Annotated in this window: 50 protein-coding genes and 1 pseudogene (2 of these 51 running past the window's edge); 29 read left to right on the top strand and 22 right to left on the bottom strand. The window is 73.5% G+C overall.

All coding sequences use genetic code 11. The features are described 5' to 3' along the window. The 5 genes from BUE44_RS17105 to BUE44_RS17085 form a co-directional block, all read right to left on the bottom strand. Positions 1 to 1,184: the 5' portion of a mucoidy inhibitor MuiA family protein gene (locus tag BUE44_RS17105; protein ID WP_265737160.1), read on the bottom strand. It extends 442 nt beyond the left edge of the window; only the first 1,184 of its 1,626 coding nucleotides appear in the window; its start codon is at positions 1,182 to 1,184; its stop codon lies off the left edge, out of view. Between the two features lie 2 nt (positions 1,185 to 1,186). Further along, positions 1,187 to 3,349 (bottom strand): DUF4139 domain-containing protein, encoded by a 2,163-nt coding sequence (locus tag BUE44_RS17100; protein WP_235002212.1) that lies wholly within the window; start codon positions 3,347 to 3,349, stop codon positions 1,187 to 1,189. Positions 3,350 to 3,405: 56 nt separating this feature from the next. Continuing rightward, complete coding sequence (locus BUE44_RS17095) at positions 3,406 to 4,986, bottom strand: ABC transporter substrate-binding protein (protein ID WP_073499222.1); 1,581 nt, start codon at positions 4,984 to 4,986, stop codon at positions 3,406 to 3,408. Between the two features lie 185 nt (positions 4,987 to 5,171). Next, the gene (locus BUE44_RS17090; protein WP_073499220.1) at positions 5,172 to 7,217 is read right to left on the bottom strand and encodes a hypothetical protein; all 2,046 of its coding nucleotides are present in this window, start codon (positions 7,215 to 7,217) and stop codon (positions 5,172 to 5,174) included. Between the two features lie 142 nt (positions 7,218 to 7,359). After that, the gene (locus tag BUE44_RS17085) at positions 7,360 to 8,652 is read right to left on the bottom strand and encodes an extracellular solute-binding protein (protein WP_073499218.1); all 1,293 of its coding nucleotides are present in this window, start codon (positions 8,650 to 8,652) and stop codon (positions 7,360 to 7,362) included. 1,407 nt (positions 8,653 to 10,059) lie between these two features. On the opposite strand from BUE44_RS17085, the gene BUE44_RS17080 reads away from it, so the two are divergent. The 5 genes from BUE44_RS17080 to BUE44_RS17060 all read left to right on the top strand — a co-directional run bounded on the left by BUE44_RS17080 (position 10,060) and on the right by BUE44_RS17060 (position 16,358). After that, entirely contained in the window at positions 10,060 to 11,541 is a 1,482-nt protein-coding gene (locus BUE44_RS17080; protein WP_079189818.1) for a glycoside hydrolase family 76 protein, read from the top strand. A gap of 45 nt (positions 11,542 to 11,586) precedes the next feature. Next, positions 11,587 to 12,711, top strand: a complete 1,125-nt coding sequence (locus tag BUE44_RS17075) for an SGNH/GDSL hydrolase family protein (RefSeq protein ID WP_073499216.1) — start codon at positions 11,587 to 11,589, stop codon at positions 12,709 to 12,711. Positions 12,712 to 12,908: 197 nt separating this feature from the next. Then, on the top strand, positions 12,909 to 14,627 hold the full coding sequence (locus BUE44_RS17070) for a M48 family metalloprotease (RefSeq protein ID WP_073499214.1): 1,719 nt from the start codon (positions 12,909 to 12,911) through the stop codon (positions 14,625 to 14,627). After that, on the top strand, positions 14,624 to 15,739 hold the full coding sequence (locus BUE44_RS36505) for a hypothetical protein (RefSeq protein ID WP_073499212.1): 1,116 nt from the start codon (positions 14,624 to 14,626) through the stop codon (positions 15,737 to 15,739). The genes BUE44_RS17070 and BUE44_RS36505 overlap by 4 nt, the downstream gene beginning before the upstream one ends. Positions 15,740 to 15,839: 100 nt before the next feature. Then, on the top strand, positions 15,840 to 16,358 hold the full coding sequence (locus BUE44_RS17060) for a hypothetical protein (protein ID WP_073499446.1): 519 nt from the start codon (positions 15,840 to 15,842) through the stop codon (positions 16,356 to 16,358). A gap of 32 nt (positions 16,359 to 16,390) precedes the next feature. Here the strand turns inward: BUE44_RS17060 and BUE44_RS17055 are convergent, their stop codons facing one another. Continuing rightward, positions 16,391 to 17,002 (bottom strand): TetR family transcriptional regulator, encoded by a 612-nt coding sequence (locus BUE44_RS17055; protein WP_200804445.1) that lies wholly within the window; start codon positions 17,000 to 17,002, stop codon positions 16,391 to 16,393. A 120-nt stretch (positions 17,003 to 17,122) separates the two neighbouring features. Between BUE44_RS17055 and BUE44_RS17050 the strand changes: the two genes are divergently transcribed. From BUE44_RS17050 to BUE44_RS17040, 3 genes are all read left to right on the top strand, one after another. Further along, entirely contained in the window at positions 17,123 to 18,085 is a 963-nt protein-coding gene (locus tag BUE44_RS17050; RefSeq protein WP_079189816.1) for an SDR family NAD(P)-dependent oxidoreductase, read from the top strand. Between the two features lie 197 nt (positions 18,086 to 18,282). After that, a complete protein-coding gene (locus tag BUE44_RS17045) occupies positions 18,283 to 19,194 on the top strand; it encodes an ATP-grasp domain-containing protein (protein ID WP_073499210.1) in 912 nt (303 codons plus the stop codon). Beyond that, a complete protein-coding gene (locus tag BUE44_RS17040) occupies positions 19,191 to 20,030 on the top strand; it encodes an ATP-grasp domain-containing protein (protein WP_107415753.1) in 840 nt (279 codons plus the stop codon). The genes BUE44_RS17045 and BUE44_RS17040 overlap by 4 nt, the downstream gene beginning before the upstream one ends. Here BUE44_RS17040 and BUE44_RS17035 read toward each other — a convergent pair. Beyond that, positions 19,974 to 20,165, bottom strand: a complete 192-nt coding sequence (locus tag BUE44_RS17035) for a hypothetical protein (RefSeq protein WP_073499208.1) — start codon at positions 20,163 to 20,165, stop codon at positions 19,974 to 19,976. The two genes, BUE44_RS17040 and BUE44_RS17035, sit on opposite strands and share 57 nt — an antisense overlap. Before the next feature lie 282 nt (positions 20,166 to 20,447). Here BUE44_RS17035 and BUE44_RS17030 point away from each other — a divergent pair, with 282 nt between their 5' ends. After that, positions 20,448 to 20,918: an SPW repeat protein gene (locus tag BUE44_RS17030; RefSeq protein ID WP_073499206.1), complete on the top strand. Its 471-nt coding sequence runs from the start codon at positions 20,448 to 20,450 to the stop codon at positions 20,916 to 20,918. Positions 20,919 to 21,087: 169 nt separating this feature from the next. On the opposite strand, the gene BUE44_RS17025 is transcribed toward BUE44_RS17030, so the two are convergent. After that, a complete protein-coding gene (locus BUE44_RS17025; protein ID WP_073499203.1) occupies positions 21,088 to 21,354 on the bottom strand; it encodes a DUF6295 family protein in 267 nt (88 codons plus the stop codon). Between the two features lie 65 nt (positions 21,355 to 21,419). After that, positions 21,420 to 22,184, bottom strand: coding sequence for a dienelactone hydrolase family protein (locus BUE44_RS17020; RefSeq protein WP_073499201.1), 765 nt, complete (start codon positions 22,182 to 22,184; stop codon positions 21,420 to 21,422). Between the two features lie 48 nt (positions 22,185 to 22,232). Between BUE44_RS17020 and BUE44_RS17015 the strand changes: the two genes are divergently transcribed. The 6 genes from BUE44_RS17015 (at position 22,233) to BUE44_RS16990 (ending at position 27,797) form a co-directional block, all read left to right on the top strand. After that, positions 22,233 to 22,739 (top strand): MarR family winged helix-turn-helix transcriptional regulator, encoded by a 507-nt coding sequence (locus tag BUE44_RS17015; protein WP_079189815.1) that lies wholly within the window; start codon positions 22,233 to 22,235, stop codon positions 22,737 to 22,739. Further along, a complete protein-coding gene (locus BUE44_RS17010) occupies positions 22,732 to 24,456 on the top strand; it encodes an MFS transporter (protein WP_073499199.1) in 1,725 nt (574 codons plus the stop codon). The genes BUE44_RS17015 and BUE44_RS17010 overlap by 8 nt, the downstream gene beginning before the upstream one ends. 168 nt (positions 24,457 to 24,624) lie before the next feature. Then, complete coding sequence (locus tag BUE44_RS17005) at positions 24,625 to 25,134, top strand: SigE family RNA polymerase sigma factor (protein ID WP_073499197.1); 510 nt, start codon at positions 24,625 to 24,627, stop codon at positions 25,132 to 25,134. A 31-nt stretch (positions 25,135 to 25,165) separates the two neighbouring features. After that, the gene (locus tag BUE44_RS17000) at positions 25,166 to 26,020 is read left to right on the top strand and encodes a hypothetical protein (protein WP_073499195.1); all 855 of its coding nucleotides are present in this window, start codon (positions 25,166 to 25,168) and stop codon (positions 26,018 to 26,020) included. A gap of 165 nt (positions 26,021 to 26,185) precedes the next feature. Further along, positions 26,186 to 26,470 carry a Sec-independent protein translocase subunit TatA gene (gene tatA / locus BUE44_RS16995; RefSeq protein WP_073499193.1) on the top strand — a complete coding sequence of 95 codons (285 nt, stop codon included), beginning with the start codon at positions 26,186 to 26,188 and terminating at the stop codon, positions 26,468 to 26,470. 178 nt (positions 26,471 to 26,648) lie between these two features. After that, positions 26,649 to 27,797 carry a PucR family transcriptional regulator gene (locus tag BUE44_RS16990; RefSeq protein WP_079189839.1) on the top strand — a complete coding sequence of 383 codons (1,149 nt, stop codon included), beginning with the start codon at positions 26,649 to 26,651 and terminating at the stop codon, positions 27,795 to 27,797. Between the two features lie 74 nt (positions 27,798 to 27,871). Here the strand turns inward: BUE44_RS16990 and BUE44_RS16985 are convergent, their stop codons facing one another. Continuing rightward, entirely contained in the window at positions 27,872 to 28,381 is a 510-nt protein-coding gene (locus BUE44_RS16985) for a MarR family winged helix-turn-helix transcriptional regulator (RefSeq protein ID WP_073499191.1), read from the bottom strand. A gap of 101 nt (positions 28,382 to 28,482) precedes the next feature. On the opposite strand from BUE44_RS16985, the gene BUE44_RS16980 reads away from it, so the two are divergent. The 4 genes from BUE44_RS16980 (at position 28,483) to BUE44_RS16965 (ending at position 36,859) form a co-directional block, all read left to right on the top strand. Then, the gene (locus BUE44_RS16980; protein ID WP_073499189.1) at positions 28,483 to 29,034 is read left to right on the top strand and encodes a YceI family protein; all 552 of its coding nucleotides are present in this window, start codon (positions 28,483 to 28,485) and stop codon (positions 29,032 to 29,034) included. 233 nt (positions 29,035 to 29,267) lie between these two features. Next, a complete protein-coding gene (locus BUE44_RS16975) occupies positions 29,268 to 30,032 on the top strand; it encodes a hypothetical protein (RefSeq protein ID WP_073499187.1) in 765 nt (254 codons plus the stop codon). Positions 30,033 to 30,041: 9 nt separating this feature from the next. Next, positions 30,042 to 32,084, top strand: coding sequence for an SPFH domain-containing protein (locus BUE44_RS16970; protein WP_079189814.1), 2,043 nt, complete (start codon positions 30,042 to 30,044; stop codon positions 32,082 to 32,084). A 101-nt stretch (positions 32,085 to 32,185) separates the two neighbouring features. Continuing rightward, positions 32,186 to 36,859, top strand: coding sequence for a DNA repair ATPase (locus BUE44_RS16965; protein ID WP_073499185.1), 4,674 nt, complete (start codon positions 32,186 to 32,188; stop codon positions 36,857 to 36,859). Positions 36,860 to 37,158: 299 nt separating this feature from the next. On the opposite strand, the gene BUE44_RS16960 is transcribed toward BUE44_RS16965, so the two are convergent. Continuing rightward, complete coding sequence (locus tag BUE44_RS16960; RefSeq protein WP_073499183.1) at positions 37,159 to 37,755, bottom strand: phosphatase PAP2 family protein; 597 nt, start codon at positions 37,753 to 37,755, stop codon at positions 37,159 to 37,161. Further along, positions 37,752 to 38,417, bottom strand: a complete 666-nt coding sequence (locus tag BUE44_RS16955; RefSeq protein ID WP_073499181.1) for a DedA family protein — start codon at positions 38,415 to 38,417, stop codon at positions 37,752 to 37,754. The genes BUE44_RS16960 and BUE44_RS16955 overlap by 4 nt, the downstream gene beginning before the upstream one ends. Before the next feature lie 115 nt (positions 38,418 to 38,532). Between BUE44_RS16955 and BUE44_RS16950 the strand changes: the two are divergent. From BUE44_RS16950 to BUE44_RS16930, 5 genes and pseudogenes are all read left to right on the top strand, one after another. Continuing rightward, positions 38,533 to 38,910, top strand: a pseudogene (locus tag BUE44_RS16950) (BlaI/MecI/CopY family transcriptional regulator); the annotation flags it as partial. 146 nt (positions 38,911 to 39,056) lie between these two features. After that, positions 39,057 to 39,968 carry a M56 family metallopeptidase gene (locus BUE44_RS39270; protein ID WP_073499177.1) on the top strand — a complete coding sequence of 304 codons (912 nt, stop codon included), beginning with the start codon at positions 39,057 to 39,059 and terminating at the stop codon, positions 39,966 to 39,968. Between the two features lie 297 nt (positions 39,969 to 40,265). Beyond that, positions 40,266 to 40,685: a YciI family protein gene (locus BUE44_RS16940; protein WP_073499436.1), complete on the top strand. Its 420-nt coding sequence runs from the start codon at positions 40,266 to 40,268 to the stop codon at positions 40,683 to 40,685. Further along, entirely contained in the window at positions 40,682 to 41,827 is a 1,146-nt protein-coding gene (locus BUE44_RS16935) for an RNA polymerase sigma factor (RefSeq protein ID WP_073499175.1), read from the top strand. The genes BUE44_RS16940 and BUE44_RS16935 overlap by 4 nt, the downstream gene beginning before the upstream one ends. Positions 41,828 to 41,879: 52 nt before the next feature. Continuing rightward, entirely contained in the window at positions 41,880 to 42,905 is a 1,026-nt protein-coding gene (locus BUE44_RS16930; protein WP_073499173.1) for a DUF2786 domain-containing protein, read from the top strand. A 53-nt stretch (positions 42,906 to 42,958) separates the two neighbouring features. On the opposite strand, the gene BUE44_RS16925 is transcribed toward BUE44_RS16930, so the two are convergent. From BUE44_RS16925 to BUE44_RS16915, 3 genes are all read right to left on the bottom strand, one after another. Beyond that, complete coding sequence (locus tag BUE44_RS16925) at positions 42,959 to 43,126, bottom strand: PIN domain-containing protein (RefSeq protein ID WP_200804444.1); 168 nt, start codon at positions 43,124 to 43,126, stop codon at positions 42,959 to 42,961. 43 nt (positions 43,127 to 43,169) lie between these two features. Then, entirely contained in the window at positions 43,170 to 43,391 is a 222-nt protein-coding gene (locus BUE44_RS16920; protein ID WP_073499169.1) for a hypothetical protein, read from the bottom strand. A 154-nt stretch (positions 43,392 to 43,545) separates the two neighbouring features. After that, positions 43,546 to 43,968, bottom strand: coding sequence for an ATP-binding protein (locus BUE44_RS16915; protein WP_073499166.1), 423 nt, complete (start codon positions 43,966 to 43,968; stop codon positions 43,546 to 43,548). A gap of 225 nt (positions 43,969 to 44,193) precedes the next feature. Between BUE44_RS16915 and BUE44_RS16910 the strand changes: the two genes are divergently transcribed. The 3 genes from BUE44_RS16910 to BUE44_RS16900 all read left to right on the top strand — a co-directional run bounded on the left by BUE44_RS16910 (position 44,194) and on the right by BUE44_RS16900 (position 46,368). Further along, positions 44,194 to 45,033, top strand: a complete 840-nt coding sequence (locus BUE44_RS16910) for a helix-turn-helix domain-containing protein (RefSeq protein WP_073499164.1) — start codon at positions 44,194 to 44,196, stop codon at positions 45,031 to 45,033. Beyond that, the gene (locus tag BUE44_RS16905) at positions 45,009 to 45,227 is read left to right on the top strand and encodes a DUF397 domain-containing protein (RefSeq protein WP_073499162.1); all 219 of its coding nucleotides are present in this window, start codon (positions 45,009 to 45,011) and stop codon (positions 45,225 to 45,227) included. Before BUE44_RS16910 ends, BUE44_RS16905 begins: the two co-directional genes overlap by 25 nt. Before the next feature lie 79 nt (positions 45,228 to 45,306). Then, positions 45,307 to 46,368 (top strand): YhgE/Pip domain-containing protein, encoded by a 1,062-nt coding sequence (locus BUE44_RS16900; protein WP_073499160.1) that lies wholly within the window; start codon positions 45,307 to 45,309, stop codon positions 46,366 to 46,368. An 83-nt stretch (positions 46,369 to 46,451) separates the two neighbouring features. On the opposite strand, the gene BUE44_RS16895 is transcribed toward BUE44_RS16900, so the two are convergent. From BUE44_RS16895 to BUE44_RS16865, 7 genes are all read right to left on the bottom strand, one after another. Then, positions 46,452 to 47,942, bottom strand: a complete 1,491-nt coding sequence (locus BUE44_RS16895) for a PKD domain-containing protein (protein WP_073499158.1) — start codon at positions 47,940 to 47,942, stop codon at positions 46,452 to 46,454. A 330-nt stretch (positions 47,943 to 48,272) separates the two neighbouring features. After that, complete coding sequence (mreB, locus tag BUE44_RS16890) at positions 48,273 to 49,319, bottom strand: rod shape-determining protein (protein ID WP_073499156.1); 1,047 nt, start codon at positions 49,317 to 49,319, stop codon at positions 48,273 to 48,275. Next, a complete protein-coding gene (locus BUE44_RS16885) occupies positions 49,316 to 49,783 on the bottom strand; it encodes a DUF7144 family membrane protein (RefSeq protein ID WP_073499154.1) in 468 nt (155 codons plus the stop codon). Before BUE44_RS16885 ends, mreB begins: the two co-directional genes overlap by 4 nt. Before the next feature lie 280 nt (positions 49,784 to 50,063). Then, the gene (locus BUE44_RS16880) at positions 50,064 to 50,279 is read right to left on the bottom strand and encodes a dodecin (RefSeq protein WP_073499151.1); all 216 of its coding nucleotides are present in this window, start codon (positions 50,277 to 50,279) and stop codon (positions 50,064 to 50,066) included. Between the two features lie 141 nt (positions 50,280 to 50,420). Next, positions 50,421 to 52,196 (bottom strand): LppU/SCO3897 family protein, encoded by a 1,776-nt coding sequence (locus BUE44_RS37505; RefSeq protein WP_073499148.1) that lies wholly within the window; start codon positions 52,194 to 52,196, stop codon positions 50,421 to 50,423. Positions 52,197 to 52,375: 179 nt separating this feature from the next. Beyond that, entirely contained in the window at positions 52,376 to 53,776 is a 1,401-nt protein-coding gene (locus BUE44_RS16870) for a glutamate decarboxylase (protein WP_073499146.1), read from the bottom strand. A 100-nt stretch (positions 53,777 to 53,876) separates the two neighbouring features. Continuing rightward, positions 53,877 to 55,265, bottom strand: a complete 1,389-nt coding sequence (locus tag BUE44_RS16865; protein ID WP_073499143.1) for an ABC transporter ATP-binding protein — start codon at positions 55,263 to 55,265, stop codon at positions 53,877 to 53,879. Between the two features lie 157 nt (positions 55,266 to 55,422). Here BUE44_RS16865 and BUE44_RS16860 point away from each other — a divergent pair, with 157 nt between their 5' ends. Both BUE44_RS16860 and BUE44_RS16855 read left to right on the top strand, forming a co-directional pair. Beyond that, positions 55,423 to 56,157 carry a DedA family protein gene (locus BUE44_RS16860; protein WP_073499140.1) on the top strand — a complete coding sequence of 245 codons (735 nt, stop codon included), beginning with the start codon at positions 55,423 to 55,425 and terminating at the stop codon, positions 56,155 to 56,157. 10 nt (positions 56,158 to 56,167) lie between these two features. Continuing rightward, positions 56,168 to 56,258 carry the beginning of a threonine/serine exporter family protein gene (locus BUE44_RS16855; RefSeq protein ID WP_073499138.1) on the top strand. The gene runs 1,463 nt beyond the window's last position, so 91 of the gene's 1,554 nt are visible here — the first part of the coding sequence; it begins with the start codon at positions 56,168 to 56,170; the stop codon falls past the right edge of the window.

Raw genomic sequence — 56,258 nt, 5'->3', positions numbered from 1 at the left:
CCGGCGAGCAGCACATGGCCCGAGGTGTTGGTGAGGCGGGCGGTGGTGACCACCAGCGGGGACAGTTCGGGGGCGCAGGTGTTCTCGACGGTGCAGGGGGCGGTGAAGGACGTCACGTGCACCCGGTGCGGGCGGTGGTCGGACGGCACGCTGACGGGGTGCGGGGCGGCCAGCACGCGGACGTCGCCGCCGTCGTGCAGCCCGGGCAGGGTGGCGGACGCGGCCGGGGACGCGTCGGCGGCGTGACGGATCTCCTCCTCGCGGAGGTTCACCTCGACCGCGCGCCGCTCCTCCACCGAGCGCTCCCGCAGCGTCAGGACGTCGTCGGCCAGCACCGGCGGGCTCGCGGCCAGCGTCGGGCGGGCGGTGGACAGCGTCAGCCGCACCCCGGTCCAGTCCTCGCCGGTCTCCTGCCACACGAAGGCGTCGGTCTCCACCCGCACCGACTTCCGGTCGGCGGCCAGCGTCGCCCGGTAGGCGGGCCGCCACAGCGCGCACGGCACGAGGCCCGTCACCCGCAGCTCGGCCGTGGCGTCCCGCTCGGCCTCGACCACCACGTCGAGATAGGCGGTCAGTTGCTGCGGCTCGGTCTCCACCGCCGCCAGCGCCTGCCGCGCCTCGCCCAGCTCCTCGGCGAGGTCGTGCAGCCGGCGGCGCAGCTTGTGGAGTTCGCCGATGCGCGGCTCCGCCTCCTGCTCGACCCGGTCCAGCCGGTCGGCCCAGCGCTCGGGGTCGGCGTCGCCGCCGCCCGCGCCCTGCACGATGTCGCGGTGCAGATCGGTCCTGGCCTGCCCGATCACCGCCAGCGCGCTCTCCAGCCGCTGCCGCAGCAGTTCGGCGTCGGCCGACTCCTGCTCCAGCTCGTGCACTTCGCGGCGCAGCCCGGAGGCGTCCCGGCCGGGTTCGCGGGGCGGGGTGGGGGTGTACGTGCGGACGACGCGCGCGTCGACCACCCGGGCGCCGCTGTCCGCGGGGAAGTCGGCACGCAGCGAGCGGTCCGCGGTCAGCGGGGTGACCGGGCCGACCCGCAGCCGGGTCACCCCCGCGGTGAGGCTCACGCCGCCGGCGCGCTCGACCTGGGCGCGGTCCTCCATGAGGGTGACCGCGGTGATCGGCAGCGCGGTCAGCTCGGGCAGGCCGCCCGGCGTCTCGGCGTCCTGGCCGGTGTGCAGGGTGTCGTCCACGGTCAGTTCCTCCTGTTGCCGCCGACGACGGCCTTGCCCGCGGGCACCCGGATCTCGTAGCCCCCGCTGAGGGTCGCGGTGCTGCCCGGCTCCAGCGCCACGCGCCAGCTGCGCACCCCGCGCACGTAGTCGTCCTCCTGCCCGTCGACCGGCCGCTCCGCCGCGGCCCACGGCGGACGCGCCTTGTGCTCCTCGATACGCACGTCCTTGTCCGTGGACACCGGCACGCGCTCGCGCACCTGGACGACGACCGGGTAAGGGAGCCGGTTGGCGACGTCGATCTCCACGGTGTGGTCCAGCACCGTCGTACCGCCGCGCAGCCCGGCCGTCGACTCGCGCATGTGCGCCCGCCGCGCGACCCGTACGCTCTCCGCGACGCCCACGCCGACCGACTGCCGCTGCCCGGCGGCCAGCGTCGGCAGCGGGGCGGTGAGCACGAAGTCGCCGTCGACCATGACGTCCACCGGACCGGCCAGCAGCGCGTGCGGCGAGGTGTTGGTCACCAGCACGGTGCCGAAGACCGCCGGGTCGACGGCGGGCACGCACACGTACTCGAACTCGGTCGCCACCGGCACCTCGCTGACCGGCACGGTGTGCCAGCGGCCGTCCGCGGCGACGTCCACCGGGGCGGCGGTGTCGAAGCGGTAGTCGAAGGACCCGGCGGATTTCCGTACGTCCACGGCGTGCGCGGGGCGGGCGAGCGCGGAGACCGTCGCGGCCCGCCGCCGGTATTCGGCGGCGACCGGGTGCGCGGCCCGGGAGGCGGGCCGCAGCGTGCCGCGCTCCTCGCCCGCGTCGGGCCCGGCGAGGGTCAGCCGGGCGTAGTCCAGCAGGTCGGCGCCGGGTGCCAGGGGAGCGGCGCCCGCCGTACCCGCTTCGTCGGCCGACTCCACCGCCTCCGCCCAGCCGGTCGGCGCGCCCCCGGGCGCGACCGCCGCGAGGGCCTTACGCGCCATGGTCCCGCGCGAGCGGGCCATGGGTGCGGCGGAAGCGACCGGTGCCAAGGGCTGGGCCGCGGCGGGGGCGAAGGCGTCGGCGGCGGCTCCGAAGCCGCCGAGCATCGCCGGGAGGGAGGGGGCGTGCGCGGACGGCGGCGGCAGGGGCAGGCCGGAGGTCCTGGGCGCGACGGCGGCGTCGTAGCCGGTGAAGAGGTCGGCGAGCCCGGCGGGCGGCTCGCGCCAGCTGAGGTCGGCGGGCGCCTCCTGCCGCCGCCCGATCCGCAGCGACCGCAAGTCGGGCAGGTCGGCCCGCCGCAGCAGATCCGCGGTGGACAGCCCGAGCCGCACCCCGGCCCAGTCCTCCCCGCTGCGCTGCGCCACGCAGGCCCGCAGCACCAGCGTCCCGGCCCCGCTGCGACCGTCGAGCCGCAGCTGGTAGACCGGCGCCCAGGTGGCCCCGGGGACGTGGTATTCCACCTCAAGCTCGATGACGTCGGGTTCCTCGGGGCCGGCGGACGCCAGGACGTCGCCCGGACCGTCCTTGCCGTCGTCGGGCGCGGGGCCGCTGCCGGGCGTCCGGCCCGTCGCGAGGGTCACCAGCGCCGTCGCCGTCGGCGCCGCGCGCCCCGTGTCGACCGCGCTGGACGCCTCCGCCAGGCGGTGGCGCAGGACGTCCGACTCGTGGTCGGCCCGGGCGAGTTCCTCCTCGACGTCACGCAGGCGGCGGTGGAGGGCCGCCAGACGGGAGTCGACGAAGCCGGCCAGCGCGAGGATCGACTCGACCGGCGCCCAGCGGGGCGGGTCGCCGCGGCGCGGGGTGGGGGGTTCGGCGCGCAGGGCGGCGACCTCCGCGACCTCGGCGGCGAGCCGCTCCCTGCGGTCCCGCAGCCGCGACTGCCGGTCCTCGGCGTCCTCCAGGTCCAGCCGCAGCCGCGGCAGTTCGTCACCGCGGCGCAGCGTCGCACCAAACTCGACGCGGATGTCGGTGACCCGCGGTCCGACCGCCCCGTCCCCGCCGTCCGGCCCGCTCACGACCCGGCCGCGCAGCGACTCCTCGTAAAGGGTCGGCGGCAGCCCGGTGACGCGCACGGTCACCGTGTCGCCGCCGCTGGGGGGCAGGTCGAAGCGGGCCAGCCGGGTGCAGACCGCACCCGAGGAGTGCACCACCGCCGACGTCAGCGTGGACGATGCCACCGGGCCGTCACCAGCCGATATGCGCGTGCTCACGTGCACCGTCGCTCCCCCTCAGGACCGTGGCCGTGCTCTCGTCCGTACCTTATCGGTCAGCTCACCGGCGGGGCCTGGCCGGACCATTTCACCGTCAGGACGCGGGGGTTGCCCTGCGGGGTGAGGCGGATGATCGGAATCGGCTTGTCGACCGGATTGCTGCCCGTGTGGCTGGTCTGGTAATTGGCGGTGAACTTGATGGGACCGCTGGCGCCCAGCACCATGTGCGCGCCCTGGAGGGCGCCCAGTTCGTTGAGGACCGCGTCCGGCTGCGGCTGCTCCTGCTCGGTGAGGCGGATCGCCGCGGTGGCGGTGAGCACCGCGTCGTGGGCCATCATCGCGTTGCCGTCGCCGAGGTAGCCGCCGGGGAAGCGCTTCTGGAAGTACGAGTTGAAGGTCAGGAAAGCCTGGGAGCCGTTCTTCACGGCTTGCGCGTGGACCTTGTCGGCCGCGGCTGACGGTGCCCACTCGCCGGGGTGGGCCACGCCCGCGTAGTCGACGGTGACATGGCCGCGCAGGTCCGCCCGCAGTTGCGGGCTGTCGGGCAGGTTCGTGACGTCGTCACCGCTGACGATGCGGATCTGCCTGTCCAGGCAGGTGTTGGAGAAGGCGTGCACCAGCACCCCCAGGTCCTGCCCGCGGCCGGCGAAGAGCACCACCGCGGGCCGCGGCTGCTGGGCGGCGCAGATGTTGGTCGTCATCTGGCTGATCCTGGTGGCCACTTCGGCCTGGTGCCGCTTGCGCTCCTCCGCGGACTGCCCGTCCCGGTCGCGCTCGGTGGTGTCGTACGGCTCCACGCCGACGATCCGGTGGCCTGGTGTGTCGGAGAACTTCTTGAAGCCGCTGACGAGCGTGACGTCGTACGAGTCACCGGCGTTGCCGTCCTCGACCAGCACCGCCCGCTGGTAGTCGGACTCGACGTAGGAGAGGGCCGCGGCCATGTTGTCCACGTTGCTGGGCGAGACCCGGACGAAGCCCTTGATGTTGTCGTAGTTGTCCGAGGTGAGGGTCGCGCCAAAAGCGGGGATGCTGTGCGTGGTCAGGTCGCGTATCGCGCTCTCCGTGCCGGCCAGGCTCAGGCCGAAACCGGTCACGGCCGCGATGTGCCGGCCGTGGTCGTTCTCGATCGTGGAGACCGCCGCCTGCCAGGCGTTGGCCTGGTAGCCGTCGCTGCCGATCAGCAACTGGACGTAGGGGGAGATGCCTGCGACGTTGTTGCGGTTGGCGTAATACTGCGCCGTGAAGGCGCCCTCGATCTGCTCCAGCGCGTTCGGCATCGACAGGATGCTGCCCGTGTCGGCGGAGATCGGCAGCAGCATCACCACGCTCACGTAGTTCTTCGGGTGGTCCGCGACGATCTTGCGGTTCTCCTCCCGAATCTTGTCCTCGGCGCCCTGCAGCGAGGGGTGGAAGGCGTAGCTGCCGTCGGTGATGCCCACGCACTCGCCGTTCGCGCCCTGGTGGGTGACGGTGGTCGCGCCCTTGCGCATGCACGGCTTGTTCAGCAGGTGGTCGACCGGCACGTAGACGCCGTAGGCGACGGCGGCCAGCGCCAGCACGCAGGCCGCAGCCAGCAGCCTCCTGGCGCCGACCGGGAGGCGCGCCACATACCCGCGAACGGAGGCGAGGAGATGCACGTCAGTCCTGCTTTCCTGTTGGGGCGGACTTTCCTCCTTGCTCCCTTTGCGGACGGCCTCGTGCCTCGGCCGGCCACGACGGGAGCTCGGTCGTCAGTCCTGCTTTCCTGTTGGGGCGGACTTTCCTCCTCGCTCCCTTTGCGGACGGCCTCGTGCCTCGGCCGGCCACGACGGGAGCTCGGTCGTCAGTCCTTCCAGTTGTTCTCGATACGGCGGAACAACCCCGCCTGCCGATAGAGCAGTTCGTTGTCCTCGGTGATCTCCGCCAGGTGCTCGTACTCGGTGGCGACGGTGTGGGCCAGCTGGTGCGACGGGTCGAAGCAGCGGTCGGCGTGCAGCCAGCGGGCCACCGTCAGGCGGGTGATGGTCCGGCGCCGGTTGCGCGCTTCGGCCGGGCCCGCCAGCGAGGTGACGAAGGTGCGCGGGTCGAGCGGCGTGCTCAGCCGGTTGGGCGCCGCGGTGACCTGGTCGAGTACGCGCAGCCAGTCCTGCGAGGTCGCGCTGCGCTCGTACTCCTCGTCCAGGTGGCCGACCACCGTGGTCAGCGGTTCCCGCCGGGTCGACTCCACCTGCGCCAGCGTGTGGTGGTACCGCAGCGGCGCGTCCGCGCGGCTCGAATAGTGCGTCGCGTAACCGGTGTGCACCGCCCGCCAGGTGTCGGGGGCACGGGCCAGCCAGCGGCGCAGCAGCAGGGCGACCAGCGGGTGCAGCCGGGTCGCGTCGCCCTCCGGGGTCTCGTCCAGCCACATCGAGGCGGTCAGCCGCAGTTGCGCGGAGTCCGCGTCGACGCCGTCCCACCCCAGGTAGTGCAGCGCCGCGTTGCAGGCGCCGCGGCGCAGGCCGGGTGTCGCGGCCAGGACCGCCATCGCGTTGAGCGGGGCGTTGTCGCCGGGCGCGAGCCTGCCGTCGGGGCCCGCGGTGAGGTGGTCGGCGAGGGCCCGCCGCAGCAGGTAGTCCTCGACGGTGGAGTCGGCCGTGGCGGGCGCCGGCCAGTGGTCGGGCAGGGCGTGGTCGGAGGTGAGCCGCCCGCTCAGCAGCTGCCGCGGGTCGAAGGGCTCCGGCGCCTCCGCGGGCGGGCGTCGCGGGTCGCGCGGGGGAGTGCGGCCGAAGCGGGCCAGCAGATAGGCGAGCCGGTCGGTGGACTCCGGGTGGCCGCCGGTCAGTTCGTAGAGGAAGTCCGCGTCGCGGTTGTGCCGCCCCAGCACGCTGCTCGCGCACAGGCCCAGCACCTGCTCGCCGTTGAGGTCGGCCAGCGCCACCGGATACCACCACACCGGGTGCCCGTCGCCGCCGGGCGCGAAGGGGTGGCGTATGCCGAACTCCAGGCGCTCGTCCGTCGGGTCGAGCAACCGGTCCGCCTCGGGCCGAACCCGGCCCCGCTGGACGGCCACCACCACGGCGGGGTCGGGGCGTTCGCCGGCCGCGGCGGACTCCCGGCGTCCTTCGGCGAGCAGTTCGAGGAAGAGGTCGGCGGTCCTGCCACCCGCGTTGTCCAGTAACAGCAGGCAGTTGCGCGGGCGTTGCATGCGCGGCCAGGAGTCGTTGAAGTCGGCCCGTAAGTCCGCCAGCAGCGCCGCGCACAGGGTGCGCGCCACCACCCGCGGGGTGCCGGTCGGCGCGTCCTGGGCGTGGTGCAGCCGGTAGAGCTCCCACAGCGAGTCGTACTCCCGGCCGCCGTCGCCGCGTTCCGCCAGCCAGCGCAGCGCCCTGCCGTCCCGGTGCCTGCCCACCGCCGAGTGCAGCGCGCCCAGCAGGCCGGTCAGCACCTCCACCAGGCCGCGCTGCTCCGGGCTGAGCAGCACGGCGGCCCGGTTCCCCCAGTCGTTGAGCGACGACTGCGCCTGCGCGTCCTGCGCGCGGGCGCGCAGGTACGTCTCGAAGGCGGTACGGCCGCCGCCGGTGTCCACGAAGCTCAGTGCCTTGAGCAGCATCGCGGTACGCGGGAAGTCGATCGCCCTTATTCCCGCGATGCGCCGCCCCAGGCCGCGGACCGCCGCGAGCACGATGTCCTCGACGCCCTGCGCCGAGCGCAGGTCGAGCCGCACGCTCAGGCACTCGTCGGCGAACTGCGCCCCCAGCGCGTCCAGCAGCACCGACCCGCCGGACCCGCGGGGCCCGGCGAGCAGCACGATGGGCAGCGGCCGATCCGGCACCCCGCGGCGCACCAGGGCCGCCCTGGTGTACTCCACCACCCGCTCGCGGCCGTGCAGCCTGGCCCTGGCGTCCGTCATCCGACCCCGTCTCCCGCTGCTCCGGACCGTCACGCGGCCCGCACGATGTGCTACCGCCCGGAAGGGGGATCGTAATGCGTCCGGCTCGGAACCGGTCCCCTAACCCGGAATTGGCCCCAGGGCCATCGCAACGGCCAGGCCCTTACGAGGCCATGGCCTGGACGAACTGCTTCGGCGTCATCAGCCGGTTGAAGGCCTTCTGCAGGTCGGTCAGCATCTCGGCCGACACATCCGGTGCCAACGCCTGGTCCCACGACTGCGTGAACGTCGGCGCGTCCGCGACCATCCCGTAAATGAAGCCGGTGTACTCGGGGTTGACCCCGCCCATCAGCTGGCCCTTGATGCCGGCGATCGCCGGCACGTGGCCGATGGACAGCAGGTCGGCGATGTACGACGGCTGCGCCACCGTTTTCTCGATGAAGTCGACGGCCCCGCTCTTGTCGGCGGATCTCTCCGTGACGGAGAAGTAGTTACAGGGGTTGCCGACCACGTTCCTGGGGTCGCCCTTGCCACCCGGCACCGTCGGGAAGGTCGTCCAGCCGAGCTTGCCGGCCTTGACGAAGGCCGGGGCGGTGGTCAGGAGATCGGCGTAGGCCCAGGAGCCCATGAGTTCCATGCCCGCCTTGCCGCTGGACAGCAGCGCGTTGGCGCCGCCGGAGTCCTGGCCGAGGGTGCTGTACTTCTTGCCGAAGGCGCCGCGGTCGACCAGGTCGCGGATCATGGACAGCGCGGTCGCGACGGCCGGGTCCTGCCACGCGCCGGCCTTGCCGGCCTCGATCGCGGCGAAGGCCCGGGGGCCGCCGACCCGGTCGAGGAGGTATTCCAGCCACATCAGTTCGGTCCACGACTGCGAGCCGGCCAGGGCGATCGGCGTGATGTGCCGGGCCTTGAGCCGGTCGATGTCGGTGAGCAACTGGGCCCAGGAGGCGGGTGGTTCCTTGATGCCGGCGGCGGCGAAGACGGTCTTGTTGTAGAAGAGTGCGACGGGTTGCACGCCTTCCATCGGGACCCCGTAGACCTTGCCGCCGACGGTGCCGCCGGCCAGCACGCTGGGCAGGAACTCCTTCCGGAAGCCGGAGTCCAGCCGGGTGCTGAGGTCGGCGACGTTGCCGGCCTTGACGTATTCGGCGAGGTTGCCGCCGCCCCAGTTGAGGAAGACGTCGGGGGCTTCGGCGCCGCCGAGCCCGGTCTGGAGCTTGGCCTTGTACGGGTCGTTGACGAAGGTCTTCATCGTGACCTTCGCGTGGTGCGCCGCGTTGTAGGACGCGACGGAACTCTGCTGTACCGGATTGAGCGTGTCGTTCTGCAACGACCACACCGTGAGCGTCCCTGACCCGGACGCCCCGGAACCGCTTCCGCAGGCGGAAGCGGTGAGCGCGAGTGCGGTCACCGCGGCCACGGCGGCGGCCGTCCGCAGGGTGGCGAAACGTTTCATTCTCGGCACTGTCAGCACACGCTCCTCCGGGAGCCGGGGAGCGCGGCTCCGATCCGATCGGTGAGTTTTACGAAAGTTACGTGTGAAGGACCGTAGGATTGCAGTGACGTTTCGTCAACCGCTCGCCCGGTAACGGTGCGGACACGTTGCCGCGACGGCTCCACGGGGTACGGCCAGCTCAGCGGTGCCGCCGCCCCGGGGGGTGGCGCACCGGACCCCCTGCCGAGCCCGGCCCCGGAGGCCGCCCCGCTCCCCTGGTGGGCCACCATCAACGGCCCCGGCACCCCGGACCCAGGTGCCCAGCCGGGCCCGGTCGGATCGCTGCGCCGCCGTACCGGAAGGCGCCCACTGCCGGGGCCCGCTACGGGTCCACTCCGCCCCCCAGTGCCCGGCCCGTCCCGCCCGGCGGCCCGTCCCCACGGGCCAGCCTCGCCCGGCCTTGTCGTTGCGCCGACGCACCGGCGAGCGCCGACCGCGCTGAGGCCCTGCAAGGGAGCTGCTCCGGCTCCGGCGCGCGGCCCTGCCCGGTCGTTGCGCTGACGTATCGGCGAGCGCCGACCCCACCAAGGCCCCGACGGGGGCGCGGCTCATTTACGCCCCGCTCGGTCGGATCGCTGCGCTGACATAGCGGCAGGTGCCGACCGCACCGGAGTCCCGGTGGGACTGCTCGCCGCGCGGCCTTGGCCGACTGCTCAGCCCAGGCCTGGGCCGGCCCTGCGGAGTCTGGCCGCTGCGTTGCGTGCCGGCAGGCGCCGACCGCACCCAGCCCCCCGCCAGGGGACCGCTCCGGCTCCCGTGCTCGGCCCGGGTCGGCCCCGGCTGACCCGGCTGCGCCGACGTACCCGCAGGTGCTGACCGCTCCTGGGCCCCGTCAGGGGGCCGCTCCGGCTCCGGCGCCCGGCCCCGGCCGACCCGGCTGCGCCGACGTACCCGCAGGTGCTGACCGCTCCTGGGCCCCGTCAGGGGACCGTTCCGCCTCCGGCGCCCGGCCCCGCCCGGCCCGGTCAGCCCCGGCTCAACTCGGCCCGGCCAGCCCGGCCAGCCCGGCCCGGGTGGGCCGTCCCGCGCCGACGAACGGGCGAGCGCAGCTCGCACCATCGGCTTCGCACATTTTCTCTCAGAATGTCACCCCACCCCCCGGGTGGGCCCGCTCGGGCGACCGACGCGCCCCCACCCGCCCGTGCGGGCGGCCTCGGCCGCCGCCGGCGGGAACGGGCACGTCAAGCGGCGGACGCTCGCCGGAGGGTGGCCGGAGGGCGGTCACCCAGGTCATCCGACTGTTGCCGTATGCATTGACAGCACCGCGAAGCGGGAGTTGTCTTCCTGGCGAGATCTGTTGCTTTCAGGGTCCCCCATCGGCTCGACAACGTTGTCAGGTCGCTCCTCACAGCAGACAGGAATCCCCCCATGAAGCTCCCGCACACCCTCCTCGCCACGGCGCTGGCGGCAGCGCTGGCGACGCTCTCCCTGCAAGCGGCGCAAGCCGCCCCGCGCCCGGCGCCCCCGGTCGTTCCGGCGGCCCAGGCCGCCCCGGCGGCAGCCGCGGGGATCTGCAACGCCTACTGCGACGCCCGCGACCCGGGCCTGAGCAGCGGGGACCGCTCCCCGGTCACCGCGACCGTCTTCTCGCGCACCGTGGCCCTGCACTTCGACGACGCCGACGCCATGGGCTGGGCGTCCATCGGCAACGGCAACGCCGGGGACGAGGTGTGGCTCGACCGCTCCTTCGACGGGGGCAGGACGTGGTCCTCGGGGAGCAGGCTCGGGGACACCACGACGCCCGCCGGGCAGCGCGGTTGGCGTACCCAGATGTACAACGTGGACGACTGGGGCGCCGAGGGCGTCGGCGCGCTGCGGGCCTGCGGCAAGGCCGGGGACCGGCCGGACATCGCGTGTACGGCGTGGGCGCGGACCACCTGGAACGCCGGGAACCGGCGGACCGCCGCCGCCACCGCGCTGATGATGTCGTTCGACCGCTCCACCAAGCTCTTCGGCGGCAACGGCTGGTGGACCGGCGCCAACGCGCTGACCGCGGTGATCGACAACATCCGCGTGACGGGCATGGGCAGTTACCGCTACGCCATCGCCGAGACGTACGACAAGAACCTGGGCGCCCAGCAGGGCAACTTCACCAACGAGTACCTGGACGACACCGGCTGGTGGGGCCTGGCGTGGATCGACGCCTACGACCTGACCGGTGACAGCCGCTACCTGGCGACGGCCCGCGCGGACGCCGACCACATGTACGCGTACTGGAACGGCACCTGCGGCGGCGGGGTGTGGTGGAACCAGTCGAGCACGTACAAGAACGCCATCACCAACGAGCTGTTCCTCCAGCTCACCGCCGCGCTGCACAACCGCATCGCGGGCGACACCGCCTACCTGGGCCGGGCGCAGGCCGAGTGGAACTGGTTCAAGGGCAGCGGGATGATCAACGGCGACCACATGGTCAACGACGGGCTCACGTCGGCTTGCGCCAACAACGGCCAGACCACCTGGACGTACAACCAGGGCGTGCTGCTCGGCGGTCTCACAGAGCTCTACCGCGCCACCGGTGACGCCGGGTTGCTCACCACCGCCCGGAGCCTCGCCGACGCCTCGACCGTACGGCTCACCTCCGGCGGGGTGCTGCGGGAACCCGGTGAGGGCGACTCCTGCACCGGCGACGGCCCCAGCTTCAAGGGCGCCTACGTCCGGGGCCTGGGCAAGCTCAACACGCAGCTCACCGACCACCCTTACAGCGGTGCGCTGTCCACCTGGGCCAACTCGGCCTACGCGCACGACCGCAACGCCCTCGACCAGTACGGCCCGCACTGGGCAGGCGGCAGCGGCAGCAGCGACTACGGCTGCCAGCAGAGCGTCCTGGACCTGCTCAACGCGGCCGGCTGAACCCCCGGCACCCCCTCGCCCCTCCTGACGAAAGGGTCCCCCACCATGTCCCGACACCGGAGACTCGCGCCCTTATGGGTGCTGACTCTGCTGGCCGCACTGCTCGCGGCCGTACCACTCGCCCCCGCCGCCGCGGCCGCGCCCGCCGCCGCCTCCACCCCGCTGCGGCTGATGCCGCTCGGTGACTCGATCACCTGGGGCGTCGGCAGCAGCACCGGCGACAGCTACCGCTCGGCGCTGTGGAACGACCTCGCGGCCAAGGGCCACCCGCTGGACTTCGTCGGCAGCGGGCGCGACGGCGTCATGTCCGACCCCGACAACGAGGGCCACTCCGGCTGGCGCATCGACCAGATCGCCGGCATCGCCGACGCGAGCCTCGCGCGCTACCGGCCCAACGTCATCACCCTGGAGATCGGCACCAACGACCTCAACCAGAACTACCAGGTGCCCACCGCCACCGCCCGGTTGCGCGCGCTGGTCGACCAGCTCACCGCCGACGCCCCCGACGCCACCGTGGTGGTGGCCTCCCTGATCGTCTCCACCAACCCCACCGAGGAGCCCAACCGCCCCGCCTTCAACCAGGCGGTCCCCGGCATCGTCCAGGCCGAACAGGCGGCGGGCAAGCACGTCGGCTACGTCGACATGAGCACGCTGACCACCGCCGACCTCTCCGACGCGCTGCACCCGAACGACGCCGGCTACGTGAAGATGGCGACCGCCTTCGACTCGGGCGTCCGGGCCGCGGACGCCGCCGGCTGGATCCACGCCCCCGTACCGCTCACCAGCGGCGTCGTCCACTCCGGCATCGCCGGCAAGTGCCTCGACGACAACGGCAGTTCCACCGCCAACGGCACCGCCGTCCAGCTGTGGACCTGCAACGGCACCGGCGCCCAGGTGTGGACCACCCCCGGGGACGGCACCCTGCGCGTCCTCGGCAAGTGCCTGGACGCCACGGCCGCCGGCACCGCCAACGGCACGAAGGTCCAGGTATGGGACTGCAACGGCGGCGGCAACCAGCAGTGGCAGGCCTTCAACGGCGGCTACCGCAACCCGGTTTCCGGCCGCTGCCTGGACGACCCGTCCTCCTCCACCACCGACGGCACCCGACTCCAGCTCTACGACTGCAACGGCACCGCCGCCCAGAAGTGGACGCCCCCGCAGACGTCCTGACCGCCGCCCCTCCCGGGGCCTTCCCCCTGCCCTGCCGGAACCCCTCCCGGCAGGGCAGGACCCCCTCGACCAGGGGAGGGAGCCGTCCACCCGGCTCGGGTAGGATGCGGCTTCCCTCAGCACGGGTGTTCGTACGCTCCCGCGTCCGCCGCCGGGTGCCGGGCTTGTTCCCTGTCCGGCTCCGAGAGGGGTCCCCCGTGCCCAGGCACGACGCCGGCCGCTCCGCCGGCCCCGGCCGCACCGCGGTCCTCCCGCGCGCACTGCTCGCGCTCGCCCTGCTGGCCGGCTACCACCTGCTGGCACCGCTGATCCTGGCCGCGCTCGCCGCCGCCGACCTCTTCCTGCTGCGCGGCTCGCACTCCTACACGCTGACCAGCCTGGAGGCGTACGCGGGATCCGTCGCGGTGGCCTGCTCGCTGATACGGGTCGTCTACCTCACCCGGAGCGCCGCACCCGACCCCGACGACCTCCCGGGCCTGCCGCTGACACCCGCCGCGCAGCCCGAACTGTGGTACCGCGTCACGGAGTCGGCCCGCGCCGCCCGCACCGCACCGCCCGCCGAGATCCGGCTGATCGCGGACGTCAACGCCCTGGTGATCGAGGACGTACGCCTGCTGGGCCTGCGCCAGGGCAGGCGGCGGCTCTTCGTCGGCGCCCCCCTGCTCCTCGGCATGACCGCGGCCGAACTCGACGCGGTCGTCGCCCACGAACTGGGCCACTACGCCAACGCCGACACGCGCCTCGCGGCCACCGTCTGGGCCGGACGCGCGGCCCTGGAACGCACGGTCGGCGCGCTGGAGGAACGCGCCGCCGCCCACCGGGCGCGCCAGACCGCCGAGGCCGAGGCGAAGGCCGCACGGCGCAGGGCCCAGGGGAAACCGGCACCGGTCACCGTCCGGGCGGCCCGCGGCCCCGACCACTACCTGGGCGCGGTCTACACCGCCTACGCGAAGCTCGGCCTGCGCTGCACCGAGGGCGTCAGCCGCCGCCAGGAGTACGCCGCCGACCTGGTCGCGGTCCGGATCGCCGGGCGGGACAGCACCGCCGCCGCTCTGCGCCGCCTCACCGCGCTCGGCGTCGCCGCGGAGCTGTACGCCTCCCGCTACGCGACCATGGGCCACGACGCCGGACTCCTCCCGCCGCGCGGCCAATTCCACGGCGGCCTGGCCCTGCTGCTCGCCGACCCGACGCGCAGGCGCGAACTGGACGATCTGGCGCGGCGGTTGCCGGAGCAGCACCGGTCGCCGTACGACAGCCACCCGCCGATGGCGCGACGCGTCGCCGTCATCGAGGCGCTGCCGGACGACGGCCGCCGCACGGCGGGCGCGGGCCCGGCGGTCGGCCTGCTGCGCGAACCGCACGCCGTCTTCGCCGCGTTGGAGAGCATGGAACTGGGCGTGACGTCGGAGACCGCCCGCCGGGTGTCATGGCACGACCTGCCGCACCGGACGCTGCGCACGGCCCACGCCCGTACGGCCGAGCCGCTGCTGCGGGCCATGGCCGAGGCCGCGGCGGCCCGCGGCCTCACGCTGACCGGGCCGCCCGCCCTGGACACCCTGCTCGACCTGGTCGACGCCGGGATGCTGCCGGAGATCGCCGCGCTGCTGCCCATGTCCGAGGCGGCGTCGCGGAGCACCGGCCGCGCCGCGCGCGAATTCGCCCGCACCGCCTTCCGCTCGCGCCTGAGCGCGCTGGCCGTCGTCACGCTCGCCGACACCGGGCGTATCCGCTGGGAGCTGTCCTGGTCGGGCCCGCCGGTGCGGCAGGTCGTGCCCGACGGGCTGGCCGACGCCCTCGAAGCGGCGCTGGACGCCGTCATCGCCACGCCGCCCGGCACGGCGGCGCTGCGCCACCTGCTCCTGTCAACGCCCCCGCTCGGAGGCGCCGTTCACACCACCACCCGAAGGCTGCCATGAACATCGTCGTCGACATCGCCGGCGCCTGCCTGCTCGTCTACGCCGCGGTGACCATCCCGCGCAACATCAGGAAGGGCCGCGCCGCGCGGGCGCGGGCCAAGGCCGCGCTGCCGATCAAGATCGACGCGGCCGCCTACGGGCTGGTGCCCGCCGCGCAGGTCGACGCCGGGCGTCCGGCCCCCGACCCGCAGGCCGACGCCGCCGTGGCCGCCGCCCGCGCGGGCGACTGGCGCCATCCTGCCGCCTACCTCGCCGACGCGGGATACGACTGGGACCTGCGCTGGTACCGCACCCGGCACCTCGCGGACGCCACCGAGGACGACGACGGCTGGCTCACCGCCTGGCGCACGGAAAGCCCCGGCGACCCCGGCGCCGCCCTCGTGCACGCCGCCGCCCTCGTCAGCCTGGCCGGCCGGGTCCGCGGCACCCAGTCGGGATCGCGCACCACCGCCGAGCAGTTCGCGGGCTTCCACCGCCTGCTGGCCGAGGCGCTGCCCGCCTGCCAGGAGGCGGCCTATCTGTCCCCGTACGACCCGAACCCGTATGTCGCGCAGATCAGCATCGCCTACGGCCTGGGCTGGTCGCACGAGGACTTCCGGCAGCTGTGGGCGCAGATCACCGCACGCGACCCGCACCACTTCGCCGCGCATTCGGCCGCGCTCCAGTTCTGGTGCGAGAAGTGGTGCGGGTCCCGCGAGCTGATGTTCGACTTCGCGGAGCAGGCCGCCGCGTCGGCGCCCCGCGGCAGCCTGCTGCCCTTCATCCGCATCTACGCCGTTCTGGAACAGGAGTCCAGGGACCCCGACTACTCCATCTACCAGGAGCCCTACGTCACCGCCGCCGTCGACGCGACGCTGGACGCCGTCGACCTGGCGCCCGCCGGGCACCACCGGCTCCCGGCCGTCCGCCACCTGCTGGCGAACGCGCTGTTCAGGACCCGGCGCTACGCGGAGGCGGTCGAGCAGTTCCGCGCGATCGGCGGTTACGCGGGCGCCGTCCCGTGGACGTATTCCCGCGACCCGCTCAAGGAGTTCGTGCACGCGCGGACCAACACCTTCATCGAGTGGGAGAAGGCCGGCCGTCCCACGGCGCCGCCGCGGGCCACCGTCTGACCCCCGGCCGGATCCGTCCCCGCTCTCCCGCCAATGCCGGGGACAGCGCCCCCGCTACGGGCTACGGTCTCCCCAACGGTCCTCGCGTACAGGGGTGTTCATGCTGGACGAAGCACTTACCGCACTCGCCGCGTCGGGGGGAGCCGCCGTCACCGCGGCAGCCGGTACGGACGCCTGGACCGGCCTGCGGGCGGGGCTGGCCCGGTGGTTCGGCCGCGGCAGCGAGCAGCGCGAGGCGGCGGTGCTGCACCGGCTCGACCAGACCGGCGCCGAACTGGCCGAGGTGGAGCCCGCGCAGGCGGAGCCCCTGCGGTCGGCCTACCGGGCGATCTGGCAGACCCGCATCCAGGACCTGCTCGAAGACCTGGACGACGACGCGGAACGCGCCCGCGCCGCCTCCGCCCTGCGCGAGCTGCTGGCCCGGCTGCCCGCCGCCCACGCCCAGGTGGCCGCCGACCACGGCGCCGTCGCGGTCGGCGGCGACCTGACCGTGCGGTCGGACGGCGGCTCCGTCGCCGCGGCCGTCATACGGGGAGACGTGCACCTCGGCCGGCCCGAGCCCGCCGTCCCCGCGGAGGGCCCTGACCTCCCCAGCCCGCCGGACGCCCCCCAGGGCTGAGCGATCCCGCGTCCCCGGAGTCCCCGGCGCCGTCAGGGGCGCAGCAGCGCCGCCACCGCGGCGACGACAACCTCGCGGCGGTGCGCCGCGGACGCGGCGGAGCCGTCGGAGACCACCGCGTCGTACTCCGGCACATTGCTGCTCCAGAAACCGGAGAGGTGCAGCACCAGCCCCAGCAGGACGGCGGGCGGGAAGCGGGTGGGCAGCCTGCCCGCCTCCTGGGCCTCGGCGACGGCCCGCACCTTGGCCGCGTTGCTGTCGAGGACGACGGGCAGCAGCGCGCCGCCGCCGGCCCGCTCCAGGTGGTACCAGGTGGCGAGGCGCTGCACCCAGGGGCGTTCGACGTAGGAGTCGTGCAGGCGGCCGGCGTATTCGGGGAGGTCGTCCGGGTCGATCGGGACCGCGTCGACCGTCTCGCGGCACATCGCGTCGAAGACGGCGTCGAAGAGGCCGTCCTTGCTGCCGAAGTAGTGGTAGATCTGCGCCTTGTTGCTGCGGGCCTCGGCCGCGATGCGGTCGACCCGGCCGCCGGCGATGCCGTACGCGGCGAATTCGCGGGTCGCCGCGTCCAGCAGGCGGCGCTTGGTGGCCTCCGCGTCCCGGCCCATGGCGATGGCCTTGCTGGCGGCGACGTCCCTGTTCATGACACCCAGCGTATCAACTAACCAGACAGTTGACATCGGCCCTGCCGAGGTGTTCCCTGGAGACAGAGAGTTACTAATCAACCGGTTAGTAAAGACGCCTCACCGTTGTAGGGAGCCCCCATGTCCACCAACGACTCGACCAACGACTCGACCAACGACTCGACCAACGACTCGACCAACGACTCAGCCGCCGCGAAGGCCACCGCGGAAGCTGACACCCCCGCCGTCTTCCTGGTCAGCGGCGCCTCCCGCGGGCTCGGCAGGGAGATCGTCAAGGCCGCGCTGGAGGCCGGCCACCAGGTCGTCGCGGGCGTTCGCAGGACCGCCGCGCTGGACGACCTCGCCGCCGAGTACGGCGACCGGCTCGTCGCCGTCGCCCTCGACGTGACCGACGACGAGGCCGCCCGCGCGGCGGTGCGCACCGCCGTCGACCGTTTCGGGCGACTCGACGTGCTGGTGAACAACGCCGGATACGCCAACATCGGCTCGGTGGAGGACGTCGGCTTCGACGACTTCCGCACCCAGGTCGACACCAACTTCCTCGGTGTCGTCCGGCTCACCCAGGCCGCGCTGCCGGTGATGCGCGAGCAGCGCTCCGGCCATGTGGTGCAGGTGTCCTCGGTCGGCGGGCGGATGGCGACGCCGGGCCTGTCGGCCTACCAGTCCGCGAAGTGGGCCGTCGGCGGCTTCTCCTCGGTGCTGGCCGGCGAGGTCGGCCCGCTGGGCATCAAGGTGACCGTGCTGGAGCCGGGCGGCATGCGCACGGACTGGGCCGGGTCCTCGATGCGGGTCGACCCGATCCGCCCGGAGTATGCCGGGACGGTCGGCGCGATGGCCGCCATGCACAGCCCGGAGTCGACCGCGGCCAGCGACCCGGCGAAGGTCGCCCGGCTGGTCCTCGACGTCGTCGCGCTCGACGAACCGCCGTTGCGGCTGCTCGTCGGCCCGGACGCGTATGCCTACGCCACCGCCGCGGGCCGCGCGCTGCTGGCCGAGGACGAGCGGTGGCGCGACCTCAGCCGCTCCACGGCGGCGGACGACGCCACGCCCGAGCAGCTCGACCCGCTGGGCCATGCGCAGTGACGGCGCGGTGCGCCCCGACTCCTCGCGCCCGGCCGTGCGGTACCGCGTCAGCCACCGCGGTTCCGACGGCAATCATGCACCCCTCAGGGGGAGTTGGGACCACCGTGGGAGGTCCCTGACACCCGTGGCATCCTGTGACCTTCACGCTTCGCCGGTCGCGATCGGCGAACGCACAGGGGGGTTGGGGGGAAGGTCGCATGAAGCTCTGCTTTCTCGTGGAGGAGAACTACCGTTACGACGGGATGCCGGTCGAGGTGATCCGGCGACTCCACGCCTGGGGCCACCAGGTGGACGTGCTGCGACCGGGGGGATCGCTGCACCGGATGACCGAGGTCGTCAGGGCCGGCAGCCATGACGCCTGGGTGCTCAAGACCGTGTCGGGCGGCCCCGGACTCACCCTGCTGGAGGCCGCCGCCTCGGCCGGGATGACCACCGTCAACGACGCCCGTTCGATCCGCGGGGTCCGTGACAAGGCGCTCGCGGCGGCGATCGGCCGCAGCCGTGGCCTGCCCATGCCGACGACCTACGCGGCAGCCCGGCCCGAACTCCTCGCCGAGATACCCGAGTCCGACTACCCGCTGGTGGTCAAGCCCGCCGACGGCAGCTCGGGCCGTGCGGTGCACCTGCTGGCCGCCCCCGACCGGCTGCCCGCGCTACTCCCGGTGCTGCGCGGTGAAGGTCTGCTGATCGCGCAGCCGTACGTGCCCAATGCGGGCGTCGACATCAAGGTCTACTGCGTCGGCGACGACTTCCACGCCACCGAGCGCCGCTCACCCCTGCACCCCGACCACCCGCACCGCGAGCGCCGGGTGCCGCTGTCGCGCGAGGTCGCCGCGCTCGCCGCGCAGGTCGGCGCGGTCTACGGGCTCGACCTCTACGGCCTCGACGTGCTCCTCGGCCCGGACGGCCCCGTCGTCGTGGACGTCAACGACTTCCCGAGCTTCCGCCAGGTCCCGGACGCGGCCTCCCGCGTCGCGAGCGCCGTGCTGGCACTGGCGGCGGGGGAGCGGCCGAGCGTGGTCGGGCACGCGGGGTGGGCGAGTCCGCCCGGCGCCGGAGAGCGGGCGGCGGCGGGTGCCATGGCGGTGGCGGCCGGCGACGCGCTGTGAGGGTCGGCCTCATCACGGCGGACCCCGGCCATCCGCTGCTGGCCGCGGCCACCGCGCTGCTCACCGCCCCGGGTGCCGGGCACCGGGTCGAGGTGCTCGACCCGGCCACCGCGTCGGCCCCGGCCGACCCCGCCGACGTCTACCTCCTCAAGGCCCGCACCCCCCGGGCCCTCGCCCTCGCCCGTGGGGTGGAGGCGGCCGGCGCCCGGGTGGTCAACTCGGCCGCCGCGACCAGGCGGTGCCAGGACCGTACGGCGATGGCGGAGGACGCGCTGCGGGCCGGACTGCCCTTCGCGCCGACCCGTACGTACGCCTCCGCCGCCGACCTCGCCGCGTCGCCGCCGGTCGGGCCGGTCGTCGTCAAAAGCCGGCACAGCCGGAAAGGGGACGTCGTGGTACGGCTCGAAGGGGCCGCGCGGATACGGGACTTCGCGGCCTCGGCGCCGTATGAGCCTGTCGTCGTCCAGGACTTCGTGCCCAACCCCGGTTGGGACCACAAGCTGTGGGCCATCGGCCCGCAGGTCTTCGCGGCCCTTCGCCGTTCCGAACTGGCCGCCGCCGCCCCGGGCGGCGGGCCCGTCCCCCTCGCCGACCTGCCGCCCGCCTGGCCCGCCCTGGTCCGCCGCGTCGGCCAGGTCTTCGGCCTGCACGTCTACGGCGTCGACGTGATCGACACGGGCGGCGGCCACCCGCTCATCGTCGACGTCAACGCCTTCCCGGGCGTCCGCAACCAGCCGGGTGCCCCGGAAGCCCTTGCCGACCTCGTCTCGGGCCTCGTCTCAGGTCTCGCCGAGGGCGTCCACCGCAGCCCGGATCGCGCGCGGCTGCCCGAGTAGGTCGGTGTTGTCGGCCCACTGGTCCACCCCGCCCGCCAGCGGCAACGCCCGCAGTTCCGGGTCGGAGACGGTACGCGCCAGCGCCTGGGCGAAGCGTTCCGCGTCGGAGATGAAGGGTCCGCCGGAGGTCGTCATGGCCCTACTCTCCGCGCCCCGGGTGCGCCGCGCCCACCCATTTCCGCCGGGCCGGATCGCGGTGCGGTCGGCGCTCACGGCGGCCGCCGTGAACGCCGCGGCGCGGTCCTGGAGGGGTGCGGACAAATCGGTGCAAAGTTAAGTGCCGTATAAGTGGCCGGGTGGCTGCCTGCCGTTTTACGCTAAGTAAGGATGCGGTACTTCCGGGGAGGGAGACCCGGAGAACATCCGTCGGTAGAACGACAACACTGCACAGCGCACACTGCGAAGGAGGTGGCTGGAATGGCCACCGATTCGACTCACTCGACGTCGCAGACCCGCTCGACATCCGGGATCGACACCCACCCGGACCTGATGGCGCTACGGGGCCGTTACGCCGAGGCGTCTGCGAAGCCGATCTCGGGGCTGATCGAGGGCCTCTGCCTGCTGACCGGTCTCTATCTGGCGATCTCGCCCTGGGTGGTGGGGTTCACGGGCTTCACCGGCCTGCGGGTCAGCAATCTGATCACGGGCATCGCGTTGGCCGTGCTGGCCATGGGCTTCGGCTCGGTGCTGGAACGGACAGTCGGTCTCGGCTGGTGCGCCATCGCGATCGGCGTGTGGACGATCGTGGCCCCCTGGGCGATCACCGGACCAAACGCCGCCATTACCCACACGATCGTGAACAACGCGATTGTCGGTGGTGTGGCTATTGCGCTTGGGCTGGCCACCATGGGCCTCGGGTTCATGGGCGGCAGGCGGCGCGCGCGCTGAGGCAGAGCGCGGAGTCGTACAGCCTGCGGATGCACCACGGTGCGGACGGCAACCTCTGCCGCCCGCACCGCGTCTTCCCCGCTCCGGGGGACCTCTTCGTCCCCCGGAGCGGGAGTGCGCGTTCGGTTGGCGGGGCGCGTTCGGGGGCGGGTGCGCGCTCGCGCAGGAGTCAGACGCGCATCTCGGCCGGCACGGCCGCCAGCGCGGACTGGATGGCGGCGACGAGCCGCTGCGCGGACTCCGCGGTGAGTTCGACGGCCACCCGGGCCGCGGGACCCCGGCCGGGGTCGGTGAAGTCGATGTTCAGGGTGTGCTCGGCCATCGCGTGGACGGGGTGGTCGAAGTAGACCGTCACGTCGGAGACGTGGAACCACGCACCGCCCGGCCCCTTCGCACTGCCGTCGACGGTGTCTTTGACCGTCGTGTACGTGCACAAACCTCGGCCCTCTTCTCTCTTGGTCGTCTTCCTGCTCCCAACGGGCGGCTGCGGATGCCCGTGCGTCAGCCCTCCAGGTGCTTCGCGAAGAACGCGGCGATCCGCTCCCACCCGTCGTTGGCGGCGGCGACGCGGTAACCGGGGCGGTTGACCGCGAAGAAGCCGTGGCCGGCGTCCTCGTAGCTGTGGAATTCGAAGTCGTTGCCCTGCTCGGTGAGGATCCGGCCGAGTTCGGCGACCTGCTCGGGGCTCGGGTGCTGGTCCTCGACGCCGAACAGGCCGAGGAGGGGCGCGGAGAGCTGGGGGAGGTCGGGGAGCAGGTTGGTGACGCGGATGTCGAGGCCCGGCGGCACGTCGCCGACGACGAAGGCGCCGTAGCAGTCGACGGCGGCGTCGAGGTCGAGGCGGCAGGCGGCGAGTACGGACTGGCGGCCGCCGGAGCAGTGGCCGATGACGCCGACCTTGCCGTTGGCCCCGGGCAGCGACCGCAGGTACGCGGCGGCGCCGGCGACGTCGCCGACGAGGCGGTCGTCGGGGACGCCGCCGCGGGCGCGGACCGCGGCACTGGCGTCGGCGGGGTCGGCGCCGGGGGCCTCGCGGCTGTAGAGGTTGGGGCAGATCGCGTCGTAACCCAGTTCCGCGAGGTGCCGCACCATCTCCTTGGTCTCGCGGTCGTATCCGGGCATGTGGTGGATGACCACGACGCCGCCGCGCGGGGCGTCGCCGGCGGGGCGGGCGAGATACGCCTCGATCTGGTCGCCGCCGTGCCCGGCGACGGAAATGGTCGTCGCGAAGAGGGAGCCGGGGGACGTGTCCGGGTAGGAAGTCATGGCGCCAGCTATACCATAAGGCGCAACTGATCAGTTTATACTGAAGACATGGCGGCCAGCAGCACAGACCCCGAGCCGGACCCGCGTACGGACACGGATACGGACCCGGCGGACGCACCGCCCGCCGACAGCGGCCCGGCCCGTATCGCGGCCGACCTGCGCGCGGCGATCGGACCCCTGGTCAGGCGGCTGCGGCAGTTCAGGCCCGACGAGGAACTGACGCTCTCCCAGACCTCCGCACTGGTGCGACTCGACCGCGAAGGGCCCGCGACGGGCTCGGAGTTGGCGGCGGGCGAGGGCGTACGCCCGCAGTCCATGGCGGCGATCCTGGCCGTGCTGTACGAGCGCGGCCTCGTCTCCCGCGACCCCGACCCGGCGGACGGCCGGCGCATCGTCGTCTCGCTGTCGGCGGCCGGGCGCGAGGGCCTGCGCGGCGCCCGGCGGGAGAAGGGGCTGCGCCTGACGCGGGCCATCGCCGACGAGCTGACACCCGAGGAGCAGGCCGTGCTCGCGGCCGCTCTCCCGCTGCTGGAGAGGATCACCCGACGTGTCTGAGCCCGCGGACATACGGCTCGCCCCGGGCGACGGCGCCATGGCGGCCGCGCCCCCGGACCGCTACAAGTGGGTGGCGCTGTCCAACACCAGCCTGGGGATGTTCATGGCCACGGTGGACTCGTCCATCGTGATCATCTCCATGCCGGCGATCTTCCGCGGTATCCACCTGGACCCCTTCGCGGCCGGCAACATCAGCTACCTGCTGTGGATGATCATGGGGTATCTGCTGGTCACCGCGGTGCTGGTGGTCACCCTCGGGCGGCTCGGCGACATCGTGGGCCGGGTGCGGATGTACAACCTCGGCTTCGTCGTCTTCACGCTCGCCTCCGTCGCGCTGTCCTTCGACCCCTTCCTCGGCGGCTCCGGCGCGCTGTGGCTGATCGGCTGGCGGGTGGTGCAGGCCCTCGGCGGCTCCATGCTGATGGCGAACTCCGCCGCGATCATCACCGACGCCTTCCCCGCGCACCAGCGCGGCATGGCGCTCGGCATCAACCAGATCTCGGCGCTGAGCGGGACGTTCATCGGCCTGGTGCTGGGCGGACTGCTGTCCGCGTGGGACTGGCGGGCGGTCTTCTGGGTCAACCTGCCGGTCGGCATCCTCGGCACGGTCTGGGCCTACCGCTCGCTGCGCGAGACCTCGGCCCGGCAGAAGTCCCGTATCGACTGGTGGGGGAACCTCACCTTCGCCTGCGGCCTGGGCGCGCTGCTGATCTCCATCACCTACGGCATCCAGCCCTACGCCGGCCACACGATGGGGTGGACCAGCCCGAAGGTGCTCTCGGGGCTGATCGGCGGCGCGGTGCTGCTGGCGGTCTTCTGCGTCGTCGAGTCCCGGGTGCCCGAGCCGATGTTCCACCTCTCGCTGTTCCGCAACCGGGCCTTCGCGGCCGGCAACGCCGCGTCCCTGCTGGCGTCCGTGGCACGCGGCGGGCTGCAGTTCATGCTGATCATCTGGCTGCAGGGCATCTGGCTGCCGCTGCACGGGTACGACTACGCCGACGCGCCGCTGTGGGCGGGCATCTTCCTGCTGCCGATGACGGCCGGCTTCCTCATCACCGGGCCGCTGTGCGGCTGGCTGTCCGACCGCTACGGGGTGCGCTTCTTCACCACCGGCGGGCTGCTGCTCTTCTCGGCCAGCTTCGTGGGGTTGCTGCTGCTGCCCATCGCCTTCCCGTACTGGGCGTTCGCACTGCTCATCATGGCCAACGGGATGGGCTCGGGGATGTTCTCCGCGCCGAACACGTCGGCGATCATGAGCAGCGTCCCGGGCACCCACCGGGGGGCCGCGTCCGGGATGCGGTCCACCTTCCAGAACAGCGGGATGTCGCTGTCGATCGGCATCTTCTTCTCGCTGCTGATCATCGGCCTGGCGAACCGGCTGCCCGCGGCGCTCTCCTCGGGACTCCAGGCGCAGGGGGTGCCGGCCGCCACCGCCGAGCACGCGGCCTCCCTGCCGCCCGTCTCGACGGTCTTCTCCGCCTTCCTCGGCGTCAACCCGGTCCAGACGCTGCTCGGGCCCAGCGGGGTCCTCGACACCCTTCCCGCGCACAACCGCGCGGTGCTGACGGGCAAGTCCTTCTTCCCGAACCTGATCTCGGCGCCCTTCCACCACGGACTGCTGATCGTCTTCGCGACGGCGACCGTGATGGGCCTGCTGGCGGCCACCGCCTCGGTCCTGCGCGGTACGCCCGGCCCCCGGTCCACACAGGACCGGTAACCGGGCCGCTCCCGGCTCCGGCGGCTTCCTGCCCCGGCTCCGGCCGCTCCCGCTCCCGGCTCCGACGGGTCCGGCCGCCGTGGCACGGCCGCACCGCCCGGTCCGTAACGAAAGCGGGACGCCGGTGCGTCAACAGGGTGGAGGACGAGCCCGAAGGGAGCCGCAGGCGTGCGCAATGTGCAGACTCAGGCGTACCTGGAGTTCGCCCGGGCCAGAACGGGCCCGCTATACCGGTCGGCCTGCCTGCTCGCCGGCGGCGACACGCACCTGGCGGAGGACCTGGTCCAGGAGACCCTGGGCCGGATGTACCTGGTCTGGGGGCGCACGTCCAAGCTGGGGAATCCGGCCGCGTACGCCCAGACCGTGCTGGTACGCGCCTTCCTGACGCACCGGCGGCGCCGCAGCAGTGCGGAGCGCCCGATCGCCGAGCCGCCCGACCTCGCGTCGGCGCCCGGCGGCGACGCGGCACTGCGCATCACCTTGCTGGAAGCGCTCGCGCGGCTCGCCCCGAAGGACCGGGTCGTGCTGGTGCTGCGCTACTGGGAGGACCGCAGCATCGAGGAGACGGCCGCAGCGATGGACACGACGCCCGGCGCGATACGCACCCGGTGCGTCCGCGCGCTGGGCCGGCTACGGGACGAACTCGGCGGCGAACTGGCCGACCTCATCGCCCACTGACGCACCACCCCACCCCCGTGAGGACACACCCATGCCCGTGGAATTCGAGGACGAGCTCGGCGACGCGCTGCACGCCGTCGCCGACACCTTCCAGCCCGACGACCCGCACGCCCTGGTGGGCGCGGGCCACCTGAGAGGCCGTCGGCTGCGCCGCCGGCGTACGGTCACCGTCGTGGCGGGCACCGCCGCCCTCGCGGCGGTCGCGGTCGGCGGGGTGCTGGCCGGCGGGCTCGTGCAGGGCGGGGGCCGCACCGGCGGTGTGGCCGCCGCGCCCGAGCGGCCGAAGCCCGCGCAGCCGGGGAAGGCGGCGACTCCGGCGGTGACCGGTAAGCAGGTCGCCCGGATCTTCGCCGGCCTGCTGCCGCCCGGCGAGGTCACCGGTCTGGTGGGCTACGGCCCGAAGGACCGGCCGGTCCCGGACGCGCTCGCGAGCGCCGTGTTCGACGACGGCTCAGGACCCGGCCTGGTCGAGATCGACCTCCAGCGCCCGGCCAACCCCGTCGAGGACTGCCCGCGGCCCGCGCCCGCGGGCACCTGGTGCTCCGTCACCCATGTGCACGGCGGCACCCTGGCGCTCTTCAAGGGCTACGAATACCCGGACCACCGCAGCGACGTGAAGGAGTGGATGGCGACCTTCGTCACATCGGACGACGCCCAGATCCAGCTGAGCCAGTGGAACGCGCCGGAGGAGAAGGGCGCCCCGGTCTCGCGGCCGACCCCGCCGCTGACCGTCGCCCAGATGACCGCGATGGTCACCAGCGCCAAGTGGAAGCCGGTGCTGGCCGGGCTTCCCTCGACGGACCGGCCCCAGGGGGACAAGGGCGGCGCGCCCGGCGGCGCGAAGGCTCCGCAGGCCAAGGCGGACGCCGCCGCGGGCAACGGCTGACACATCCGGCCGTCCGGCGCCAGACCTGGGGGGCTTCCCGTTCACGCGCTTTTTGCGCATGCTTTGAGTACCCGGGTGCCGTCTGCGGCGGCTTTCGGGTGACAATGCGAAGTCGAGGCGTAAGACGTACGAGGCAATTCGCCCCCTGAGTGAAGCGAGGATCCCATGTTGCGAAACGGGCTGGAGCCGTGGCACCTGATCGTGGTGGCGATCGTCGTCATCGTGCTCTTCGGTTCGAAGAAGCTCCCCGAGGCCGCCCGCGGCCTGGGCAAGTCGATGCGCATCCTGAAGTCCGAGGCCAAGGCGATGAAGAACGACGACCCGGGCGCCACGGCCAGTGCCACCCCGGCGTCCACGCCGACCCCGGCGGCGGAGGCCATCACCCCCAGTGACGTGGTGACCGCCAAGGAGGCCACCCCGACGCCGCAGGCCACGACCACGGTGAAGTAGCGCGCACCCCGCCGGCAAGGCGGCGAGCCCCGGACGGGACCCGTCCGGGGCTTTGTGCTGCGGGCCCCGTGGTCGAGGACAGGCCGCCTTTTCCGGGATCCGGCAGTCTTGGTAGGTTCTCGGCGTCCGGGTTGCGGAAGCCGGTGCGGGCAGGGGTGGGGTTGTGGTGACGGCCGGTATGGGCACGAACGCGGGTACGGGTACGGGCGCGGGTCCGCACGGAGGCGGGCACGCGGGCGCGGTGCCGGCGGAATTCCTGGCCGGCTTCCGCGAGATGCTCGCCGACGTCTCGCGCAGCTGCCGGACGCTGACCCGCGCGGAGCGCGAGAGCCGCAGGGCGCTCGGCGAGCAGGCCGCCGACGCCGGTATCGGCCTGCGCGACCTCACCGCGGGCCACCTCGCCGCCGCCCGCCGCGCCTGGCCCGCGCTGCCGGGTGTGGCCGGCGCCCATGACACCGCCGAGCTGCGCAAGGCCGGCGCCGCCGTGCTGGCCGCGCTCGAAGCGGGGATCGGCGCGCTCGCCGAGGGCCACGCGCGGGCCCAGCGGCACGCGGTGCGCAGGGCCGAGGCGGCCCGCCGCGCCTTCGTCGACGCGCTGCTCTACGGCCGCAGCGACCCGGGGCGTATCGCGGAAGAGGCCGAGGGCTTCGGGCTGCGGCTGGCCGACCGGCACACCGTCGCGGTCGGCGCACCGCCGCCGGGGGCGCCGTACGACGAGGCGCACCCGCTGCTGCGGCGGGTCGAACGCGAACTCGCCGGCCGCTTCGGCGACCACGACGCGCTGATCGCGCCGAAGGACGGGCGGCTGGTGTGTGTCGCGCCGACCGGGCAGCGGCAGGTGCTCGACGCGTTCGTGAAGCTGACGTCGGCGGCCGACGGCGCCCGGGTCGCGGTCAGCCGCCCGCACAGCGGGGCGGTGGGGGTCGTGCGCTCCTACGAGGAGGCGCTCAGCGCGCTGGACCTGGCCGAGCGGCTGGCCCTGGAGGGCCGTGTCCTCAGTGCGTCGGACCTGCTGGTCTTCCCGGTCCTCATGCGCGACCGGGCCGCGATGTCCGACCTGGTGCAGTCGGTCCTCGGCCCGCTGGAGGCGGCGCGGGGCGGCCCCGGGCCGCTGCTGGAGACCATCTCGGCCTACGCCGCCGCGGGCTATGTCAACGCGGAGGCGGCGCGCCGCCTCGACCTGAGCGTGCGCGCCCTGTCCTACCGCCTGGAGCGCATAGCCGCCCTCACCGGCTTCGACCCGGACGACCCGCTCCAGCGCTACACCCTGGAGACCGCCGCCATGGGCGCCCGCCTGCTGGGCTGGCCGCCCTCCGCCCAGCCGTAGGGGCCGGGCGTTGAGGGGCCGGGCGTTGAGGGCCGGGCGTTGAGGGGTCAGGCGTGAGGGGTCAGGCGTGAGGGTCATGGGTCGCAGGGGTCGGCCTGGCCGTCGTCCTCGGCCCTGGCGGCCTCGCACTCCGTACGCAGCCCGGCGCTGATGGCGAGCCCGATCTCCCGCAGCGACCGGAGCTGCTCCGGGGTGAGGACGTCGAACATGTGCTCGCGGACCGTCGTGACGTGCCCGGGGGCGGCCGCGGCGAGGGCGGCGTGGCCGGACTCGGTCAGCGAGCAGACCCACCCGCGGCGGTCGCCGTCGGCGGGGCGGCGCTCGACCCAGCCGTTGCGTTCCAGTGCGGTGACCGCGTGGGAGAGGCGGCTGCGGGAAGAGAGGGAGGCGTCGGCGAGTTCACTCATGCGGAGGCGGCGGTGCGGGGCCTCCGAGAGGCGGACCAGGATCTCGTAGTAGGCCATCGGCATGCCGGAGTCCTGCCGCATCTGCCGGTCTATGTGTGCGGAGAAGGCGACACTGGCGGTCAGGTAGGCCCGCCATATCTCCTGTTCCTCGGCACTGAGCCAGCGCACATCGTCCATACCTTCATCATACCGGTGGTTGAACTCTCAACACCATCGGGCTATGGTGAATGAGGTTTCAATCACCACCCCCCAGATGGTTCCGTGCAAGGAGTAACCCCATGAGCGCGCAGACCGCAGTGATCGACGGCTACGTCGCCGGCAAGTGGACGATCGACACCGTGCACTCCGACGTGTCCTTCTACGTCCGTCACCTCGGCGTCTCCAAGGTCCGCGGCCAGTTCGCGGCCTTCGAGGGCAGCATCGTCACCGGCGAGGACCCGCTGGACTCCTCCGTCACCGCGGTGATCAAGACCGCGTCGGTGAACACCAGCAACGAGACCCGGGACGTCCACGTCCGCAGCGCGGACTTCCTCGACGTCGAGAACTTCCCGGAGATGACCTTCACCTCGACCGGCGTCCGCCCGCAGACCGCCGAGCTGTTCGAGGTCGACGGTGAGCTGACCCTGCACGGCGTGACCAAGCCCGTCACCCTCCAGCTGGAGCTGAACGGCTTCGGCAAGGGCTTCGACGGCAATGCCGTCGCCGGCTTCTCGGCCGCCACCGAGATCAGCCGCGGCGACTTCGGTGTCACCGGCGGCGCCGCCGGTGCCGCGGTCAGCGACAAGATCAAGATCGCGCTGGAGATCGAGGCGGCCCTCGCGCAGGACTGAGGCCCACCCCCGGCTCCACCGAGCCCCGCCTGAGCCACGTCCCCGTACGTCGGCACCGCCCGGCCGCCCTCCGCGTCAGCACGCGGACGGCGGCCGGCGCCGTTTCGGTTCCCGTACGACCCGGACGCGATCGGTACGGGAAGTCTGCCGGAAAGCGGCAATGCCGGGGCCGCCCCCTTACTGCCACGATCACTGCGGCGGTCGAAGAGCCGGCAGGGGGAGGCGAACGGGGAATGGGGCAGTTCACCGGCGTCGTCCTCGGCTTTCCGACCGTGCTGTTCACCGGGGGACTGGTGGCCGTGGTCGCCTTTTGGGCCATCGTGCTGGTCGGCGGAGCCGACGCGCACGGGCCCTGGCACCACGGCGCCACCGGCGGACACGGGGGAGCAGGGGGGAACAACGGGGGGGCAGGGGGGCACAGCGGTCATGGCGTCCACGGGGGGCGCCATGACCGGCTGGCCGGCGAGGGGGCGGTCCGGGGGGACGGCCACGGCGGCGGCGCCGGTGCGCTGGCCGCCGCCGGCCTCGGCGGAGTGCCCGTCACCGTCGTCCTGTCGCTGCTCGTCGCCCTGTCCTGGTTCCTGACGCTCGCCGGCTCCGCCGCCGTGCGCGGCCTGGACGCGGGCGGACCGGTCCGCGCCCTGCTGGCACTCGCCGTGACCGCCGCCGCGCTGGTCGGCGCGTGGTGCGGCACCTGGTTGCTGGTACGCCCGCTGCGCCGCCTCTTCCCCGACGTCAGGCCGCCCTCCCGGGAGGACTTCGTCGGGCAGGTGTGCGTCATCCGCACCGGGACGGTCACCGCCCGCTTCGGCCAGGCCGAGGTCGCCGCGCCCGACGGCTCAACCGCCGTGGTGCAGGTGCGGCAGACCGGCGAGGACACCTTCGCCTCCGGCAGCAGCGCGCTGCTCTACGCCTACGACCCGGACGGCGAGTTCTTCTGGGTCGCTCCTTTCGACGCCTTCGGGACCGTCACCGCCTTCGACACCTTCACCACCTGAGGATCCGCCATGGATGCCACTGCCATCGGGATCGGTGTGCTCGTCGCCGTTCTCGCGCTCATCGCACTCGGAGTGCTCTTCACCGTCAGCCGGCTCTTCCGCAAGGTCGAGCAGGGCCAGGCGCTGATCATCTCCCGCACCCGGCAGGTGGACGTCACCTTCACCGGGTCCGTCGTCCTGCCGGTGGTGCACAACGCCGAGCTGATGGACATCTCGGTCAAGACCATCGAGATCCAGCGGACCGGCCGCGAGGGCCTGATCTGCCAGGACAACATCCGCGCCGACATCCACCTCACCTTCTTCGTCCGGGTCAACAAGACCAAGGAGGACGTGGTGAAGGTCGCGCAGGCGATCGGCACCCAGCGGGCCAGCCACCAGGCCACGCTGCAGGCGCTCTTCAGCGCGAAGTTCTCCGAGGCGCTCAAGACGGTCGGCAAGCAGTTGGACTTCGTGGACCTTTACACCCACCGCGAGCACTTCCGCGACCAGATCATCCAGGTCATCGGCACCGACCTCAACGGCTACCACCTGGAGGACTGTGCGATCGACTTCCTGGAGCAGACCCCGCTCACCCAGCTTGACCCGGCCAACATCCTGGACGCGCAGGGCATCAGGAAGATCACCGAGCTGACCGCGATCGAGCACGTGCGCACCAACGAGTTCCAGCGCACCGAGCAGAAGGAGATCACCCGGCAGAACGTCGACGCCCGCGAGACCATCCTGGAGCTCGAACGCCGCCAGGCCGAGGCCGAGATCAAGCAGCGCCGCGAGGTCGAGACGCTGCGGGCCAAGGAGGAGGCGGTCACCGCGCGGGTCCAGGAGGAGGAACGGCTCGGCGCCCAGGGCGCCTTCCTGCGCACCGAGGAGCAACTCGGCGTGCAGCGCGAGAACCAGGCCCGGGAGATCGCGGTGGCGCAGAAGAACCGCGAGCGGGTCATCGCGGTCGAGAACGAGCGCATCGAGAAGGACCGGGTGCTCGAAGTCATCGCGCGCGAGCGGGAGACGGAACTGGCCAGGATCTCCAAGGAGAAGGAGGTCGAGGGCGAGCGCCGGGAGGTCGCCGACGTCGTCCGCGAGCGCATCGCCGTCGACCGCACGGTCGCCGAGCAGGAGGAGTCCATCAAGTCGCTGCGCATGGTCCAGGAGGCCGAGCGGGAGCGGCAGGCGCTGGTGATCACCGCCGAGGCGCAGGCGCAGGAGCTGCTGGTCAAGGACATCAAGGCGGCGGAGGCGGCCGAGCAGGCCGCCCAGCACAAGGCGCGCGAGGCCCTGACCATGGCCGAGGCCCGCAAGGCCGCCTCCGAGCTGGACGCCGTGGCGAAGATCCGGCTGGCCGAGGGGTTGCGGGCCGAGGCGGCCGCGGCCGGCCTCGCCGAGGTCGAGGTGCGCGAGCGCAGCGCCGAGGCGATCAGCAAGGTGGGCATCGCCGAGGCCGACGCGACGGCCGCCCGCCTCAGGGCCGAGGCCGAGGGCGTCAGGGCCAAGGCGCTGGCGCAGGCCGACGGCACCACCGCGCAGGCCGCCGCCGAATCCGCCCTGATCGGCGGCCGGTTGAAGGCGGAGGCCGCGGGCCTGACCGAGAAGGCGGCCGCGATGGCGGCTCTGGACGACGCCTCCCGCGGCCACGAGGAATACCGCCTGCGGCTGGCGGCGGAGAAGGACGTACGCCTGGCGGGCCTGGAGACCCAGCGGCAGATCGCCGAGGCGCAGGCCACCGTTCTGGCCACCGGCCTGGAGAAGGCCGACATCCAGATCGTCGGCGGCGACACCGTCTTCTTCGACCGGCTGGTGGGCGCGGTCGCGGCGGGCCGCAGCGTCGACTCCTTCGTCGGCAGCTCCGAGACGGTACGGGCGCTGGGCGCCGACTGGCTCGACGGCTCCGGGCGCTTCACCGAGGACGCCACGAAGGTCCTGAGCGCCCTGGCGGCGGGCAACGGCGGCGGGGGCGGCAACGGCAACGCGGCGACCGTACTGGCCGCCCTCCTCGGGCAACTGCAGGAGCAGGCAGCCCCGTTGACGGCCGCGCCGGCCAACGGCGTCGCGAAGAAGTGAGCGGGCGGTACGGGATGAGCGGGGACGGGGACGGCGAGCGCGGGGGCGACAGGGGGCAGGGCGCCTCGGGCGGTCAGGCCGGTGCCGGTGCCGGTGGCCGCGTGAACGGCGGGGACGGGCTCGACGCCGACGCCTACGACGTGCTGCGGGAGCGGTTGGCCGGCGCGGCACGGGAGTTGGCGGGTCGCGCCGAGGCGCTGAACACCGCGCGGCAGGACGTCTTCGGCGCAGGCGAGCTGCGGCTCGCAGGAACCGAGCGGATCGGGACCGTACGGGCGTCGCTGCCCGCGGACGTCGCTCCGGTCGGCGGGCGGCTGCTGTTCGCCGCGAACCCGGCGCAGGTCGAGGACGTCGCCGACGTCCTCCGGCTGCGGGACGCCGACGAGCCGGTGCCCGGCCTGCTGGACGACCCGCGGTTCGTGCGGGACTTCCGGGAGCTGTACCGCTACTACCGGCAGACCCGGCTGCTGCGGCTGCGCGCCCTCGACGGCCGGCTGCTCGCCGTCTTCCGCACCGGACCCTCCCCCGCCGACGTCAAGGCGCTCGGCTGGCGGGTCGGGACGGACGGCGGCTACACCTACCAGGGCACCGCCCGGGACACCGCGGAGGCGGACGGCGGGGCCTACGCCGTGGCCTGGACGCCGGCCGGGCGCGAGGCCCACGTGCCCGGGCGCCGCCCGCACCTGGCCTTCGGCGGCGTCACCCTCGACACGACCGGCGGCACCCTGGCCATCACCGTCGGCGACACCGTCCACGAGGAGCCGGTCGAGGACGCGTTGCAGTCGCTCGCCGACGCCGAGGTCGAACACGCCACGGTGGAGCCGCTGCTGCTGCTCCGGGTGCGCCCCTACCACGAGGAAGCCGACCGCTACTTCGCCGTCAACACCCGTACCGAGCAGGTCGAGCGGCTCGACGCGATCGGCCAGGCGTGCCTGCGGCTGCCCGACGAGCAGGGCGTCGTCTTCCCCGGCGGCTACGCGCTCGCCACCGGCGGCACCCGCACCTTCGACCTCGAAACCGGCGGGGTGCGGCTGGACTTCGAGCGGCTCGTGCGGTCCGCGAACGGCGAGGACGTGCTCTACGTCTTCCACGCCGAGGGCCGCAGGCTGCTTTTGCCGTACAACCTCATCCGCAAGGAGGTCGCCGCGCCGCTCACCGTGCAGGGCTGCGCCCTCTACGACGACGGCACGCTGCTCACGCTGCGCCCGGCCGACGGCGACGAACCGGGCCGCGTGCACACGCTCCAGCGCTGGGAGACCCCTTTCGTCTCCGACACCTGGGCCGCCGCCCAGCCCGCCGGCGACGGCCCGCTGGCCAGGATCGGCAACGCCGACCTGGTCCGCGCCGTCTCCGACGCGCTGTCGGTGGCCCGCGCGGCCCTGGAGACCGCGCCGGGCGCCGCCGTCTACGAGGCGCTCGCCGCCTCCTGTGACCGGGTGCTCGACCGCCACCACTGGCTGGCCGACCCCGGCAGCGGCGACCTCGCGGCGCCGCTGCACCTCGTACGCGACACCGCCCGCGACGTGCTGGCCGAATACGCCCGGGTCCGCGAGGCCACCGCCCGCGCCGCCCAGGCCGTCGAGGAGACCGCGGCCCGTATCGCCGGGCTCGTCCGCCGGGTACGCGGCGAGGCCACGGCGAGCGCCGCCGAATGGGTCACCCGGCTCACCGAACTACGCCACGCGCAGGGCCGGTTGGCGACCCTGCGCGAACTGCGGTATGCCGACCTCGACCGGCTCGACTCCCTCGGGGCCTCCCTGGCAGCAGAGTTGGCGGCAGCCGCCACCAAGGCCGCCGACTGCTTCGCCGACGAGCACGCCTTCGACGGCTTCCGCGAGCGGTCCGCGGAACTGGCCTCCTCCGCCGCCGCGTTGCAGACCGCGGCGGACGGCGACGCGGTGGCCGCCGGCCTGGACGAGTTGGCCGGCGGCCTCGCCACCGTCACCGAGACGGCCGTCACCCTGGAGATCACCGACGCGACCGTACGCACCCGCATCCTCGCCTCGGCCGCCGACGTCCTCGGCGCGGTCAACCAGGCCCGCGCGGTGCTCGACGCGCGGCGGCGCGCCCTGCTCGCCGCCGAGTCCGCGGCCGAATTCGCCGCGGAGAGCGCCCTGCTGGCGCAGAGCGTCAGCGGCGCGCTGGCCGCCGCGGACACCCCGGAGGCGTGCGACCTGCACCTGGGCCGCCTGCTGGTCCAGGTCGAGAACCTCACCACCCGCTTCGCGACCGACCCCGACCGCCTCGCCGCCCTCGCCGAACGCCGCGACGAGATCCAGCAGGCCCTCACCGCCCGCAGGCAGTCCCTCGCCGACGACCGCGCCCGCCGCGCCGCCCGCCTGGCCGCCTCCGCCGACCGCATCCTCGACGGCATCCGCCGCCGCGCGGCCTCACTGACCTCGGCGGACGACGTCAACACGTACTTCGCCGCCGACCCGATGGCGGCGGAACACCGCCGCATCGCAGCGGAACTGCGCACGCTCGGCGACCCGGCCCGCGCCGCGGAACTGGCCGCGGCCCTCGCCGCCGCCCGCCAGGACACCGCCCGCACCCTCCGCGACCGCCAGGACCTCTACGAGGACGACGGCACCACGCTGCGCCTGGGCCGCCACCGCTTCCCGGTCAACACCCAGCCCTTCGAGCTGGCCCTCGTCCCCCACGGCGACGCCCTCGCCTTCACGATCACCGGCACGGACTACCTGGCGCCGGTGGGTGATCCGGACTTCGCGGCGACCCGCCGCTTCTGGACCCGCCCCCTGGTTTCCGAGACACCGGACCTCTACCGGTCGGAGTACCTGGCGGCGACCCTGCTCCTCGACACGATGCCGAGGTCGATACCGATGCCGGGCGCCCAGGCGGCCCCCGGGACCTCCGCGGATCTCGGGGAAGTGGTGCGGGAGGCCGCCGCCGGGCGGGTGGACGAGGGATATCAGCGCGGGGTGCACGACCACGACGCCGAGTTGCTGCTGCGCGCCCTCGCGGGGCTCGCCCCGGGCGCCGGGCTGTTGCGGTATCCGCCGGGGGTGCGGGCGGCCGCGCAGCTGTTCTGGACGCACGGGACCGACCCGGCCGGGCGCGCGGGCTGGGCGACCAGGGCGCGGTCGCTCACGCGCGCGGCGGCCTTCGGCGCGGCCCTGCCCGCCGGTTCCGGTGCGGCAGGGGCCGGCGCCGGGCTGCCGACCGGTACGGCGCTGGACGCGCTGGGCGCGGAGATCGGGGGCGCCGCGGCGGACTTCCTGCGGGCCGCCGGGCTCGGCGGGGTCGCATTCGGGGAGGGGCTCGTCGGGGAGTACCTGGTGGCCGAACTCGCCGCCGAGCAGCCCGGCTTCGTGGCCGGGCAGGCCGCCGGGGACGTCGGGTGGCGGTTCGCGGCGGCGCTCGGAGGGATCGAGGGGGTGCCGTACAAGGAGGTGCTCGGGGACCTGGACGCGCTCGGGGGGAACCTGGCCGCGCGATGGCAGCTGGCGCTGGGGTGGCTCGGGCCGTTCGCCGGGGTGCACGGGGACCACCTGGAGGCGGCGGCCGCGCTGGTGTGCGGCGCGGACGCCGTACGCTATGCGGCCGGCGGGCCGGCCGAGGTGACCGTCGACGGCCTGCTCGGCGCGCATCCGCGGGTCGCGCGGGGCCGGTTGACCGTCCGGCTGGACGATCTGCTCACCCGGGTACGGCGCTTCCGCACCGACGAGGTGCCCGCCTACCGCGCGTACCAGCGCCACCGCACCGCCGTCGTCGCCGCCGAGGGCGAACGGCTCGGCCTCGCCGCGTACCGCCCGCGCCCGCTCACCGGCTTCGTGCGCAACCGGCTGCTGGACGAGGTCTACCTCCCGCTGGTCGGCGACAGCCTCGCCAAGCAGTTCGGCACCGCCGGCGGCCTGCTGATGCTGCTGTCGCCGCCCGGGTACGGCAAGACGACGCTGGTCGAATACGTCGCCGCCCGCCTCGGGCTCGCCCTGGTCACCGTCTCGGGCCCGGCGCTCGGCACCGGCACGACCTCGCTCGACCCGGAGCGCGCCCCGGACGCCACCGCCCGGCGCGAGGTCGAGAAGCTCGACTTCGCGCTGTCGCTCGGCTCCAACGTCCTGCTGCACCTGGACGACATCCAGCACACCTCGCCCGAACTGCTCCAGAAGTTCATCCCGTTGTGCGACGCGCAGCGCCGCATCGAGGGCGCGGGCGGCACGTACGCGCTGCGCGGGAAGCGGTTCGCCGTCTGCATGTCCGGCAACCCCTACACCGAGTCCGGGCGGCTCTTCCGCGTGCCCGACATGCTCGCCAACCGCGCCGACGTCTGGAACCTGGGCGACGTCCTGACCGGCCGCGAGGACGTCTTCGCGCTGAGCTACGTCGAGAACGCGCTCACCGCGAACCCGGTGCTGGCCCCCCTCGCGGGCCGGGAACGCGCCGACCTGGAGCTGCTGCTCCGCCTCGCCGCCGGCGACCCGACGGCCCGCGCGGACGCGCTCACGTACCCCTACGAGCCGGGCGAGTCGGCCGCGATCGTGGCGGTGCTGCGGCAGGCGCTGCACGTGCGGGGCGTGCTGCTCGCCGTCAACGCGGCCTATATCGCGGCCGCTTCCGAGGGGGGCGAGCCGTTCCTGCTCCAGGGGTCCTACCGCGACATGGCCCGCCTGACCGGCCGCCTCCACCCGTCACTGACGCCCGCGGACGTCGACGCGCTGATCACCGACCACTACCGCGCCGAGGCCCACACCCTCGCCTCCGGCGCGGGCGCCGCACTCCACCGCCTCGCCGCCCTCCGCGCCACCCTCGGGTAGGCGCGGGGGGACCCGCGCGACGCCCCGGCTTCACGTGACCCACCCCCGGCGACCACCGGGCGGTCGTCCGCCCGAGGGACCCTCATGGCATGGCCGTTTCGGGGCCCGGTGACCTCGCAGGTCCGGTCGGGCGCGTGGGAGTCGTCCGCCGACGCCGCCGAAGTGCTGCCCGTGAAGGCCGCCGGCGGCTCCGGCGGACCCGCCTTGCTGAGCAGGCGCGGCCCGCCGAGCGGACACGGCTCACGCGGACGCGGCCCACCGAGCCGGCACAGCTCCGGGGGGCCGCCACCCCCCGGCCCTCACGCTGTCGTGGCGCTGCTCACCAGCGCCCTGAATTTCGTCTCGCGCAGGCGCACCACCACCGGTGCGGCCCGCCGCGAGGCGAGCGCCAGCGGCCAGGCGACGAGGGCGCCGAGCACCAGTGCGACCAGCACGTCGTGCGGGTAGTGCACCCCGATCCACACCCGGGAGATCCCCATGAGCAGCGCGAGCGGCAGGGCGTAGAGACCGGTACGCCGCGAGGCCAGCAGCAGCGCGACCGCCGCGGCCGCGGCGATGGCGGAGTGGTTGCTCGGGAAGGCGTAGTCGCCCAGCGGTGGGCACGCCTCGACGGTCACCGTGTGCAGCGTCCGGCACGGCCGCTGCTCGGCGAAGGCCGACTTCACGACGTCGTTGACGAGGTAGACGGCGACGACGATGAGCGGTACGCACAGCGCCGCGGCCATCCGCGCGGCGTCCGCGGACCGGGCCCGCCACCACACCGCGAGCATCATGACGGCGAAGACGCCGAGCCCGTAGTCGCTGAAGAAGCGGACGGCGTCGTCGAGGGGCTGCGGGGTGCGCTGGGCGAGGTCGGTGACCCAGCGGTAGAGGCCCGCGTCGAACTGCGAGGTCACATGCCCTCCGGGGAGTCGGCGGCCGAGGCGCGGCGGCGGCTGCGTACGACTTCGAGGGCCAGCGGGGCCAGCGACACCACGATGATGACGGCGACGATCGGCAGCAGGTACGTGTCGACGTGCGGGATGGACGAGCCGAGGCCGTAGCCGGCCAGGACGAGCCCGACGCTCCACACGGTACCGCCGGCGATCTGCCACAGGGCGAAGGTGCGCGCGGGCACGCCGAGCGCGCCGGCCAGCGGGTTCAGCACGGTGCGGACCACGGGGACGAAGCGGGCCAGGACGACGGCCTTGGCGTGGCCGTACCGTTCCAGCAGCTCGGCGGCGCGTTCCGTGCCCTGGTGGATCTTTTTGCTCCTGGTTCTGGCCAGCAGGGCGGGGCCGCCGCGCCGCCCGATGACGTAACCGGTCTGCGCCCCGAGCAGCGCGCCGGCGACCGAGGCGACGAGCACCTGCCACAGCGAGAGATGCACCACATCGGAGGCGCCGGACACGCTGAGCAGGCCCGCGGTGAACAGCAGGGAGTCGCCGGGCAGGAAGAAGCCGATGAGCAGGCCGGTTTCGGCGAACATGATGACGGCGATGCCGACGGCTCCGAAGGAGGACAGCAACGAGGTCGCGTCGAGTACGTTCACGGCCTCGTTCAGGACGGGCAGGGGCATGGCGGTGGGGCCCTCCCATAATGGGTCCGGGGGGAGCGCGGTGCGGCACTCCTCCGACTACAGTCATGTAGTCGGTCTACGAACTGTAGACGAACGAGCGGGAAGGAGCGATTCCATGCAGGATGCCGATGCGTCGGCCCGCCGCCCTTCGGGTGAGCTGGAAGCGAGCGTGCTCGCCGCGCTCTGGGCGGCGGACGGACGAGCGCTCACCCCCGCCGACGTCCAGCGGGACCTGGTCGCCGCCCTCGGCGCCGACCTCGCACGCACCACGGTCACCACGATCCTCGCCCGCCTTTACGACAAGGGTTCCGTGAGCCGCACCCGCGCCGGCCGCGGCTACGCCTACCTCCCCGCCCAGGACCCGCCCGGTCTCGCCGCCCGCCGCATGCGCACGGAGCTGGACAAATCGGCGGACGGCCTGCGCGGCAGGGTCCTGGCCCGCTTCGTCTCCGAGCTGGACCCGGACGACGAGCGGCTGCTGCGGCAGCTGCTCGCGCAGGTGCCGGGGGAGGAGGAGCCGGGCGGCTCCTCCTCCCTGCCTGCCGCGGCGGACGCCGCCGGCGCGGACGCCGGTGCGCGGGTCGATCGCGCGGTCGGCGGTGGGGATGCCGGTGCCGCCCGCCCCGGAGGTGAGGGCTCGTGATCTACGCGGTGTGGGTCCCGCTCCTCCTCCCCCTCTTTGCCGCACCCGCCGCGAAGCACCTCGCCGAGGCGCTGGCGCCGCGCGCCGCGGCCTGGCTGCTGGCCGGCTCCGCGGTCGCGCTGGCCGCGTGCAGCACGGCCGCGCTGGCGCTGCTCGCCGGGGCCGGCGCGCTGCGGCTGCCCCCGGTGGCCGCGCTCGGCGACCTCGTCCTGCCGATCGTCGGCGACCAGGTCACGGTGCCGGCCGCCTGCGTCGCCGCGGTGCTGCTGGCCGCGGTCGGCGCCGCCCTGCTGCGTACGTCACGCCAGCGCGTCGTGCTCGCCGCCCGCGCCCGCCGCGCCGCCGCCGCCTCAGGAGCTGCGGCCGGCGACCTCACCGTCCTGGACGACGAGGGGCCCGACGCGTACGCCCTCCCCGGGCGGCCCGGGCGGATCGTCGTCACCACCGGGATGCTCAGGGCGCTCGACCCGGCCGAACGCGAGGTGCTGCTCGCCCACGAGCGCGCCCACCTCACCGGCCGCCACCACCTCTTCCTCACCGCCCTCGCCCTGTCCTGCGCCGCCCACCCGGCCCTGCGGATTCTGCGAGCCCCGCTCTCCTACGCCCTCGAACGCTGCGCCGACGAGTCCGCCGCCAGCGCGGTCGGCGACCGCCGCGTGGCCGCCCGCGCGATCGGCCGCGCGGCCCTGGCGGCCCGCCCGACGACCCCCCGCCCCCTCGCGGCCCTCTCCGCGACCACCGGCCCGGTCCCCCGCCGCGTAGCGGCCCTCCTCACCCGCCCCCACCCCTCCCGCGCCCCCCGCGCAGTAGCCGTCGCCCTGGCCTGCTGCCTGACCCTCTCCGCCGGCTGCGCCCTAGATGCCGCCGACGACTTCCACGGCTCCATCGAATCGGCCCAATCCGAATAGCCCCCCGCGGGGCGCGGGGAACCGCGCGCCCAGCCATGCCACAAGGGGCTGCCCGCTCCCAGGACGGCGGCTTATAGGGGCGCGAGGAACCGCGCGCCCAGCCCCGACGCCGGCGCGGTCCGCCACGGCCCCCAGGTGGCTCCCCGTCCCGCATCGCCCCCCGGACCGGGGGCCGCCCCCCGCCCGGCGGCGGGAAAAAGATTTTTCGCGCCGCGATGTCGAGAAGCGGCGCCCGGCTCCGTCCCCGGGATGAACGCGGCCACAATGGGCCGCAAGCGCACCGAGGAGAGAACCACGATGGCCAAGTACCTGCTGCTGAAGCACTACCGAGGCGCCCCGTCCGCGGTCAACGACGTCCCCATGGACCAGTGGACGCAGGAGGAGATCACCGCGCACATCGCGTACATGAACGACTTCGCGGGCCGCCTGGAGAAGACCGGCGAGTACGTCGACGGGCAGGCGCTGTCCCCGGAGGGGACGTTCGTGCGGTACGACGGCGAGGGCCGCCCCCCGGTCACCGACGGGCCGTTCGCGGAGAGCAAGGACCTCATCGCCGGCTGGATGGTGATCGACGTGGACACGTACGAGCGTGCCGTCGAGCTGGCCGGCGAGCTGTCGGCCGCCCCGGGGGCGGGCGGGAAGCCGATCCACGAGTGGCTGGAGCTGCGCCCGTTCCTGACCGCGTCGCACAACGTCACGGAGTGCCACCACCCGTGAACGAGGTCCTCCTCAGGAGCCTCACGCCGAGCGTGCTCGGCATCCTCGTCCGCCGCGGAGCCGACTTCGCGGCGGCCGAGGACGCCGTCCAGGACGCCCTGGTGGAGGCGATACGCGTGTGGCCCGCGGAGCCCCCGCGCGACCCGAAGGGCTGGCTGGTCACCGTGGCCTGGCGGCGCTTCCTCGACGCCGCGCGGGCGGACACGGCCCGCCGCCGGCGCGAGGACCGCGTCGAGGAGGAGCCGCCGCCCGGCCCGGCGCCCTCCGTGGACGACACGCTCCAGCTCTACTTCCTGTGCGCCCACCCCTCGCTGACGCCGTCGTCGGCGGTCGCGCTCACGCTGCGCGCCGTCGGCGGGCTGACCACCCGCCAGATCGCCCAGGCGTACCTCGTACCCGAGGCGACCATGGCGCAGCGCATCAGCCGCGCGAAGCGCACCGTCTCGGGCGTGCGGTTCGACCAGCCCGGCGACGTCGCCACCGTGCTGCGCGTCCTCTACCTGGTCTTCAACGAGGGCTACTCCGGCGACGTCGACCTCGCCGCCGAGGCGATCCGGCTGACCCGCCGGCTCTTCGCGGCGATCGACCATCCCGAGGTGGCGGGCCTGCTCGCCCTCATGCTGCTCCACCACGCCCGCCACGCCACCCGCACCGCACCGGACGGCAGCCTCGTACCGCTGGCGGAGCAGGACCGCGGCCGGTGGGACACCGGGATGATCACCGAGGGCGTATCGGTCCTCCAGACGGCCCTCGCCCGCGACCGGCTGGGCGAATACCAGGCCCAGGCCGCCATCGCGGCGCTGCACGCGGACGCGCTCACCGCGGCGGAGACCGACTGGGTGCAGATCGTGGAGTGGTACGACGAGCTGGTACGCCTCACCGACAGCCCGGTGGTCCGGCTCAACCGGGCGGTGGCCGTCGGCGAGGCGGACGGGCCGCGCGCGGGTCTCGCGGCCCTCGCGGCCGTTCCGGAGTCGGTCCCGCGCCGCACGGCGGCAGCCGCGTATCTCCACGAGCGGGCCGGCGACCTGTCGACGGCCGCCGGCTTGTACGTGGAGGCGGCCCACAAGGCCCCGAGCCTGGCCGAACGCACCCACCTGACCCGCCAGGCGGTCCGGCTGAACACCCGGGACCGCGCGTAGGCATCTCCCGGGCGCGGGCGAGCGTGCGCGTCCCGCCAGGGACAATGGCGGGGTGGAAGACACTTTCGCCGCCGCCCTGGCCCGCGCCACCCGAGGCGGCACCGACGACGTGGACGCCGCCGCGTCCGTGCTCGCCGCCGAGGCGGACTGGGACGCGGTGGCGCGGAGCGCCGCGGACGACGTCGTACGGGACTGCGCCCGGCGCGGCTGGCAGCCGCAGGACCTGCTGCGGATGGCCGGCCGGGAGCTGGAGCCGCCGCACCAGCGGCTGGCGGCGGCGCTGCCCGAGCCGGGCCTCGGCGCCTTCGCCCGCACCGAGCGGCTGGACCGCTTCTCGGCGGCGACGGCGTACGTCGAACTCCTCCGGCTGTACGCCCGCCTCCCGGCGATCCCCGCCCTGGCCGTCGAGGCCGGGGAAGAGGCCGCGCCCCCGAAGATGCTCGCGCGTATCCGGGCCCTGCTGGCGAAGGCGGAGTCGACCGGCTACCCGGAGGAGGCCGAGGCCCTGTCGGCGAAGGCCCAGCATCTGATGGCCCGGCACAGCATCGACGCGGCCCTGCTCGCCGCGTCCCACGACACCCGGGCCACCGCCGGGGCCCGCCGCATCGGCGTCGACCGCCCGTACGAGGGCGCGAAGGCCCTCCTCCTGGACGCCGTCGCGGCCGCGAACCGCTGCCAGTCCGTCTGGTCCTCCGAACTGGGCTTCTCGACCGTCGTCGGCCACGCCCCCGACCTCGACGCGGTCGAACTGCTCTACACCTCGCTGCTCGTCCAGGCCGACCGCGCCCTCCACGGCGGCCGCACTTCCCGCTCCCGCGACTTCCGCGAGTCCTTCCTGATCGCCTACGCCTCCCGCATCCGCGCCCGCCTCCTGACGGCCACCGCGGAGGAGGAGTCCGAGACACCCGACCTCCTCCCGGCCCTGACCTCCCGCGCCCTGGCGGTCGAGGACACCACCCGCCGCCTCTTCCCCACCACGACCACCTCCCGCCTCCGCGCCCGCGACGCCGACGGCTGGCACCACGGCGAGTCCGCGGCCGACACGGCCCACCTGCGGGGCGCCCGACATCGACCATGAACGCGCCACAGGGCGGCCTGCGGTGCCGGTGGTGGGACGGCCGGCGGCTGGGCCTACCGAAGCAGGGTGAAGGAGAGGGGCGCCTTGGGGCGGACGACGCTGAAGTGGCGGCGGTCGAGGGTGGCGATCCCGTCCGCTCCGAGTCGTTCGGCGATCGCGAAGACAGAGGCGTCGACCGCACCGAGCGGGAAGTCGGCGTATTTCTCGACCAGCTCGACCATGCGCTCGATGTCCTGGGCGGCCAGGGGGATCAGGCTGATCTAATCACTCGGTCTCGCGCCCCAGCTCGGCACGCAGGATGTCGCCGGAGCGGGCGCCCAGGTCACCCTTGCCGCTGGACAGTGCGCCGACGAAGTCGGGCAGGGGCCACTCCTGCCCGCCGTCCTCGGCCGGGGTGCTCTCCCGCACGAGGGCCAGTATCGGCGCGACCTGCGACTCCGGTAGCCGATCGATCAGCTCGTGCAACTCTTCACGCAAGGTGCTCATGCCGCCAGGATAAGGACAACCCGCACGGCGCGGGAGTCGAACGAGGACGGACCGCCGTCACACATGTGTCCGGTCCCTGGCCGGCGGCGGCTCTTCCTCCACCCCGGTCCCGGGGACTCGGTCCGGGTGCGGACTACGCATGTAGGCGGGGAAGTCAGGCGGCGGGGTGGGTGCAGAGGGCCCAGACGATTTTGCCGGGGCCGTCGCGGTCGGTGACGCCCCATTGGTGGGTGGTCAGGGCGTCCACCAGGGTCAGGCCGCGGCCGCGTTCGGCGGTGGTGGGGGCGTCGGTGGGGGTGGGGGCGCCCTCCTCGACGTTCACGGAGTCGTGGACCTCGATGCGTACGCCGCCGGGGGTGGGGAGGATGCTCACGCCCGTGCGGCGGCCGGGGGCGGTGGCGTGCTGAGCGGCGTTCGTCATCAGCTCGGTCAGTACGAGACCTGCCGTAGGGGCCAGGTCAGCGAGGTCCCACTCGGCCAGTTGGCGTTCCAGGGAGTGGCGGGCCTGGTGGACGCCGCGGGGGGTGGCGGGCCACAGGATCTGGGCGGGGAGGTAGGGGGAGGTCGTGGTCGCCATCGGCAAAGCCACCTCTGTACGTGATCGGATTCTGACGTTCTGTAGGCAAGGGTGGGGGCCGCCGCCTACGATCGCCAGGGGTGGGGCATTGCCCCCTCCGACCGGCACAAGGTCGTGCCGCCGACGCGTGCCCGTCACGCTCCGCACGCAGGCGGCCGCGGCTGTCGCCGGGTCCGCCGGGCCATTGCCCGGACGCCAGGCAAGGAAAGTGGGTGCGTACTTCGCATGAACGGCAACGGGGATGACGGGCCGTCGGCTCGCGCGACCTTCCGCAACGAGCTGCTCCGGCAACGGGAACACAACGGGTGGACCCTCGCCGAGCTGTCCGAGCGGACCCGATACGACGGCTCGTATCTGCAACGGCTGGAGAAAGGCGGCCGGTTGGGCTCGGTCGACGCGGCCCGCGTGCTCGACCGGACCTACGGCACCGGAGAACTTCTCCACAGCCTGTGGAGATTGGCCAAGCGGGAGGCGGGCGCGAGCCGTTTCGAGGGGTTCAGCGAAGTGGAGGCGGAAGCCACCGGCATCCACGAGTTCAGTGTGAGTACGGTGCCGGGGTTGCTGCAGACCCCCGGGTACGCGGAGGCTCTGCTGCGGATGGAAGGGCCAGTGAGCGAGGAAGTTCTGGCGCAACAGGTCCAGGCCCGCATAGCGCGGCAGGACCGGCTCACCGGGTCCAAGGCGCTGCAATACCGGGGGCTACTCGATGAGTCGGCGATCCGGCGGCCGGTTGCCGACCGTCAAGTGTGGGCCGACCAGTTGGAGCGGCTCGTCCAAGCCGCCCACGAGCCCAACATCTCTTTGCAGATCGTGCCGTTCGGGATCGGCCCCCATCCCCTGGTCATGAGTTCGGTACAGCTTCTGTGGCTTCCCAGCGGGCGCACGGTCGCGTACATCGAAGGCAGTTGGAGCGGCCAACTGGTCCAGGAAATCGAGGACGTGGAGCGGCTGCGCTTGGCCTACGATCTCCTGAGGGATTCCGCACTTTCGACCGCCAAGTCTCTCGCACTGTTGCGAACCATGCTGGAGGACCACACGTCATGCCGAACTCCGCACCAGACCTGAGCACCGCCGCATGGCGTAAGTCGTCGTACAGCGGCGGTACGAACCCCGACAGCTGCATCGAGGTCGCGGACGGCTACCCGGGCGTGGTGCCCGTGCGGGACTCCAAGGACCCCCAGGGCCCGGCCCTGGTCTTCCCGGCCGCGGCCTGGGCCGCCTTCGTCGCCGACGTGCGGGCGGACCGCTTCCCGCTCTGACCGGGTGGCAGACGGGTTCTGGTACCCGCAGGTGCTTCTATGGTCACTCAGCGCTGCCGAGTAACCGCGTGGAGTCACCATGGCCGAACCGTCGACCCCTGCTGGATTCCGGCCGTCGAGGGGATTCCGGCGGGAGTTCAGGGACGCGGTGACGCCGCGGGCCTCGATCCTGATGCTCGGGGTGCTGATTCTCGAACTGGCCTTCGTCGTCTCCTACATCGGGGCCTTCCACTCGCCGAAGCCGAGCCGCATCCCGCTGGCCGTGGTGGCTCCGGCGCAGCCGCAGGCAAGGGCGGCGGTGGTCGGGAAGCTGAACGGCCTGCCGGGCAGGCCCCTGTCGGCCAGGCCGGCGGACAGCCTGAGCCAGGCGCGGGGCATGGTGCTGGACCGCAGCGTCCAGGCGGCGCTGGTGGTCGGCCCGGCTCGCGGGCCCGACCGGTTGCTGGTGGCGTCGGCCGGGGGGCCCGCGGGAGTGCAGTCCCTCCAGTCGGTCTTCCATAAGGTGAACGGGCCGGGGCGGGCGCTGACGGTCGTCGACCTGCGGCCGCCCAACCCCGCGGACGGGCGCGGGCTGAGCAGCTTCTACCTGGTGGTGGGCGTGATCGTCGGCGGGTACCTGGCGTCCGCCGCGCTGGCGATGTCCTACGGGGCGCGGCCCGCGAACCCGCACCGTACGGCCATCCGGCTCGGGGCGCTGGCGGTGCTGTCCGTGCTGTCCGGGCTCGGTGGGGCGATCGTCGCCGACTCCGTGTTCGGGGCGCTGACCGGGCACTTCTGGTCGCTCTGGTGGATCGCCGCGCTGATCACCTTCGCGACCGCGGCGGCCGGGATGGCCTTCCAGGTGCTGCTCGGGTCGGCCGGTATCGCCGTCTCCGTGCTGATCTTCGTGGTGCTGGGGAATCCGAGCGCTGGCGGGGTGTACCCGGCGTCGCTGCTGCCGCCGTTCTGGCGTGACCTCGGACCCGCGCTGCCGAACGGCGCCGGGGTGACGCTGGTGCGCAACTACTCCTACTTCGGCGGTCACGACACCGCCACCGCGTGGTGGGTGCTGTCCGCGTGGGCGGTGGGCGGGGTGCTGGTCGGCTTCGCGGCGTCGCTGCTCGGGAAACGGCGGGCCGCGCGGGCGGACGGCACGACCTGACGGGTGCCGGGGGCGGGACGCCGACCCGGGCCGCGTCTCGGCACCGAGGCCGCGGCGGCGGCCCCGGCGCCGGTCCCGGGCAATCAGTCGATCTGCTGCGGGATGAACAGGTCGTAGTAGCCGATGACGTCGACGACGACGTGCGCGCTGCCGGAGCTGTTGAGGTGCAGCCTCACGTTGCCCCCGTTGGTGTTGGCGACGGCGACGGTGTTCGAGATGGTCTGGCCCTTCGTCCAGTTCAGGAGTGAGGCCTTGAGCAAGCTGTCACCCCAGTACCCGTCGTAGGGGACCAGGACGCCGGAGGCGGTCGGCTGGGTGATCGTGATGTGCAGCAGCACGCCGTTCGACGTCCGGCCGCCCATCGAGTCGGCGAAGTCGAAGCGCAGGTTGATGTCGCCCTTCGCCGGGATCGGCCCGGTGGAGGCCGTGCCGGTGGCGTTGCGGGTGTCCAGGATCCGCTGCGCGCCGCCGTAGCGGAAGGAGGAGGTGACGTCGGGTGAGAAGTAGCCGTTGTAGTCGGCGATCAGGTGCACCGGGCCGGAGCTGTTGTTGTAGAAGGTGATCTTCCGGTCGGGTGCGGCCAGCGTCATCAGGTTGGCGACGGTCTGGCCCGCGGCCCAGTTGAGGTGCGACACCGCGGGGCGCGGCTGTCCCGCCGGGTACGCCGTCAGGACACCGGGGGCGGTGGATCCGGTGGCCGTGACGTTGAGGATGACGGCCGCCGGGTGCTGCGCCGCCGTGGGCGGCACGGTGACGGTGACGGTGCCGTGGGCGGGGACCGCGGTGGTGGTCGGCACCCCGATCCGGGCGCGGGTGTCCAGGATGCGCTGGGACTCCTGGACGCTGTTGAAGTAGCCGTGGGCGTCGCTGAAGTAGCCCTCCAGGTCGGCGATCACGTGGACGCTGCCGAGGGAGATGTCGGTGATCATGATCTTCCCGTCGTGCACCGGCACGGTCACCTGGCCGGCCAGCGTCTGCCCGGCCGCCCAGTTCACGGACGACGAGCCGTTGCCGAAGTTGTACGGCTCGACGGCGAGGTAGCCGGCGCGGGTACCGCCGGTCACCGTGACGTTCAGCACCACCGAGGTGACCCGGGTGGCGGGGACCTGGCCGATGCCGGTCACCGGCAGGATGACGGTGGTGCCCGACAGGGGCGCCTTCCCCGGCACGCCGATCGCCGCGCGGGTGTCGAGGATGCGGACGGGGTTCACCGGGTTGTACCCGGAGCCGACCCAGATCTTGCTGTCGGCCACATGAGCCGGCGCGCTCGGCCCCGCCGCGGTGGTCGCGGTCAGGGAGGGGTCGTACTGACCGGGCTCCGCGTACACGTGCTCCACCGTGTCCGAGGTCGTCACCAGCGGCGCGGTGCCGTCACCGAAGTCGTAGGTGTACGAGTACGGCGCGGTGAGCGTCCCCTCGGACGCGCTGAACGTGATGTCCAGCGGTGTCGTGCCGGAGGTCGGACGGGCGCCGAGCGTCGTGTACCAGGTCGCCTCGTGGGCGGCCGCGGTGCCCGCGGACAGCGTCGATGCCGCGGCCAGCGCCGCGACGACGAGCAGATGTCTGAGTCGCATGGTTCCCCCAGGAAGCCGACACGCGTCATGGCCTTCTTCCCCGGCCGCTGCTACGCGTGGTGGGTGGGCATCGCGTGTCCGCCGGAAGGCGGGCGCTGTCCCGCCCGTTGGACCCGCGACCCCGCCCGAGGGTTGTGCTGCGTCGGCGGCCACCTCCGGCACCTGCGCCGAGAGGGGAGGCCTGCGGGAGGGTACGGCCGCCTCGGACGCGGGCGCCGCCCTCGGCGTGGGAGCTACGGGGCTGCTCCACGCCACAGCGGTCGGCAGGCCCCCGCGACATGCCGAGGGCGGTCCGGCCGGTGGCTCGGACCGCCCTCGGGTGGCGGGGCGTCAGACCGTCAGGGTCTCCAGGAGGGCCGGGCGGACGCGGCCCTCGATCATCGCGCCCAGGCCCTGGACGGCCACGATGTCGGGGCGGTCGGCGACGTGGACGGGCATGCCGGTGGCCTGGCGGAGCATCAGGTCGAGGCCGGGCATCAGCGCGCTGCCGCCGGCCAGCATGATGCCGCGGTCGCCGAGGTCGGCGACCAGGTCGGGCGGGCAGTGGCGCAGGACGCCGGTGATGGCGTCGACGACCGCGGTCAACGGGGTTCGCATGGCGTGGCGTACGCCCTCGGTCTCGACCATGACCGAGCGGGCCATACCGCTGACCACGTCCCGGCCGTGCACCTCGGTGGTGGGGGTGCCGCCGGTGGCGGGGGCGCCGAGCATCTGGTGCAGGGGGCGTACGGACTGGCTGGGCAGCATCAGCTCGTGCGCGTTGCGCAGGTGCTGCACGACCGCGCGGTCGATGGCGTCGCCGCCGACCGGCACGGTCTCCGCCGACACGATCGAGCCGAGCGAGAGGACCGCGACCTGGGTGGTGCCCGCGCCGCACACCACGATCATGGTGGCCTCGGGGTGCTCCACCGGCAGCCCGCAGCCGACCGCCGCGGCGATCAGCGTGTCGACCAGCTCGACCCGGCGCGCGCCGAGCCCGTACATCGTCTCGATGGCGGCCCTGCGGGCGATCGGCTCGCTGCCGTGCGGGGTGCACACCGCGGCCCGCATCATCGGCATCCGCAGCCTGCGGCGGCCGAGCTTGTCGCCGAGGATGTGCCGCAGCATCCGCTGGGCCATGGCGATGTCGACCACCGCGCCGCCGGCGACCGGGCGGGAGACCCTGATGTGCTCGGGAGTGCGGCCGGCCATCTGCTCCGCGTTGGCGCCGACCGCGATGAGCGCGCCGGTGCGGATGTCGATCGCGGCGACGCTCGGCTCGTCGGCGACCAGGCCGCTGCCGCGCAGGTAGACCCGGGTGCGTGCGGCGCCCAGGTCGACGGCGACGGTGCAGCGGCGCAGCTGGACGAGCGCGGGGTTGGAGGGGACACCGATCATCGGACGCCCCCGGACTGGTGGCCGTGCCTGTGGTAGGTGGCCAGCGACCAGATGATGAAGACGTAGATCCCGATCATGATCAGCGACCAGGCGGGCTGGTAGGGCAGGAACATGAAGTTCGCCAGCAGGGCCAGCGAGGCGATGGCGATCCCCGCGAAGCGCGACCAGGCCGAGCCCCGGAGCAGGCCGAGGCCGACGAGGACGGCGATGACGCCGAGGACCAGGTGGATCCAGCCCCACGACGTGACGTTGAACTTGTAGACGTAGTCGCCCCGGGTGACGACGTAGACCGAGTCCTTGGCGATGCCGACGATGCCTTCCAGAATCGCCATGATGCCCGCGACCAGCAGCAGCACTCCCGCGAAGACCGTACCGCCGGCCGCCCACGCGCTGCGGTCGTCGTCGCGGTGCGGTGTGCGCGGGGCGCCGGGAGGCGGTTGCGCGGAGGGCGTGGATTGGCTCATGACGGCTCCCGAGTCCGAAGCGGACGGCGGGAACGGTCCGCGGCGCCCGATACGGCCGCGAGGCTTCACCGGGACGAACGCCGCGAATCCACACGAACCCGCCTTGACTACAACATGATGGGACGACCAGTCGGATAATGCGAGTAAGACTGGGCCGTACGGGAGTGCGCCATGCGGGGGTTTCGCGCGGAAGGGCGAACGCCGAGGACGGAGACGCGGCCTCCGGCTGCGGTGGCTGCCGTGTCTGCTCCGGCTGCTCCGGTTACTCCGGCTGCTCCGGTTACTCCGGCTCCTCCAGGCGGAAGCCGAGCTTCAGGCCGACCTGGTAGTGCTCGATCTCGCCGTCGACGATGTGCCCGCGCACCTGCGTCACCTCGAACCAGTCGAGGCCGCGCAGCGTCTGCGAGGCGCGCCGGATGCCGTTGCGCACGGCGGCGTCCACGCCTTCCGGCGAGGTGCCGACGATCTCCGTCACCCGATAGGTGTGCTCGGCCATGGCGGACTGCCCTTCACTGGGGGTCGGGGTGCCCTTCCACGGTGCCCCAGCCCGGCCGGAACCGCACGACGACCGCGGGCGCCCGCCGGGCGGCCGGACGGCGCTCGCGGTCCGCGCGGACGGGGCCCGGGGCCTCGGCTCTCAGCGCCTGCGGTAGCAGAGGGTGTACGCCAGCTGGGGGTAGTGGTCCGGCTTCCAGGTGGTCCACGCGTCGTTCCCGCAGAAGGTGCCGTCGTTGTACTTGGGGGTGCGGCCGGTGACGATGACGTTGGCCTTGGCGCAGGCGGCCGCGTGCAGGGAGGGCTGGGTGGCCGTACCGCTGAAGTGCATGCACTGGTTCAGGACGGCGTGGCCCGCGTCGTCCGGGTAGATCATCGACAGGCAGAGCGTGACGTCGAGGTCGGACCGGCCGCTCACCCCGAAGTGCTCCGCCCAGTCGTTGTTCCGCAGGCCCTTGCAGCGGCTGCCGTCGGTCGTGCCGGTGATCCGCTTCTGCACGGTGAAGGCGCCGTCCTGGCAGGCCAGCTCGTCCCAGTCGCTGGTGGCGGTGGTGCCGTAGACGCAGTCGCCGGCGACCGCGTGGTAGGCGGTGCCGTTCTCGTACTGGTAGCTGAGGCAGAGGACCAGGTCCTGGGCCGGGTAGGACACGTTCCAGGAGTCCTGGGGGACGCTGTCGCAGCCGTGCGTGTCAGTGGTGGCGTGCAGGACCTGGACGACCTTGAAGGTCTGCGGCCGGCAGGCGGCGGGCGCCAGCTCGGCGGACCGCGCCGTCCCGGTGCCGGTGAAGCAGTCGCCGGTCTGCGCGGTCGCGATCGGGTCCTCGGGGGTGGGGGAGTCGGAGGGGGCGGCGTCCGACGGGCCGTTGCCGTCGTCGCCCGGGGTGGCGCCCTCGTCGGCCGGGAGGTCACCGGGCAGGTCGCCGGGCAGGTCGGACAGGCCCGGGATTCCGGTCGCCGTCGCGCCCGCGGGCGGATGCGTCGCCAAGGAGTCGTCGTGCGAGCTGCCCGCGGTCAGCACCAGCGCGGCGATGACGGCGAGCCCGACCGCCGTGGCCAGGACGGACGCGGGGATCTCGCGCCACCACGGCCGCGGCGCGGGCGCCGCGAGCGGCGGCACGGCAAGCGGCGGGGGCGCGAGCGGCGGGGCGGCACCGGGCGGCATGGCGAGCGGCGGGGCGGCCCCCGGCGGCATGGCGAGCGGCGGGGCGGCCCCCGGCGGCACGGTACCCGGCGGGGCGGTGCCGAGCCGGGCGGCCAGGTCGTGGACGGTCGGCCGGGCGGCGGGGCGCGCGGCCAGGCAGTCGGTGATGAGCCGCGCCAGGACGGGGTCGCCGACCGGCAGCGGACCCTGCCAGGCGCCCGGCGGGCGGCCCGTGGCGGCGAAGTGCAGGACGGCACCGACCGTGTGGACGGCGTCCGGGTCAGGGCCCGCGCCCCGCACGACGTGCGCGATGCCGAAGGGGGCCAGCCGCGGCCCCTCGGGCGCCATGATCACGGCGGACGGGTCGAGGCCGGTCAGGAGGACGCCGGCCGCCTGCGCGCCGGCGAGCGCGCCGGTCAGCGCCACCGCCAGGTCGCGCAGCAGATGCGCCGGCAGCGGCCCGCTGCCGGCGACGCCTCCCGCCAGCGTCGTCGCGTCGGGCCCCGGCGAGGCCAGCCAGGGCGCCGCGCTCTCGGTGTCCGCGTCGACGGGCAGGACGTAGGGCCCGGCGACACGGCGGGCGTCGTCCACGTCGCGCCGGAAGCGGGCGCGGGCCCGCGAGTCGGCCGCGAGCCGCGGGTGCAGCAGGGTGACGGTGACCGTGGCGCCGCCCGGGTGGCGGCCCGCGTAGGCCTGCCCCAGCTCGCTCGCGCCGAGCCTGCCCACCAGCTGGTATGGGCCGACCTGTGCCGGGTCGCCCGCCGTCAGCGGTTCCATGTCGCAACTCCCCCGTTCCGTAGCGCGCGTTGCCGCCCGAGGCGCGCTACCGCGACCGGCTGCCTGATCGCCGGTCAGCCGACTGAGGGGACACTGTGGCACTCGCCGTACGCGGGGGCGCCACCGGGGCGCTGGCGGCGAGTGGCGGGCGAGCGGTGGGCGGGCGGCGGGGCGGCGGCTCAGTGGTGGAAGGCGGTCGCCTTCGATTCCGGCCGGTTCAGCGGGTGCGACTGGCGGTGCAGCTCGGGCAGCAGCGCGTTCAGGTCGCCCATCAGCAGGTCGGCCAGGTCCTCCGAGAAGCCGTTGCGGCACACCACCCGCAGCACCGCCAGGTCCTCCCGGTCGGCCGGGAAGGTGTAGGCGGGCACCAGCCAGCCGTGCTCGCGCAGCCGCCGGGACACGTCGAAGACGTCGAAGGACGTCACGTCGGCGGCGGTGGTGACCGCGAAGACCGGCAACTGGTCGCCGCGGCTGATCAGCCGGAATTCGTCCAGCGCCGCGAAGCGCTCGGCGAGCGACATCGCCACGTCGCGGCTGGTCTGCTGCACCGCCCGGTAGCCCTCCCTGCCCAGCCGCAGGAAGGTGTAGTACTGCGCCACCACCTGCGCGCCCGGGCGGGAGAAGTTCAGCGCGAAGGTCGGCATGTCGCCGCCCAGGTAGTTCACCCGGAAGACCAGCTCCTCGGGCAGCGCCTCGGCGTTCCGCCACAGCGCCCAGCCGACGCCCGGGTAGACCAGGCCGTATTTGTGCCCCGAGGTGTTGATCGAGGCGACCCGCGGCAGGCGGAAGTCCCACTCCAGGTCCTCGTCGAGGAAGGGCGCGATCATGCCCCCGGAGGCGCCGTCGACATGCACCGGGATGGGCGTACCGGTGCGCTCCTCGTACGCGTCCAGCGCCGCGCAGATCTCCGCGACCGGCTCGTAGGAACCGTCGAAGGTCGAGCCGAGTACCGCGACCACCCCGATGGTGTTCTCGTCGCACAGTGCCAGCGCCGCGTCCGCGTCCAGGTGCAGCCGGTCCCCGCTCATCGGCGCGAGCCGGGCCTCGACCTCCCAGAACGTGCAGAATTTCTCCCAGCACACCTGCACGTTCGCGCCCATCACCAGATTGGGCCGGGCCGTCGTCGGGTATTCCTTGGTGCGCTTCATCCAGCGCCGCTTCAGCGCCATCCCGGCGAGCATGCACGCCTCGGACGACCCGGTGGTCGAGCACCCGACGACCGCGCCGGGCTCCGGCGCGTTCCACAGGTCGGCGAGGATCGCCACGCAGCGCCGCTCCAGCTCGGCCGTTCGTGGGTATTCGTCCTTGTCGATCATGTTCTTGTCCCTGCACTCCGCCATCAGGATGTCCGCCTGCGGTTCCATCCAGGTGGTGACGAAGGTGGCCAGGTTCAGCCGCGAATTGCCGTCGAGCATCAGCTCGTCGTGCACGAGCTGGTACGCGGCGTGCGGCGTCATCGGCCCGTCCGGCAGCCGGTGCTTCGGCGGGGCCACGGCCATCCCGCCGACCGGGTCGGCCTCCCCGAAGAACGGGTTCACCGCGATCGCCCGCGGACTTCCTGAGCCTTTGTGCAGTGACATGCCGTCACGATATGTCCGCACGTGCGGCTTCGCCGGTAAGGCGGGTGCGACGAGCCCACCGCCGGGGAAACACCGCCCGGCGGTGGGCCGCGGCCGCCGGTTACTCCAGGAGCGGCTGCTGCGCCGGCGCCGGACAGATGCGCCGGCCCTCGTGGTCGAAGACGTAGAGGTGCGCGAGATCGACCAGCAGGGGGACGCGGTCCCCGCGGCGTACCCGGATGTCCGGCCCGGTGCGGACCACCAGGTCGCCGGTCTGGGTCTCGGGCGTCGTGGGCCGGTCCATGACCGAGACGGGCGACTGCCGTGGCTTGGGCGGCACCCCGTCGCCTGACGGCGCGGCGCCCTCGCGGTCCATCATGCTGGCCTGGATGCGCCGTGCGGCCTTCTGCGCGAGCTTGCCGAGGCCGACGCCGCCGTTGGCGCCCCGGCGGGAGCTGTTCTTCGCCGCGGGCGCGGGGCGCGGCGCCTCCAGCTCGGGGACCACCGCGGGACGCGACCCGGTGTTGAGGTGGACCAGCGACTCGTGGCCCTGGTACTCGATGTGCTCCACGATGCCGCTGAGCACCACCTCGCCGGCGTGCGCCTGGCTGGGCTGGGCGATGCGCACCGCCTCCGAGCGCAGCCCGACGATGATCCGCCGGCCCTGCTGGATGCGCAGCATCTGGTGGTCGTAGTTCAGCGGCTCCGGCAGCCCGAGCCGCTGCCGGCCGAAGTCGATCCACATGCCGCCGGTGAGCGGGGCGATGACGGTGGCCTGGAGCAGGTTGATCCGCGGGGTGCCCACGAAGGCGGCGACGAAGACGTTCTCCGGCAGGTGGTACGCCTCACGGGGGGTGCTGAGCTGCTGCAGCACACCGCTGCGCATGATCGCGACCCGGTCGCCCAGCGACATGGCCTCGGCCTGGTCGTGGGTGACGTAGACGGTGGTGACGCCCATGCCGTGGGTGAGCCGGGCGATCTCGGCGCGCAGGTGGGCGCGCAGCTTGGCGTCGAGGTTGGACAGCGGCTCGTCCATCAGGAAGACCGACGGGTGCCGGGAGATGGCGCGGCCCATGGCGACGCGCTGGCGCTCACCGCCGGAGAGCTGCCCCGGGTAGCGGTCGAGGATCTCCTCGATGCCGAGGATGCGTGCGGTCTCGTCGACCCGCGGCCCGTGCTCCTCGCCCGGCATCTCGAAGCGCAGCGGGAACCCGATGTTCTCCCGGCTGGTCATGCTCGGGTACAGGGCGAAGTTCTGGAAGACCATGGCCATCCGGCGGTCGCCCGGCGCGAGGTCGTTGGAGTACTCGCCGTCGAGCAGCAGCTCGCCCGTGGTGATGTCCTCCAGGCCGGCGATCATCCGCAGGACGGTCGACTTTCCGCAGCCGGAGGGCCCGAGCAGCACCAGGAACTCCCCTGGCGCGATGTCCAGCGAGAACCTGTCCACGGCAGGCGACGGCTGCTTCGGGTAGTACTTGGAAACTTCGTGCAAGGTGATGGCGCGAGTCATAACGGGAGCCGCCAGGTGGTTCGGACGCAGTGACGGGGCACGTGGGGGGATGACTTTCCGGACATGCGGTGGTGCACGGGTGACACTGCGGAGAAGGTAGTCCCTACTGGCAGGTTGCGGAACGTTTGTATCAACACTCCATTGATACTTTTGGATCGTGACGAACATCGCGCTCGGTCCGAGCTGGCTCTCTCCCGACCATCTGATCAACACCTACGGCCTGTGGGGCGTACTGCTGATCGTGTTCGCGGAGTGCGGGCTGCTGATCGGATTCTTCCTGCCAGGGGACTCGCTCCTGTTCACCACCGGCCTGCTGGTCGCCGGCGGGACCCTTGACCGGCCGCTGTGGATGGTCGCCCCGCTGATCGCACTCGCCTCGGTGGTGGGCCAGCAGGTCGGATATCTGTTCGGCCGCAAGGTCGGCCCCACGCTCTTCAGCCGCCCCGACTCCCGGCTGTTCAAGCGGGAGAACGTCGAGAAGGCGCACGGCTTTTTCGAGCACCACGGGCCCAAAGCCATCGTGATGGCCTGTTTCGTACCGGTGGTGAGAACGTTCACCCCGATCGTCGCAGGCGTCAGCCGAATGAACTACCGCACCTTTGTCACCTTCAATCTCATCGGCGGCACCCTGTGGGGAGCCGGTGTCACCCTGCTGGGTTACTGGCTCGGCCAGATCCAATTCGTCAAGGACAACATCGAGGCGATCCTCGTCCTGGTGGTGCTGGTGTCCGTGGTGCCGCTGATCGTCGAGTACCTGCGCTCGCGCAAAGGGAAGGCGGCGCCCGCCCAGGTGACGGACGTGCCGGCGGCCCACGAGGCCGGCGGTGCGGAGGCGCCCGAGGCCGCCGGGACGCCGCGCACCAGCGGCCGGCACCGCGCGCAGAAGAACTGAGGCCGGGCGGGTGACGGGCGGCGGCCCAGGGGCGGGGGAGGAGCGCGAACCGTCCAACGGGCGGCCGTCCGCCATGCCGCCGCCCGTGCCGTCCACCGTGC

Origin of the sequence: Actinacidiphila paucisporea (assembly GCF_900142575.1) — a bacterium.
In the GTDB taxonomy this organism is placed as follows: Bacteria; Actinomycetota; Actinomycetes; order Streptomycetales; family Streptomycetaceae; genus Actinacidiphila; species Actinacidiphila paucisporea.
This window is presented reverse-complemented; position numbering and strand designations above follow the sequence as displayed.

Excerpts from the sequence above, each read along its gene's own strand:
- BUE44_RS16990 (WP_079189839.1), top strand. The coding sequence starts at position 26,649 with ATGGGCACGAACGCGGGTACGGGTACGGGCGCGGGTCCGCACGGAGGC.
- BUE44_RS16915 (WP_073499166.1), bottom strand. The coding sequence starts at position 43,968 with ATGGCGACCACGACCTCCCCCTACCTCCCCGCCCAGATCCTGTGGCCC.
- BUE44_RS17055 (WP_200804445.1), bottom strand. The coding sequence starts at position 17,002 with ATGAACAGGGACGTCGCCGCCAGCAAGGCCATCGCCATGGGCCGGGAC.
- BUE44_RS17085 (WP_073499218.1), bottom strand. The coding sequence starts at position 8,652 with ATGAAACGTTTCGCCACCCTGCGGACGGCCGCCGCCGTGGCCGCGGTG.
- BUE44_RS16975 (WP_073499187.1), top strand. The coding sequence starts at position 29,268 with ATGGGGCAGTTCACCGGCGTCGTCCTCGGCTTTCCGACCGTGCTGTTC.
- BUE44_RS17045 (WP_073499210.1), top strand. The coding sequence starts at position 18,283 with ATGAAGCTCTGCTTTCTCGTGGAGGAGAACTACCGTTACGACGGGATG.
- BUE44_RS16985 (WP_073499191.1), bottom strand. The coding sequence starts at position 28,381 with ATGGACGATGTGCGCTGGCTCAGTGCCGAGGAACAGGAGATATGGCGG.
- BUE44_RS37505 (WP_073499148.1), bottom strand. The coding sequence starts at position 52,196 with ATGGAACCGCTGACGGCGGGCGACCCGGCACAGGTCGGCCCATACCAG.
- BUE44_RS17050 (WP_079189816.1), top strand. The coding sequence starts at position 17,123 with ATGTCCACCAACGACTCGACCAACGACTCGACCAACGACTCGACCAAC.
- BUE44_RS36505 (WP_073499212.1), top strand. The coding sequence starts at position 14,624 with ATGAACATCGTCGTCGACATCGCCGGCGCCTGCCTGCTCGTCTACGCC.
- BUE44_RS17030 (WP_073499206.1), top strand. The coding sequence starts at position 20,448 with ATGGCCACCGATTCGACTCACTCGACGTCGCAGACCCGCTCGACATCC.
- BUE44_RS16885 (WP_073499154.1), bottom strand. The coding sequence starts at position 49,783 with ATGAGCCAATCCACGCCCTCCGCGCAACCGCCTCCCGGCGCCCCGCGC.
- BUE44_RS16980 (WP_073499189.1), top strand. The coding sequence starts at position 28,483 with ATGAGCGCGCAGACCGCAGTGATCGACGGCTACGTCGCCGGCAAGTGG.
- BUE44_RS16920 (WP_073499169.1), bottom strand. The coding sequence starts at position 43,391 with ATGAGCACCTTGCGTGAAGAGTTGCACGAGCTGATCGATCGGCTACCG.
- BUE44_RS17090 (WP_073499220.1), bottom strand. The coding sequence starts at position 7,217 with ATGACGGACGCCAGGGCCAGGCTGCACGGCCGCGAGCGGGTGGTGGAG.
- BUE44_RS16900 (WP_073499160.1), top strand. The coding sequence starts at position 45,307 with ATGGCCGAACCGTCGACCCCTGCTGGATTCCGGCCGTCGAGGGGATTC.
- BUE44_RS17020 (WP_073499201.1), bottom strand. The coding sequence starts at position 22,184 with ATGACTTCCTACCCGGACACGTCCCCCGGCTCCCTCTTCGCGACGACC.
- BUE44_RS16880 (WP_073499151.1), bottom strand. The coding sequence starts at position 50,279 with ATGGCCGAGCACACCTATCGGGTGACGGAGATCGTCGGCACCTCGCCG.
- BUE44_RS17080 (WP_079189818.1), top strand. The coding sequence starts at position 10,060 with ATGAAGCTCCCGCACACCCTCCTCGCCACGGCGCTGGCGGCAGCGCTG.
- BUE44_RS16940 (WP_073499436.1), top strand. The coding sequence starts at position 40,266 with ATGGCCAAGTACCTGCTGCTGAAGCACTACCGAGGCGCCCCGTCCGCG.
- BUE44_RS16925 (WP_200804444.1), bottom strand. The coding sequence starts at position 43,126 with ATGGTCGAGCTGGTCGAGAAATACGCCGACTTCCCGCTCGGTGCGGTC.
- BUE44_RS17060 (WP_073499446.1), top strand. The coding sequence starts at position 15,840 with ATGCTGGACGAAGCACTTACCGCACTCGCCGCGTCGGGGGGAGCCGCC.
- BUE44_RS16970 (WP_079189814.1), top strand. The coding sequence starts at position 30,042 with ATGGATGCCACTGCCATCGGGATCGGTGTGCTCGTCGCCGTTCTCGCG.
- tatA (WP_073499193.1), top strand. The coding sequence starts at position 26,186 with ATGTTGCGAAACGGGCTGGAGCCGTGGCACCTGATCGTGGTGGCGATC.
- BUE44_RS17015 (WP_079189815.1), top strand. The coding sequence starts at position 22,233 with ATGGCGGCCAGCAGCACAGACCCCGAGCCGGACCCGCGTACGGACACG.
- BUE44_RS16895 (WP_073499158.1), bottom strand. The coding sequence starts at position 47,942 with ATGCGACTCAGACATCTGCTCGTCGTCGCGGCGCTGGCCGCGGCATCG.
- mreB (WP_073499156.1), bottom strand. The coding sequence starts at position 49,319 with ATGATCGGTGTCCCCTCCAACCCCGCGCTCGTCCAGCTGCGCCGCTGC.
- BUE44_RS17000 (WP_073499195.1), top strand. The coding sequence starts at position 25,166 with ATGCCCGTGGAATTCGAGGACGAGCTCGGCGACGCGCTGCACGCCGTC.
- BUE44_RS16865 (WP_073499143.1), bottom strand. The coding sequence starts at position 55,265 with ATGACTCGCGCCATCACCTTGCACGAAGTTTCCAAGTACTACCCGAAG.
- BUE44_RS17035 (WP_073499208.1), bottom strand. The coding sequence starts at position 20,165 with ATGACGACCTCCGGCGGACCCTTCATCTCCGACGCGGAACGCTTCGCC.
- BUE44_RS17075 (WP_073499216.1), top strand. The coding sequence starts at position 11,587 with ATGTCCCGACACCGGAGACTCGCGCCCTTATGGGTGCTGACTCTGCTG.
- BUE44_RS16910 (WP_073499164.1), top strand. The coding sequence starts at position 44,194 with ATGAACGGCAACGGGGATGACGGGCCGTCGGCTCGCGCGACCTTCCGC.
- BUE44_RS16905 (WP_073499162.1), top strand. The coding sequence starts at position 45,009 with ATGCCGAACTCCGCACCAGACCTGAGCACCGCCGCATGGCGTAAGTCG.
- BUE44_RS16870 (WP_073499146.1), bottom strand. The coding sequence starts at position 53,776 with ATGTCACTGCACAAAGGCTCAGGAAGTCCGCGGGCGATCGCGGTGAAC.
- BUE44_RS16955 (WP_073499181.1), bottom strand. The coding sequence starts at position 38,417 with ATGCCCCTGCCCGTCCTGAACGAGGCCGTGAACGTACTCGACGCGACC.